49 protein-coding genes and 2 riboswitches (2 of these 51 only partly in view) are annotated in these 57,671 nt (G+C 72.5%); of the genes, 24 read left to right on the top strand and 25 right to left on the bottom strand.

Annotation, left to right across the window (positions count from 1 at the left end):
- On the bottom strand, positions 1-2,833 hold the 5' portion of the coding sequence (gene gcvP, locus PSU4_RS06520; RefSeq protein ID WP_147103463.1) for an aminomethyl-transferring glycine dehydrogenase. It extends 11 nt beyond the left edge of the window; 2,833 of the gene's 2,844 nt are visible here — the first part of the coding sequence; its start codon is at positions 2,831-2,833; its stop codon lies off the left edge, out of view.
- A gap of 47 nt (positions 2,834-2,880) precedes the next feature.
- A riboswitch (glycine riboswitch) is annotated at positions 2,881-2,984 on the bottom strand.
- Positions 2,985-3,074: riboswitch (glycine riboswitch) on the bottom strand.
- A 180-nt stretch (positions 3,075-3,254) separates the two neighbouring features.
- Here gcvP and PSU4_RS06525 point away from each other — a divergent pair.
- The 3 genes from PSU4_RS06525 to PSU4_RS06535 all read left to right on the top strand — a co-directional run bounded on the left by PSU4_RS06525 (position 3,255) and on the right by PSU4_RS06535 (position 5,865).
- Positions 3,255-4,040, top strand: a complete 786-nt coding sequence (locus tag PSU4_RS06525; RefSeq protein WP_147103465.1) for a carboxylesterase family protein — start codon at positions 3,255-3,257, stop codon at positions 4,038-4,040.
- Positions 4,041-4,150: 110 nt separating this feature from the next.
- Positions 4,151-5,068, top strand: a complete 918-nt coding sequence (locus PSU4_RS06530; protein WP_246114973.1) for a cation diffusion facilitator family transporter — start codon at positions 4,151-4,153, stop codon at positions 5,066-5,068.
- A gap of 14 nt (positions 5,069-5,082) precedes the next feature.
- Entirely contained in the window at positions 5,083-5,865 is a 783-nt protein-coding gene (locus PSU4_RS06535; protein ID WP_147103470.1) for an alpha/beta fold hydrolase, read from the top strand.
- On the opposite strand, the gene PSU4_RS06540 is transcribed toward PSU4_RS06535, so the two are convergent.
- From PSU4_RS06540 to rph, 5 genes are all read right to left on the bottom strand, one after another.
- Positions 5,801-7,909, bottom strand: coding sequence for an iron ABC transporter permease (locus PSU4_RS06540; protein ID WP_147103473.1), 2,109 nt, complete (start codon positions 7,907-7,909; stop codon positions 5,801-5,803). The genes PSU4_RS06535 and PSU4_RS06540 overlap by 65 nt on opposite strands.
- The gene (locus tag PSU4_RS06545; protein ID WP_147103476.1) at positions 7,906-8,970 is read right to left on the bottom strand and encodes an iron-siderophore ABC transporter substrate-binding protein; all 1,065 of its coding nucleotides are present in this window, start codon (positions 8,968-8,970) and stop codon (positions 7,906-7,908) included. Before PSU4_RS06545 ends, PSU4_RS06540 begins: the two co-directional genes overlap by 4 nt.
- The gene (locus PSU4_RS06550; RefSeq protein WP_147103479.1) at positions 8,967-9,797 is read right to left on the bottom strand and encodes an ABC transporter ATP-binding protein; all 831 of its coding nucleotides are present in this window, start codon (positions 9,795-9,797) and stop codon (positions 8,967-8,969) included. Before PSU4_RS06550 ends, PSU4_RS06545 begins: the two co-directional genes overlap by 4 nt.
- Positions 9,798-9,914: 117 nt before the next feature.
- A complete protein-coding gene (locus tag PSU4_RS06555) occupies positions 9,915-10,730 on the bottom strand; it encodes a helix-turn-helix domain-containing protein (protein WP_147103482.1) in 816 nt (271 codons plus the stop codon).
- Positions 10,731-10,740: 10 nt separating this feature from the next.
- Positions 10,741-13,347, bottom strand: coding sequence for a rifamycin-inactivating phosphotransferase (gene rph / locus PSU4_RS06560; protein ID WP_147103485.1), 2,607 nt, complete (start codon positions 13,345-13,347; stop codon positions 10,741-10,743).
- A 424-nt stretch (positions 13,348-13,771) separates the two neighbouring features.
- Between rph and PSU4_RS06570 the strand changes: the two genes are divergently transcribed.
- A complete protein-coding gene (locus tag PSU4_RS06570; RefSeq protein ID WP_147103491.1) occupies positions 13,772-14,209 on the top strand; it encodes a Fur family transcriptional regulator in 438 nt (145 codons plus the stop codon).
- A 66-nt stretch (positions 14,210-14,275) separates the two neighbouring features.
- Positions 14,276-16,477 carry a catalase/peroxidase HPI gene (gene katG, locus PSU4_RS06575; protein ID WP_246114974.1) on the top strand — a complete coding sequence of 734 codons (2,202 nt, stop codon included), beginning with the start codon at positions 14,276-14,278 and terminating at the stop codon, positions 16,475-16,477.
- Positions 16,478-16,532: 55 nt separating this feature from the next.
- Here the strand turns inward: katG and PSU4_RS06580 are convergent, their stop codons facing one another.
- Positions 16,533-17,528, bottom strand: a complete 996-nt coding sequence (locus tag PSU4_RS06580) for an endonuclease/exonuclease/phosphatase family protein (RefSeq protein ID WP_222596187.1) — start codon at positions 17,526-17,528, stop codon at positions 16,533-16,535.
- Complete coding sequence (locus PSU4_RS06585) at positions 17,525-18,076, bottom strand: M15 family metallopeptidase (RefSeq protein WP_246114975.1); 552 nt, start codon at positions 18,074-18,076, stop codon at positions 17,525-17,527. The genes PSU4_RS06580 and PSU4_RS06585 overlap by 4 nt, the downstream gene beginning before the upstream one ends.
- 123 nt (positions 18,077-18,199) lie before the next feature.
- On the opposite strand from PSU4_RS06585, the gene PSU4_RS06590 reads away from it, so the two are divergent.
- Together PSU4_RS06590 and PSU4_RS06595 are read left to right on the top strand one after the other, a co-directional pair.
- A complete protein-coding gene (locus PSU4_RS06590; protein WP_147103500.1) occupies positions 18,200-18,871 on the top strand; it encodes a response regulator transcription factor in 672 nt (223 codons plus the stop codon).
- Positions 18,868-19,995 (top strand): sensor histidine kinase, encoded by a 1,128-nt coding sequence (locus tag PSU4_RS06595; protein WP_147103503.1) that lies wholly within the window; start codon positions 18,868-18,870, stop codon positions 19,993-19,995. Before PSU4_RS06590 ends, PSU4_RS06595 begins: the two co-directional genes overlap by 4 nt.
- A 56-nt stretch (positions 19,996-20,051) precedes the next feature.
- On the opposite strand, the gene PSU4_RS06600 is transcribed toward PSU4_RS06595, so the two are convergent.
- Together PSU4_RS06600 and PSU4_RS06605 are read right to left on the bottom strand one after the other, a co-directional pair.
- Positions 20,052-25,559 carry a GAF domain-containing protein gene (locus PSU4_RS06600; protein WP_186816777.1) on the bottom strand — a complete coding sequence of 1,836 codons (5,508 nt, stop codon included), beginning with the start codon at positions 25,557-25,559 and terminating at the stop codon, positions 20,052-20,054.
- 109 nt (positions 25,560-25,668) lie between these two features.
- Entirely contained in the window at positions 25,669-26,088 is a 420-nt protein-coding gene (locus PSU4_RS06605; RefSeq protein WP_222596188.1) for a MarR family winged helix-turn-helix transcriptional regulator, read from the bottom strand.
- 82 nt (positions 26,089-26,170) lie between these two features.
- Between PSU4_RS06605 and PSU4_RS31155 the strand changes: the two genes are divergently transcribed.
- Positions 26,171-26,344, top strand: coding sequence for a hypothetical protein (locus PSU4_RS31155; RefSeq protein ID WP_186816778.1), 174 nt, complete (start codon positions 26,171-26,173; stop codon positions 26,342-26,344).
- A gap of 442 nt (positions 26,345-26,786) precedes the next feature.
- On the opposite strand, the gene PSU4_RS31160 is transcribed toward PSU4_RS31155, so the two are convergent.
- Positions 26,787-26,954 (bottom strand): hypothetical protein, encoded by a 168-nt coding sequence (locus tag PSU4_RS31160; protein WP_186816779.1) that lies wholly within the window; start codon positions 26,952-26,954, stop codon positions 26,787-26,789.
- Between the two features lie 139 nt (positions 26,955-27,093).
- On the opposite strand from PSU4_RS31160, the gene PSU4_RS31165 reads away from it, so the two are divergent.
- Genes PSU4_RS31165 through PSU4_RS06620 form a run of 3 tightly spaced genes read left to right on the top strand, consistent with a single transcriptional unit; the run spans position 27,094 to position 29,525 of the window.
- A complete protein-coding gene (locus tag PSU4_RS31165) occupies positions 27,094-27,582 on the top strand; it encodes an HAD family hydrolase (RefSeq protein ID WP_186816780.1) in 489 nt (162 codons plus the stop codon).
- Complete coding sequence (locus PSU4_RS06615; protein WP_281290661.1) at positions 27,572-28,528, top strand: NAD-dependent epimerase/dehydratase family protein; 957 nt, start codon at positions 27,572-27,574, stop codon at positions 28,526-28,528. Before PSU4_RS31165 ends, PSU4_RS06615 begins: the two co-directional genes overlap by 11 nt.
- A gap of 31 nt (positions 28,529-28,559) precedes the next feature.
- Positions 28,560-29,525: an SDR family NAD(P)-dependent oxidoreductase gene (locus PSU4_RS06620; RefSeq protein WP_186816782.1), complete on the top strand. Its 966-nt coding sequence runs from the start codon at positions 28,560-28,562 to the stop codon at positions 29,523-29,525.
- Positions 29,526-29,659: 134 nt separating this feature from the next.
- Here PSU4_RS06620 and PSU4_RS06625 read toward each other — a convergent pair whose 3' ends face one another.
- A complete protein-coding gene (locus PSU4_RS06625; protein WP_147103514.1) occupies positions 29,660-30,106 on the bottom strand; it encodes a MarR family winged helix-turn-helix transcriptional regulator in 447 nt (148 codons plus the stop codon).
- A 107-nt stretch (positions 30,107-30,213) separates the two neighbouring features.
- On the opposite strand from PSU4_RS06625, the gene PSU4_RS06630 reads away from it, so the two are divergent.
- Positions 30,214-31,293, top strand: coding sequence for a methyltransferase (locus tag PSU4_RS06630; protein WP_147103517.1), 1,080 nt, complete (start codon positions 30,214-30,216; stop codon positions 31,291-31,293).
- Between the two features lie 33 nt (positions 31,294-31,326).
- On the opposite strand, the gene PSU4_RS06635 is transcribed toward PSU4_RS06630, so the two are convergent.
- The gene (locus PSU4_RS06635) at positions 31,327-32,517 is read right to left on the bottom strand and encodes an FAD-dependent monooxygenase (RefSeq protein WP_186816783.1); all 1,191 of its coding nucleotides are present in this window, start codon (positions 32,515-32,517) and stop codon (positions 31,327-31,329) included.
- A gap of 181 nt (positions 32,518-32,698) precedes the next feature.
- Here PSU4_RS06635 and PSU4_RS06640 point away from each other — a divergent pair, with 181 nt between their 5' ends.
- The 4 genes from PSU4_RS06640 to PSU4_RS06655 all read left to right on the top strand — a co-directional run bounded on the left by PSU4_RS06640 (position 32,699) and on the right by PSU4_RS06655 (position 36,155).
- Positions 32,699-33,391 (top strand): DUF899 domain-containing protein, encoded by a 693-nt coding sequence (locus tag PSU4_RS06640; protein ID WP_147103520.1) that lies wholly within the window; start codon positions 32,699-32,701, stop codon positions 33,389-33,391.
- Positions 33,388-34,206, top strand: coding sequence for an alpha/beta fold hydrolase (locus PSU4_RS06645; protein WP_147103525.1), 819 nt, complete (start codon positions 33,388-33,390; stop codon positions 34,204-34,206). The genes PSU4_RS06640 and PSU4_RS06645 overlap by 4 nt, the downstream gene beginning before the upstream one ends.
- A 71-nt stretch (positions 34,207-34,277) precedes the next feature.
- Positions 34,278-34,871, top strand: coding sequence for a mycothiol transferase (locus PSU4_RS06650; protein WP_147103528.1), 594 nt, complete (start codon positions 34,278-34,280; stop codon positions 34,869-34,871).
- Between the two features lie 48 nt (positions 34,872-34,919).
- On the top strand, positions 34,920-36,155 hold the full coding sequence (locus PSU4_RS06655; protein ID WP_147103531.1) for a flavin-dependent oxidoreductase: 1,236 nt from the start codon (positions 34,920-34,922) through the stop codon (positions 36,153-36,155).
- Positions 36,156-36,164: 9 nt separating this feature from the next.
- Here PSU4_RS06655 and PSU4_RS06660 read toward each other — a convergent pair whose 3' ends face one another.
- The 4 genes from PSU4_RS06660 to PSU4_RS06675 all read right to left on the bottom strand — a co-directional run bounded on the left by PSU4_RS06660 (position 36,165) and on the right by PSU4_RS06675 (position 40,504).
- Positions 36,165-36,641 (bottom strand): cupin domain-containing protein, encoded by a 477-nt coding sequence (locus tag PSU4_RS06660; protein WP_147103537.1) that lies wholly within the window; start codon positions 36,639-36,641, stop codon positions 36,165-36,167.
- Positions 36,642-36,744: 103 nt separating this feature from the next.
- Positions 36,745-37,296 (bottom strand): nuclear transport factor 2 family protein, encoded by a 552-nt coding sequence (locus tag PSU4_RS06665; protein WP_147103540.1) that lies wholly within the window; start codon positions 37,294-37,296, stop codon positions 36,745-36,747.
- A 23-nt stretch (positions 37,297-37,319) separates the two neighbouring features.
- Entirely contained in the window at positions 37,320-38,657 is a 1,338-nt protein-coding gene (gdhA, locus tag PSU4_RS06670; protein ID WP_147103543.1) for an NADP-specific glutamate dehydrogenase, read from the bottom strand.
- Between the two features lie 413 nt (positions 38,658-39,070).
- Positions 39,071-40,504, bottom strand: a complete 1,434-nt coding sequence (locus tag PSU4_RS06675; protein WP_147103546.1) for a carotenoid oxygenase family protein — start codon at positions 40,502-40,504, stop codon at positions 39,071-39,073.
- A gap of 174 nt (positions 40,505-40,678) precedes the next feature.
- Here PSU4_RS06675 and PSU4_RS06680 point away from each other — a divergent pair, with 174 nt between their 5' ends.
- Both PSU4_RS06680 and PSU4_RS06685 read left to right on the top strand, forming a co-directional pair.
- A complete protein-coding gene (locus tag PSU4_RS06680) occupies positions 40,679-41,572 on the top strand; it encodes an alpha/beta fold hydrolase (RefSeq protein WP_246114976.1) in 894 nt (297 codons plus the stop codon).
- A 45-nt stretch (positions 41,573-41,617) separates the two neighbouring features.
- Positions 41,618-42,268: a DUF3159 domain-containing protein gene (locus PSU4_RS06685; RefSeq protein ID WP_147103551.1), complete on the top strand. Its 651-nt coding sequence runs from the start codon at positions 41,618-41,620 to the stop codon at positions 42,266-42,268.
- A 34-nt stretch (positions 42,269-42,302) separates the two neighbouring features.
- On the opposite strand, the gene PSU4_RS06690 is transcribed toward PSU4_RS06685, so the two are convergent.
- From PSU4_RS06690 to PSU4_RS06715, 6 genes are all read right to left on the bottom strand, one after another.
- Positions 42,303-42,509, bottom strand: coding sequence for a DUF8691 family protein (locus tag PSU4_RS06690; protein ID WP_147103554.1), 207 nt, complete (start codon positions 42,507-42,509; stop codon positions 42,303-42,305).
- 13 nt (positions 42,510-42,522) lie between these two features.
- On the bottom strand, positions 42,523-43,629 hold the full coding sequence (locus PSU4_RS06695) for an AI-2E family transporter (RefSeq protein WP_147103556.1): 1,107 nt from the start codon (positions 43,627-43,629) through the stop codon (positions 42,523-42,525).
- The gene (locus PSU4_RS06700) at positions 43,626-44,606 is read right to left on the bottom strand and encodes a YhjD/YihY/BrkB family envelope integrity protein (protein ID WP_147103559.1); all 981 of its coding nucleotides are present in this window, start codon (positions 44,604-44,606) and stop codon (positions 43,626-43,628) included. Before PSU4_RS06700 ends, PSU4_RS06695 begins: the two co-directional genes overlap by 4 nt.
- A gap of 8 nt (positions 44,607-44,614) precedes the next feature.
- On the bottom strand, positions 44,615-46,036 hold the full coding sequence (locus tag PSU4_RS06705) for a basic amino acid/polyamine antiporter (protein WP_246114977.1): 1,422 nt from the start codon (positions 46,034-46,036) through the stop codon (positions 44,615-44,617).
- Positions 46,037-46,195: 159 nt separating this feature from the next.
- Positions 46,196-46,927 carry a MarC family protein gene (locus tag PSU4_RS06710; protein ID WP_222596189.1) on the bottom strand — a complete coding sequence of 244 codons (732 nt, stop codon included), beginning with the start codon at positions 46,925-46,927 and terminating at the stop codon, positions 46,196-46,198.
- 5 nt (positions 46,928-46,932) lie between these two features.
- Complete coding sequence (locus tag PSU4_RS06715) at positions 46,933-48,183, bottom strand: arginine deiminase (protein ID WP_147103562.1); 1,251 nt, start codon at positions 48,181-48,183, stop codon at positions 46,933-46,935.
- Between the two features lie 272 nt (positions 48,184-48,455).
- On the opposite strand from PSU4_RS06715, the gene PSU4_RS06720 reads away from it, so the two are divergent.
- Positions 48,456-51,146 (top strand): helix-turn-helix transcriptional regulator, encoded by a 2,691-nt coding sequence (locus PSU4_RS06720; protein WP_147103564.1) that lies wholly within the window; start codon positions 48,456-48,458, stop codon positions 51,144-51,146.
- Between the two features lie 109 nt (positions 51,147-51,255).
- Here PSU4_RS06720 and PSU4_RS06725 read toward each other — a convergent pair whose 3' ends face one another.
- On the bottom strand, positions 51,256-51,792 hold the full coding sequence (locus PSU4_RS06725; protein WP_222596190.1) for a MarR family winged helix-turn-helix transcriptional regulator: 537 nt from the start codon (positions 51,790-51,792) through the stop codon (positions 51,256-51,258).
- 116 nt (positions 51,793-51,908) lie between these two features.
- Positions 51,909-53,249: an MFS transporter gene (locus tag PSU4_RS06730; protein WP_147103570.1), complete on the bottom strand. Its 1,341-nt coding sequence runs from the start codon at positions 53,247-53,249 to the stop codon at positions 51,909-51,911.
- Between the two features lie 303 nt (positions 53,250-53,552).
- Here PSU4_RS06730 and PSU4_RS06735 point away from each other — a divergent pair, with 303 nt between their 5' ends.
- The 5 genes in view from PSU4_RS06735 to PSU4_RS06755 are tightly spaced (at most 41 nt apart) and all read left to right on the top strand, a layout consistent with a single transcriptional unit that may run on beyond the window.
- Positions 53,553-54,422 carry an alpha/beta fold hydrolase gene (locus PSU4_RS06735; protein WP_147103573.1) on the top strand — a complete coding sequence of 290 codons (870 nt, stop codon included), beginning with the start codon at positions 53,553-53,555 and terminating at the stop codon, positions 54,420-54,422.
- Positions 54,419-55,234, top strand: a complete 816-nt coding sequence (locus PSU4_RS06740) for an SDR family NAD(P)-dependent oxidoreductase (protein ID WP_147103576.1) — start codon at positions 54,419-54,421, stop codon at positions 55,232-55,234. The genes PSU4_RS06735 and PSU4_RS06740 overlap by 4 nt, the downstream gene beginning before the upstream one ends.
- A 21-nt stretch (positions 55,235-55,255) precedes the next feature.
- Positions 55,256-56,380, top strand: coding sequence for a zinc-binding dehydrogenase (locus PSU4_RS06745; protein ID WP_147103578.1), 1,125 nt, complete (start codon positions 55,256-55,258; stop codon positions 56,378-56,380).
- On the top strand, positions 56,377-57,264 hold the full coding sequence (locus PSU4_RS06750; RefSeq protein ID WP_147103581.1) for an isocitrate lyase/PEP mutase family protein: 888 nt from the start codon (positions 56,377-56,379) through the stop codon (positions 57,262-57,264). Before PSU4_RS06745 ends, PSU4_RS06750 begins: the two co-directional genes overlap by 4 nt.
- Positions 57,265-57,305: 41 nt before the next feature.
- Positions 57,306-57,671 carry the start of an Ldh family oxidoreductase gene (locus PSU4_RS06755; protein ID WP_222596191.1) on the top strand. The gene runs 633 nt beyond the window's last position, so 366 of the gene's 999 nt are visible here — the first part of the coding sequence; its start codon is at positions 57,306-57,308; its stop codon lies beyond the right edge, outside the window.

The raw sequence follows: 57,671 nt of genomic DNA on the forward strand, positions 1-57,671 counted from the left end.
CCAGGGCGGGGGTGGCGAAGGCTTCGGGCGGCGGGCACGAGCAGACCAGGTTGCGGTCGCCCTTGGCCCCGTCGATGCGGCCGATCGGCGGCCAGTACTTCGCGCGGCGCAGCTCGGGCACCGGGAAGACCGCCTGCTCACGGGTGTAGGGACGCGTCCAGTCGTCGACGAGGACCACGTCGGCGGTGTGTGGTGCGTTGCGCAGCGGGCTGTCCGCCAGCGGCCACGTCCCGTCGCCGACCTTGTCGATCTCGCGCTTGATGGAGATCATCGCGTCGACGAAGCGGTCGAGCTCGGCCAGCGACTCCGACTCCGTCGGCTCGACCATCAGCGTGCCCGCGACGGGGAACGACAGCGTCGGGGCGTGGAAGCCGTAGTCGATGAGGCGCTTGGCGACGTCCTCGGCGGTGACGCCGGTCCGCTTGGTGATCGCGCGCAGGTCGAGGATGCACTCGTGCGCGACCAGCCCGCCCGGGCCGGTGTAGAGGACCGGGTAGTGCTCGTCGAGACGCCGGGCCAGGTAGTTGGCCGACAGGACGGCGGACGCGGTGGCCTTGGTGAGACCGTCCGGGCCCATCATCGCGATGTAGGCGTAGGTGATCGGCAGGATGCCCGCCGAGCCGTACGCGGCCGCGGAGACGGCGCCGCCCTCGGGGTCGAGCGGGTCGCCGGGCAGGAACGGCGCCAGGTGCGCGCGGACCGCGACCGGGCCGACACCGGGCCCGCCACCACCGTGCGGGATGCAGAACGTCTTGTGCAGGTTCAGGTGCGACACGTCGCCGCCGAACTCGCCCGGCTTGGCCAGCCCCACCAGCGCGTTGAGGTTGGCGCCGTCGATGTAGACCTGGCCGCCGGCCTCGTGGACCAGGTCGCAGACCGTGCGGACCTCCGTCTCGTAGACACCGTGGGTCGACGGGTAGGTCAGCATGATCGCCGCGACGTGGCCGCTGTTCGCCTCGAGCTTGGCGCGCAGGTCGTCGAGCTCGACGCTGCCGTCGGGCGCGGTGGCCACGACGACGACGCTCATCCCGGCGAGGACGGCCGAGGCCGCGTTGGTGCCGTGTGCCGACGACGGGATGACGCACACGGTGCGCTGCTCGTCGCCGCGGCTGCGGTGGTAGTCGCGGATGGCGAGCAGGCCGGCCAGCTCACCCTGCGAACCGGCGTTGGGTTGCAACGACACCGTGTCGTAGCCGGTGATCTCGGCGAGCCACGTCTCGAGGGTCGCGGTGAGCTCGGCGTAGCCGCGGGTCTGGTCGGCGGGGGCGAAGGGGTGCAGCGAGGCGAAACCGGCCTCGCTGATCGGCTCCATCTCGGCGGTCGCGTTCAGCTTCATCGTGCAGGAGCCGAGCGGGATCATCGTGCGGTCGAGCGCGAGGTCGCGGTCCGACAGCAGTCGCAGGTAGCGCAGCATCGACGTCTCGGAGCGGTGCGCCGAGAAGACCGGGTGCGACAGGTAGGGGCTGGTACGCGTCTCCGAGTCGGGCAGCGCGCCCTCCACCGCCTCGACGGGCACCGCGCCGAACGCGGCCAGCACGCGGGCCACGATCGCGTCGGTGGTGACCTCGTCGCAGGCGACCGCGACATGGTCGGAGTCGACGTGGCGCAGGTTGATGCCGTCCTCGGCGGCGGCCCCGACGACCGCGAGCGCGCGGCCGGGGACCTTCGCGGTGACGGTGTCGAAGAACTCGCCGTGCACGACCTCGACGCCCGCGGCGCGCAGGCCGGCCGCGAGGGCGGCGGCGTGGGCGTGGACGCGCTCGGCGATCTCCCGCAGGCCCTGCGGACCGTGGTAGACGGCGTACATCGACGCGACGTTGGCGAGCAGGGCCTGCGCGGTGCAGATGTTGCTCGTCGCCTTCTCGCGACGGATGTGCTGCTCCCGGGTCTGCAGCGCCAGGCGGTAGCCGGGACGGCCCGCGGCGTCCTGCGAGACGCCGACGAGGCGGCCGGGCAGCATCCGCTCGAGTCCACTGCGGACGGACATGTAGCCGGCGTGCGGCCCGCCGAAGAACAGCGGGACGCCGAAGCGCTGGGTCGAGCCCACCGCGACGTCGGCGCCGAGCTCGCCGGGCGGGGTGAGCAGGGTCAGCGACAGCAGGTCGGCCGACACGGTGACGAGCGCGCCCTTGTCCTTGGCCGCGGCGACGACCGGGCGCAGGTCGCGGACGACGCCGGAGGCGCCGGGGGCCTGCAGGACGATGCCGAACACGTCCCCCTCGGTGAGCGAGGCCAGTGCGTCGGGCTGCGAGAGGTCGACGACGTCGACCGGGATGCCGACCGGTTCGGTCCGGGTGCGCAGGACCGAGAGGGTCTGCGGCAGGGTCTCGGAGTCGACGACGACACGCGCACCGGCCGGGGCGGCCTTGTTCGCGCGGTTCATCAGCAGCACGGCCTCGACGACGGCGGTGGCCTCGTCGAGCAGCGACGCGCCGGCGACGGGCAGCGCCGTGAGGTCCTCGACCATCGTCTGGAAGTTGAGCAGCGCCTCGAGGCGGCCCTGGGAGATCTCCGGCTGGTACGGCGTGTAGGCCGTGTACCAGGCGGGGGACTCCAGCATGTTGCGGCGCAGCACCGGCGGGGTGATCGTGTCGCTGTAGCCCAGGCCGATCATCTGGACCATCGCCCGGTTGCGGCCGGCGATCGCGTCGAGCGTGGCGAGGGCGTCCCGCTCGCTCAGCGCGGCCGGCAGGTCGACCGACCGGGCGGCGCGGATGCCCTGCGGCACAGCGGCGTCGACGAGCGAGTCGAGGTCGGCATGGCCGACGACCTCGAGCATCTTCTGCTCTGCGTCGGGATCGGGACCGATGTGACGGTCGGCGAAGATCGACATACGCTCACTCCGAGGTCAGGGGGACAGATGGCACCTGTCGTGCACCGTCTCCCCGCTCTGTCTTCGGACCTGAGAGATTTCGCGGGAGGGAACCCACTTGCCCCGTCGGTGGTCCACCCGGGATCCCGGGAGGAACGCTTTCCAGAGTTGCCTCGCCCCAGCGGTACGGCAGCCTGAGAGATTTCCGGGGAGGATTGCTCCTACGGCTCTGGATACGAACCAGATCTCCCGCTGGGCTTCGAGCAGCGTATGAAGTTGTGAGGCGCACACTATACGCACGCCGGACGGCACGCCAAGGGCGGAGCTGCGCCGTGGTGTCACCGTCACAGGTCCGCGCAGATGGCTCGGTGTCGCGCACTCGTGCGGACCCCGACGTACAAAGCGGTCGCGCCCGGGCGCGCGCCTCGCCTAGCCTCCCCGCGTGACCGGGACGAGGACGTCGGCGGGGCGGGTCCGCGGCGCCCGTGAGCAGGGCGTGACCGTGTTCCGGGGGATCCCGTTCGCGGCGCCGCCCGTCGGCGAGCTGCGCTTCGCCGCCCCGGCCCCGCCCAGCCCGTGGGACGGGGTCCGGGACGCGACGGCGTTCGGGCCGCCGCCCCCACAGACCGGCCGCGCCCCGGGCGGCACCGACTGGCTGACGCTCAACGTCTGGACTCCCGGCCCCGGCCGCGACGGGGGTCTGCCGGTGATGGTCTGGATCCACGGCGGGGCCTACACGATCGGCTCGGCTGATCTGCCCGAGTACGACGGTGCCCGGCTCGCCGCCGGTGGCGTGGTGCTGGTGACGGCGAACTACCGCGTCGCCGTGGAGGGGTTCGCGCACGTCGACGGGGCGCCCGACAACCGCGGCCTGCTCGACCAGGTCGCGATGCTGCAGTGGGTGCAGGAGAACATCCGCGCGTTCGGGGGTGACCCGGCGCGGGTGACGGTGTTCGGGCAGTCGGCGACGTGCTGCCGGTCGCGCCGTGGCAGACACGTCACGACGTGGGCCTGCTCGTCGGCCACACCCGCGACGAGAACCGTTGTTCGTGGTGTTCTTCGACACCGAGCCGGGGGTCGCCGCCTACCCGGAGGAGGACTCGCGCCGGATCTGGCGCGACCACGTCTTCGCGCCGCTGCCCCTGACGGGACCGGGGTGACGACCCGCGGCCGGTGCGCGAGTTCTCGCGAGCCGCGCTCGCTTGCACTTATGCGCATGTCGCAATAGCTTCTGGGGTTGTGAGCAGGAGTCACGACGTCCGGCACGACACGGCCGCGCCCCCCGGTGCTGCTGCGCAGGGACACGGGCACGGGCACGGGCATGGGCACGGCCACGGGGTGTCGGCGAACGCCGACCGGCGCTGGCTGACGATCGCGCTCGTCCTCATCACCGTGTTCATGGTCGGCGAGTTCGTCGTCGGCCTGATCGCCGGTTCGCTGGCCCTGCTGTCGGACTCGGCGCACATGCTCACCGACGCCGCGGCGATCGTGCTGGCGCTCATCGCGATCCGGCTCGCGGCCCGGCCCGCGACGGGCGGCTACACCTACGGGCTGCGGCGCGCCGAGATCCTGTCCGCGCAGGCCAACGGCATCACGTTGCTGCTGCTGGCGGTGTGGTTCGTCTACGAGGGCGTCACCCGGCTGATCGACCCGCCGCCCGTCGAGGGCGGGCTGGTGCTGGTCACGGCGCTGGTCGGGATCGTCGTGAACGTGGCGGCGACGTGGTGCATCAGCCGCGCCAACCGGTCGAGCCTGAACGTCGAGGGCGCCTTCCAGCACATCCTCAACGACCTCTTCGCCTTCGTCGCGACGGCGGTCGCGGGCGTCGTCCTGGTGACCACGGGCTTCACGCGTGCCGACGCGATCGCCGCGCTCGTCGTCGCCACGTTGATGATCAAGGCGGGGTGGGCGCTGGTCCGCGAGTCGGGCCGCATCTTCCTGGAGGCCGCGCCGCGCGGGACCGACCCCGATGCACTGGGGGCCGAGCTCGTCGCGGTGCCGGGTGTCGCGGAGGTGCACGACCTGCACCTGTGGGAGATCACCTCCGGGGAGGCGGCGCTGTCGGCGCACGTCATGGTCCGTGCGGACGCCGACTGTCACGAGGTGCAGAAGGCCGTCGAGGGCATCCTGCGGTCGCGGCACGGCCTGCGGCACACGACGTTGCAGGTCGACCACGCCGAGCCCGGGGTGGACGACCACTGCGAGGAGTCGCACGGCCCGGCGCACCGCGCCCCCACAGCGGAGCCGGCGACCTGAGCACCGGATCGTACGTGCGGATCAACGGCGCCGACCTGTACTCGGAGGTCGACGGATCGGGCGATCCCGTGCTGTTGCTGCACGGCGGCTTCTGCTCGCTGGAGTCGTTGCGGCCGGTGTCGGACGCGCTCGTGCCCGACCGTCGTGTCCTCGCGTTCGAACGGCCCGGCCACGGCCGGTCGGCCGACGTCGACGGGGAGTACGGCTACGAGCGCGGCCTCGCCGACACCGTCGCCTACCTCGACGCGCACGCGCTCGGCAGCGTCGACGTCGTCGGCTACAGCGACGGCGCGATCATCGGGTTGCTGCTGGCGCTGCGGCACCCGGCGCGGGTGCGCTCGCTCGTCGCGATCAGCGCGAACCTCGACCCGTCCGGGTTCACGCACTCGGCCGAGGCCGCCGGGATGCCGGTGCTCGACGCGCAGGAGCCGGCCGAGCCGGGGCCGGACGTCGAGCGCCGGCACTACGACCGGCTCTCCCCCGACGGGCCCGAACACGCGGACGTGGTGCTGCGCAAGCTGTTCCGGCTGTGGACGGAGGAACCGCGGATCGACCCCGCCGCGCTCACCGACGTCACGGCGGCGACGCTGGTGATGTCGGGCGACCGGGACACGATCCGGCCCGACCACAGCCTGCTGATCGCGTCGTCGATCCCGGGGGCGCAGCTGTGCATCGTGCCCGGGACGTCGCACGCGCTGGTCGCGGAGCGCCCCGACCTGGTCGCGGCGCTCGTCAGGCAGTTCGTGTCCGACGCAGCAGCCAGACGAAGTACGGGGCGCCGACCAGCGCGATCATGAGCCCGGCCGGTAGCTGGGCGGGGGCGATCACGGTGCGGCCGAGGGTGTCGGCAACGCACACCAGCAGCCCGCCGAGCAGCATCGACGCCGGGACCACGCGGCCGTGGCCGACCCCGACCAGGCCGCGGGCGAGGTGCGGGGCGACGAGCCCGACGAAGCCGACGACACCGACCGCGACGACGCTGACCGCCGCGAGCACCGCGGCGACGGCGAGCACGCCGAAGCGGGTCCGTTCCACCCGGATCCCCAGCACACGCGGGGTGTCCTCGTCGACGGCGAGCAGATCGAGCCTGCGGCGCATCCCCAGCAGCAGCGGGACCGCGACCACCAGCACCGCCGCGACGGGGACGACGTCGGACAGCGTGCGGCCGTACGTCGTCCCGGACAGCCAGGTGAGGATGCGCGGCGTCTGCCAGGGGTCCGACCGCAGCAGCAGGAACGTCGACACGGCGGAGAGCCCGTAGCCGCACCCGATGCCGACGAGTACGAACCGGTCGGGGAGCAGGCCGCCGCGCCAGGCGAGGACGGCGATCAGCGCGAACGTCGCGAGACCCGCGGCGACGGCGAGGACGACCAGCAGAGCACCGGGCAGCCCGGACGTCACGACGACGACGGCGCCCACGCCGGCGCCCGCGGTGATGCCGAGGATCCCGGGTTCGGCGAGCGGGTTGCGCACCGTCCCCTGGACGACGCACCCGGCCAGCCCGAGCGCCGCGCCGGCGAGGACGGCGGCGGCGACGCGGGGGGCGCGTTCGTCGAGGGCGCGGCCCACGAGATCGGGCGCGAGCCCCTGCAGCCACAGCGTGATGTCGCCGGTGCGCAGCCACAGGCTCCCCGCGAGCAGGCCGGTCACGACGGCCCCGACGAGCAGCGCCGCCGCGGCGAGCAGCACGACGAGGAACCGCCGGCGTGAGCGGATCGCGATCCGGGCGTGCTGCAGCCCGGCCGATCCGGCATCGCGCAGGCGCATCGCCAGGACGACGATCAGGACACCACCCAGCAGCGCCGTCGGCACACCCGTCGGGATCGACGCCGCCCCCTCGGCCCCGAGGATCGCGCGCACCACGGCGTCGGCCAGCAGGACGAGCAGCGCACCGAGCAGCCCGGACGCCGGAATCAGCAGGACGTGCCGGTTGAGGACGCGGACCCGGCCCGCGATCAGCCGGGCGAGCACCGGCGCGCCGAGCCCGACGAACGCGATCGGGCCGGCGAGCGTCACCGACACCGCGGTCAGCAGGACGGCGCAGGCGACCGCGACGACGCGGGTCGAACGGATCGGCACCCCCAGCGACGACGCGGCGTCGTCCCCGAGACCGAGGACGTCGAGGCGCCGCGACAGCAGTAGCGCCACGCACAGCACCGCGACGACGACCGGGGCGGCACGCAGCGAGGCGTCGATGTTGAGCTGGGCGAGCGATCCGCTGCCCCACGCGAACAGCCCGGTGGTCTTCTCCTCGAACAGGATCAGCAGCATCGCTGTCGCGGCGTCGAGCGCCAGCGCGATCGCCGAGCCGGCGAGGACGAGCCGCGTCGTCGCCGTCCCGGCCGCCCGGCCCGCGAGGCCCAGTACGACCGCGGCGGCGACCAGGCCACCGGCGAACGCGACCGCGCCCGACGCCCAGAGCGGGACGGCGAGCCCGAACGCGGCGACGGCGGTGAGCGCGAAGTACGCGCCGGCCGTCACGGCGAGGGTGTCGGGGGCGGCGAGCGCGTTGCGGGTCACCGACTGCAGCAGCGCCCCGGCGACGCCCAGCGCCACGCCGACCCCGATCCCGGCGGCCAGCCGCGGCAGCCGCGAGCCGGTCAGCACGTCGGTGACCGGCACGCCGCCGACGCTCTCCCGCGCACCGGAGAGGGCACGCCACAGGTCGGCCGGCCCGACACCGGAGGTGCCCTGCGTCAGGTGCCACACCCCGACCACGACGACCGCGACCAGCAGCGCGACGAGGACGGCGACCCCGCCGGCGGCCCCCCGGCGCGCCTCGGTGCACGGCGCGTCCGGCCGCGACACCGGGACGGACGCGGGGACCCGCGTCGTGCTCACCCCTTGCCGGTGATCGCGGCGACGTACGCGTCGATCGCCTGCTCGTTGGACAGCGGGCCACCCGCCCCCCAGACGCCGGGCGGGAACGCGTGCGCGCGCCCCTCCTTCACCGCGGGCAGCGAGGTCCAGATCGAGCTCTTCTGCAGCTCGGTGACGTAGCTGTCGGCCGTGTCGTCGTTGGAGTAGAAGAGGTTCGCGCTGCCGACGGCCGTCAGGCCCTCGATGTCGGTCTGGGCCAGGCCGTAGGCCGGGTCGACGCCGCCGCTGCCGTAGGCCTTGTCGATGGCGTCGGTCCAGGCCGGGGTCATCCCGAGCTGCTCGCCGAGCGCGGTGAACAGCGCGCCCTTGCCGTACGGGCGGATCGCGACGTTGCCGCCTTCGATCCAGCCGTCGAAGAACAGGAAGTCCTTGGTCGGGAGCGCGACGGCCGAGACCTTCTGCTTCGCCTCGGCGAGGTGCGCGTCGAACTGCTGCAGCACGACGTCTGCCCGCTCGGTGCGCCCGGTGGCCTGGGCGATCATCGTGAAGACGCCCTTCATGTTGCCGATCGGGTCGGCCGCGTTCGCGCCGAGGGTCGCGAGCACCGGCACGCCGCGCTGCTGGAGCTGGGTGAGCTTCTCGTCGTCGGCGGTGAAGGCCTCGACGATGATCAGGTCCGGGTTCGTGGCGTAGAGGGCGTCGAGGTCGGGCTGCTCACGGGTGCCGACGTCGACCACACCGTCCGGGATCTTCTCCGCGCTGACGTAGGTGCCGTAGCCGCTCTTGTCGGCGACCGCGACCGGGGTGACGCACAGCGTGAGGGTGTCCTCGATCTGCTGCCACTCCAGCACCGCGACGCGCGTCGCGGGCGTCGCGAGCTCCACCTTCCGGCCGACGCCGTCGGTGATCGTGACGGGGCCGGTGGCGGTGGCCGTCCTGTCGTCGGCGCACGACCGGGAGGCCGGGGCCGCGGTGTCCGGCGCGGCGCTCGTGCCGACGTCGGTGGTGCCGCAGGCGGCGAGGGTGGTGGCGGCGACGGCGGCGAGGATCGCCAGCCGACGGATCACCGGTCGACGGGTCATGGGGTGGCCTCTCGGATGGATGATGCGGAACGGGCGGGATGCCGCCCGACGGGATCGATGCGCAGCCGGCCCCGACCGTCGACGCTCACCTCGACCCCGATGTCGTAGACCTCGGCGATGTTCGCCGCGGTGAGGACGTCGAACGGGTCGCCCACGGCGTGGATGCGCCCCGCGGCCATCAGCAGCAGCGTGTCGGCGACGCGGGCCGCCTGGTCGAGGTCGTGCAGCACGACGCCGACGGCGGTGCCGTGGTCGTCGGCGAGGTCGCGCACGAGGTCGAGCGTCTCGGTCCGGTAGCGCAGGTCGAGATGGTTGGTCGGTTCGTCGAGCAGGACGACGCCGGTGTCCTGGGCGAGGCAGGCGGCCAGCCAGACCCGCTGGACCTCGCCGCCGGAGAGCTCCCCGACCGCGCGGTCGGCCATCGGGTGCACCCCGGTGACGCGCATCGCGTGGTCGATCGCGCGCCGGTCGGCGACCGACAGCCCGGCGAACCCCCGCCGGTGGGGATGGCGGCCGAATGCCACGACGTCGCGTACCGCCAGCCCCTGCGGCGCGGGCCGCGACTGGGTGAACAGGGTGACCTCGCGGGCGAACGCGCGGCCGTCGAGCAGCGAGGCGGCGCGGTCGCCGAGGGTGACGCGGCCCTCGTCGACCCGGTGCAGCCGGGCGAGCGCGCGCAGCAGCGTCGACTTGCCGCTGCCGTTGGGGCCGACGAGCGCGGTGACGCGGCCGGGTTCCAGGGTCAGCGAGACGTGGTGGACCACCGCGGTCCGGCCGAACCGCAGCACCAGCTGCTCGCCGGCGAGGACGTGGGGGGATGTGGTCATCGGAGGTGAAGGTCCCGGGATGTGAAGTAAGGCTTGCCTACCTGCGCGACGCTACGGTCCGTGACCGGTGTCCGCAATCCGGACTTCACGACACCCGATACGGGTTTTCGGACGCGGTCAGCCGCGGAACGCGCCCGGCGTCGTCCCCATGACCCGGCAGAAGGCCTCGATGAACGTGCTCGGCTGTGCGTAGCCGAGCCGCACGGACGTCGCCTGCACGTCGTGCCCCTCGGAGAGCAGGGTCAGCGCCGCGTGCACCCGCAGCACCTGCCGCCACTGGACGAACGACAGCCCCGTCGTGACCCGGAACGTCCGGGTGATCGTGCGCTCGCTGATCCCCAGCACCCGGGCCCACTCGTCGAGGGCCCGGTCGTCGGCGGGATCGTCGAGCAGCGCGGTGGCGATCGGGTCGATCCGGGCGTCGCCGGGCAGCTGCAGCGCGAGCTGGCGCGGCGACGGCTCCAGCACGTCGAACACCACGGCCTCCGCCCGCGCGCGGGCCGCATCGTGCAGGTCCGCCCTGGTCAGATGGGTGAGCAGCGACTCCAGCACGGGCGTCATCGTGATCGCCGTCGGCCCGTCGAACGCGACCGGCGTCCGGTCGGGGGCGAAGAAGGCGTCGTGGAACGCGACGTTCGCGGTGAGCCGGCCCGCGTGCGCGACCCCGGCCGGGATCCACAGCCCCGACCCGTCCGAGACGGTGAACACCTGGTCGCCGACGCGGGCCGTCAGCGTCCCGCCGCGCACCCACACCAGCTCGTGCATCGCGTGCGAGTGCGGCTCCCACTCCAGCGGCACGCCCGACGTCTCCGACTCGGCCAGGATGACGTGGCGACCCGCGCGCTCGGGCACGATGCCGTCACTCCGGACGACGGTGCTCGGCTCCCGGCGCCACGCCCCGGAGGCCGTGTCGCGACGGGCCGCCCGGGTCATGGCGCCGAGTCTACGAATCCCCGAGGATCTCGACGTAGCCGTTCGTCCCGTCGACGCGGATGCGCTGCCCGTCGCGGATCAGCCCGGTGGCGTCCTGCACCCCGACGACGGCGGGCAGCCCGTACTCGCGGGCCACGACGGCGCCGTGCGTCATCAGGCCGCCCACCTCGGTCACGAGCCCCGCGATCGTCACGAACAGCGGTGACCAGCTCGGGTCGGTGTAGGCGGTGACGAGGATGTCACCGGCGTCGAGGTCGGCGTCGGCCATGTCGAGCACCACGCGGGCGCGGCCCTCCACGGTCCCGGCGGACACGGCGAGTCCCGGGAGGGCGCCCGTGGGCAGGTCCTCGCGCCGGTACGCCCCGGCGACGGCCTCGCCGTCGGAGGTCAGCACCCGCGGCGGGGTGAGGGTCCGGAAGACGGCCTGGTCCTCGCGGCGCCGCCGGACGAGGTCGGCGTCGGCCCGGCCGGTGCGGACGACCTCGTGCAACTCCTGGAACCGCAGGTGGAACGCGTCCTCCCGGTCGGCGAGGACGCCGTCGCGGACGAGCCGGTCGGCCTCGGCGAGGATCGCCCGCTTGTAGACGAAGTAGCGGCACACCATGGCGAACTTCGGGTACTCGCGGTACCCGATGAACGTCCGCAGCCGGGCGATCATCCGTGTCGTCTCGGCGGCCTTCTGCCCGCCGTCGGGCAGGGCGCGCAGCCGGTCGAGGAGGTCGCGCTCCGCCTGCGCGGCACCGCGTTCCCCCTGCTCGAAGAGTCGCCGGCCGGCGCCGGGCTCGAAGTTGTCGACGTTGCCCAGCAGCACGGGGACGAGCAGCGCGGGCTGCTCGCTCCAGCGTGGGCGGCTGATGTCGATCTCGCCGACGCAGCGCATGCCGTACGCGTCGAGATAGGCGCGGATCGCGTCGTGGACCTGCTGCCCGCCCGCGACGGACCGGAGCCCCTCGAGGACGTCGTCACCGGCGTCACGCAGGTACGCGACGACCGCCGGATGCGGGCGGACCGCGTCGGCGACGTCGAGGAGCGCGAGCCCCATCTCCGAGGTGACGTTGTGCGGGACGGACCGGGTCAGCGCGTCGGCCGCGTTCTCCTCGCCCAGCCACTCACGCATCCGGTCGTTGATCCACCGGGCGGCGTCCATGGCCGTCATGAAGACCTGGTGACTGCGGCGGTCGAACAGCAGCCGCCGCAGCTCACCGAAGTCGTCGAGGACGAAGTCGAACAGGTCGGCGCCGTGGTGGCGCCCGATCTCCGCGGCGACCGCGGCCAGTGAGGCGCGGCTCTCGGCGATCAGCTCCTCGACCAGCGCGGGGTCGGCGTCGATCGGGTCGAAGGCGCCGACCAGGGGCGGCCCTCCCGCACCTTGCGTCGGCGGCGGCAGGAAACCCTCGCGGTCGAGGACCGTCCGCAGCGCGTCGCCCATGAGCGGGTCGGACGTCGTCATCGTGTCGAGGAGCCAGTCGCGGGTGGACCGCACCCCGAGGTGCCCGGTGACGTCGACGAACAGCCGTCCGCCCGCCTCAGCCATCGGCCGCGGGGTGGTCAGCTGCCACACCGACAGACCCAGGGGCGTCATCGCGTCGGTCATCATCTGCTGGTGTCCGACCGACACGTAGACGTGGTTGGCGTCGTCGGTGACGGGTGGGATCGGGAACAGCGTGGTGATCGGCCGGCTCTGGACGATCCGGATGTCACCGTCGGCGAGGCACCACTCGATGTCCTGCGGGCGGTCGAAGTGCGCCTCGATCCGACGTCCGAGCCGCGCGAGCTGCAGCACCTGGGCGTCGGTCAGCGTGGGCTCGTCCTGGTGCCCGGGCTCGACCTCGTGCTGCCGGGTGCCGCCGTCCGGGGCCGCGACGAGGACGATCTTCTTCGCCGCGATCGCACTGCCGACGACCTCGTCGTCACGCACCGTCCACACGTCGGTGTCGACCAGCCCCGACACCAGCGCCTCGCCGAGCCCGGGGACGGCCTCGACGCTCACCACGGTCCGGTCGGACGTCACCGGGTCGGCCGTGAACACGACCCCGGACGCCTGCGGGAACACCATCTGCTGGACGACGACGGCCATCCGCACGCGGCGGTGGTCGATGCCGTTGCGCAGCCGGTAGGTCACGGCCCGCTCGGTGAACAGCGACGCCCAGCAGGACCTGATGTGCCGCAGCACCTCCTCGGGGCCGACGACGTTGAGGTAGGTGTCCTGCTGGCCCGCGAACGACGCCGTCGGCAGGTCCTCGGCCGTCGCGCTGGACCGGACCGCGACGGGCGTCGACTCACCGAGCCGGGCCAGTGGCCGGGTCAGCGCCACGGCCACGTCGTCGGGGATCGGCTGGGCCTCGATGCCCGCGCGGACCTGCGCCGAGAGGGCCGCGATCGTGTCCCGGTCGGCCGGGTCCAGGTCCGCGAGCCGGTCCAGCAGGGCGTCGAGCGCGGGCGCGCCGGCCAGCACCCGGGCGAAGGCGTGCGTCGTGACGGCGTAGCCGGGCGGCACGTCGACACCCTCGACCCGCGACAGCTCCCCCAGGTTCGCGGCCTTGCCGCCGACGACCGCCCCTCCGGTCGCGTCGATCTCCTCGAAGGCCAGCACGTACGTGTCGTGCGCAGAATCCATGGTGCTGCGTTCCCCCGCCATGACGTCGATTGCGGCCGAGCCCTTTCGAGGCGCAGAGTCTGCGCCTCCGACCGGGTCTTGCCGCAAGACCCCCCGGGCGCTATACGTTGGAGCAGAGGGAGAACGGGTCTCGACCGGTGACCACACCCGGTCCGCACTGTGCGGATGACACCTACCGGACGCAGCGGCTGCGCGCCCTGCTCGGGTACGCGAAGGCGCGGTCACCCTTCCACCCCGCGCGGCTGTCCGATGTGGGCCCGGCCACCGCGACGGTCGACGACCTCGCCGCCGCTTCGTCGCGCCGGCGCGATGACGGTCCGGTTCCCGGGGCCGCGGACCTCGCCGACCGGCGAACCCCGACCGCTCGGCGCACAGTCCCTCTTTTGAATTGAACCAGTCAGGTCTTCGTGCTGAAATCTGTGCCGTGCAGAGCCGCGCGCAGATCGAGCAGTCACTCCGCGAGGCCGCGCTGCGCGTCACCGGACCGCGCAGGGCGGTGCTGGCGGCCGTGCTCGACCATCCGCACGCCGACACCGACACCCTGATCGCGGCCACCCGGGAACGACTCGGCTCGGTGTCGCACCAGGCGGTGTACGACGTGCTGCGCGTGCTCACCGACGCCGGGCTGATCCGCCGTTTCCAACCGGCGGGTTCGGTCGCCCGGTACGAGGCGCGGGTCGGCGACAACCATCACCATCTCGTGTGCCGCTCCTGCGGTGCGGTGAACGACGTCGACTGCGCCACGGGTGCCGCGCCCTGCCTGACCGCCTCCGACACCGCCGGTTTCCAGATCGACGAGGCCGAGGTCGTGTATTGGGGCGTCTGCCCCGCCTGCCAGGCACTGTCCGCCGCTGGTGCCTGACCGTTCCACCGTCCGCGACACGCCGGCCGGTCCCCCTGGACCGGCATCCACCCAGGAAGGACTGACGTGCCCCCCGAGAGCGACAACACCACCGCGAGCCGCAGCGAGAGCGAGAACCCGGCACTCGCCGCTCCGACGCCCCACACCGATCACCGGCCGCGCTCCAACCGCGACTGGTGGCCCAACCAGGTCGACCTGAGCGTCCTCACCCGGACCTCCCCGGCGTCCGACCCGCTGGGCGACGACTTCGACTACAAGAAGGCCGTCTCGCAGCTCGACTTCGACGCCGTGAAGGCCGACATCGTGTCGGTCATGCGCACGTCGCAGGACTGGTGGCCGGCCGACTGGGGCCACTACGGCCCGCTGTTCATCCGCATGTCCTGGCACGCCGCCGGCACCTACCGTCAGCACGACGGCCGCGGCGGCGCCGGTGAGGGCGCGCAGCGCTTCGCGCCGCTCAACAGCTGGCCCGACAACGGCAACCTCGACAAGGCCCGCCGCCTGCTCCTGCCGGTCAAGCAGAAGTACGGCCGCAGCCTGTCCTGGGCCGACCTGCTGGTCCTCGCCGGCAACGTCGCCCACGAGGACATGGGCTTCGAGACGTTCGGCTTCGCCTTCGGCCGCCCGGACGTGTGGCAGCCCGACGAGGTCTTCTGGGGCCCGGAGGACACCTGGCTCGGCGACGAGCGCTACAGCGGCGATGCCCCGCTCGAGCTCGAGGGCGCCCTCGGCGCCGTCACCATGGGCCTCATCTACGTCAACCCGGAGGGCCCGCGCGGCTCGGCCGACGCGGTCGCGTCGGCTCACGACATCCGCGTGACGTTCTCCCGGATGGCGATGAACGACGAGGAGACCATCGCGCTCGTCGCCGGTGGCCACACCTTCGGCAAGGCGCACGGCGCCGGTGACCCGGACCTCGTCGGGGCCCCGCCGGAGGGCTGCCCGGTTCACTCCGGCGGCCTCGGCTGGCGCAACCAGAACGGCACCGGCAAGGGCGCCGACACCGTCACCAGTGGCCTCGAGGGTGCCTGGACCCCGACGCCCACCCAGTGGGACAACAGCTACTGGGACACGCTGCTCGGCTACGACTGGGAGCTCACCACGAGCCCCGCGGGTGCCAAGCAGTGGAAGCCCGTCCAGCCCGAGGGCCAGGAGCTCGTGCCCGACGCGCACATCCCGGGCAAGAAGAACCCGCCCATGATGACGACGGCCGACATGGCGCTGCGGGTCGACCCGGAGTTCCGCAAGATCGCCGAGCGGTTCCGCGCCAACCCCGACCAGTTCGAGGACGCCTACCGGCGCGCCTGGTTCAAGCTGCTGCACCGCGACATGGGCCCGGTCTCGCGCTACGTCGGCCCGTGGGTGCCCGAGGAGGTCCAGCTCTGGCAGGACCCGATCCCCGCCGCCGAGCACGCGCCGCTGTCGGACGCCGACGCCGCCGAGCTCAAGAAGCAGATCCTCGCGTCGGGCCTCACGGTCGGGCAGCTGGTCAACGTCGCCTGGTCGTCCGCCTCGACGTTCCGCACCACCGACAAGCGCGGTGGCGCCAACGGTGCCCGGCTGCGGCTGGAGCCGCAGGCGAGCTGGGCGGTCAACGCCGGCACCGCCGACGTCATCGCGAAGCTCGACGAGGTGCGCAGCGCGTTCGGCAAGCCCGTCTCGCTGGCCGACACGATCGTCCTGGCCGGCTCGGCCGCCGTCGAGAAGGCCGCGGCCGACGCGGGCGTGACCGTGTCCGTGCCGTTCAGCGGGGGCCGCACCGACGCCTCGCAGGACCAGACCGACACCGACACGTTCCAGTACCTGGAGCCGCGTGCCGACGGTTTCCGCAACTGGATCGCCCCCGACGTGAAGCTCACCCCGGAGACGCTGCTCGTCGACCGCGCCTACATGCTGGAGCTGTCGGCCAAGGAGCTGACGGTCCTGGTCGGCGGCCTGCGGGTGCTCGACGCCAACACCGGCGGCGCGCAGCACGGTGTCTTCACCGACACGCCGGGCGTCCTGTCGCAGGACTTCTTCCGCAACCTGCTCGACCTCGGTGTCGAGTGGAGCACGTCGAAGGACGAGGCGGGCGTCTACGAGGGTCGGGACGCGAACGGCAAGGTCGTGCGCACCGCGACCGCCGCCGACCTCGTGTTCGGCTCGAACTCGATCCTGCGCGGCATCGCGGAGGTCTACTCCGCCGACGACGCGAAGGAGAAGTTCGTCCAGGACTTCGTCGCGGCCTGGACCAAGGTCATGGACCTGGACCGGTTCGACCTGCGGTGATCCTGCAGGCCTGACCGACACCGGACCCCCGGGCGCCACGTCGCCCGGGGGTCCGTCATGTGTCGGGCTGCGCGGGGTCGCCGCGCCCGGGCAGGCTGACCGTCGCCGCCACCGGAAGGTGGTCGGACCCGGTGGCCGGCAGCACCCACGCCCGGTCCGGGGTGAGGCCGTGGACCAGGATCTGGTCCGACCGCACCACCGGGAACGACGCCGGCCAGCTGAACCCGAAGCCGGCCCCGGCCGCCTCCTGCACGGGTTGCAGCCGGTCGGTCAGCCCGGCGAACGCGCGGTCGTCCATCGTGCCGTTGAGGTCGCCGAGCAGGACCACACGGTCGGCGCGGTCCGCGGCGAGTGCGCGGTCGAGCGCCGCGATGCCGGCGTCACGGCTCTGGGTCCAGAACCCGTTGCGCGGGAACACCCGCACCGACCCGAGGTGCGCGACGTACACCACCAGTGGGCCCTCGCCCGTCGCCACGGTGGCCCGCAGCGCCCGCGTCGTGTCCAGCGCGACGTCGACGGGCCGCGTGTCCGACAGCGGCAGCCTGCTCCACAGCCCGACGGTGCCCATGACGACGTGGAACGGGTAGGTGTCCGCGAGGGCGTCCTCGTAGGTGCCGCGGGCGGACCCCGTCAGCTCCTGCAGCGCCACCACGTCCGCGCCCGAGACGGCCAGGCCGCGGGCGGTGCCGGCCGGGTCGGGGTTCGCGGCACCGACGTTGTGGCTCACGAACGTGAGGTCGCCGGCGGGACCGGACTTGTCGACGACCGTGCCCCCGAACATGCCCAGCCACACGACGACGGGCAGCACCGCCGCGACCGCCGCCACGGCGGACCGGCGCAGCAGCGCACCGGCGAGCAGCAGCGGGACGAACAGGCCCAGCCACGGCAGGAACGTCTCCACCAGGCTGCCGACGTTCCCGACGGTGTTCGGGATCAGCCTGTGCAGCAACAGGACCAGCCCGAGGAGCACGGCCGCCGCGGCGAGGATCCGCCCGCGCCGCCCCGTCCCCGCGACAGCACGTACCGGCTGTGCGCGTTCCTCGACGGTCACTGCTGCATCCTCGGGTCCTGCGTCGGGTCGGCGTACATGCGGGGGCAGCCGGCGTCGACCGCCTCGGGGCGCAGCTCGAGGTGCCAGGGCTCGTTGCGGTAGATGCGGCACAGCCCGTACCCGGCACCGTGCCGCGCCAGCCAGGCCGCGGCGGCGGCCGGCCCGATGTCGACGGCCTGGCCCGACACGTGCAGCGACGTGTCGGGCGTCGCGACCCAGCGGGCCGCCTCGTCCTCCGAGCCGTACTCGACGACCGCGTCGTGCAGCATCCGGTCCTGGTATGCGCGCGACCGCCATCCGCTGTTCACGACGAACTCGACGCCGTCGCCCGCGGCGTCCCGTGCAGCGCCACGCAGGGCCGCGAGCAGCCCGGGGTCGAGGTTCGTGACGGCGGGGACGTCGTCGAACACCGTGACCCCGTCGCCGACGACGCCGTCGGCGGCGCCCACGACACGCTGGGCCCGCGACGGCGACGTGGGCGCGAACGCCGCGAGCGCCGCAGCGACGGCCGTCGCGGTGAGCAGGAGCAGCCAGACGAGCGGCGACACGCGCCGGCGCCGTCTGGGAACAGGGGTTCGGATCATGACGCCAGTCGACGCGACACGACGTTGCCTGCCCGTATCCGCTTTCCGATATCCCGCCGATACGCACGTCCTCCTAGCCTCGGGCACATGCGTGTGCTGATCCTGGAGGACGAGCCCTTCCTGGCGGAGGCCGTCCGCGACGGCCTGCGCCTCGAGGCGATCGCCGCCGACATCGCCGCCGACGGCGACACCGCGCTGGCGCAGCTGAGCGTCAACACCTACGACATCGCCGTCCTCGACCGCGACGTCCCCGGCCCGTCCGGCGACGAGATCGCGCGGCGCATCGTCGCCTCCGGCAGCGGCATGCCGATCCTGATGCTCACCGCCGCCGACCGGCTCGACGACAAGGCCTCGGGCTTCGAGCTCGGCGCCGACGACTACCTGACGAAGCCGTTCGCGATGCGTGAGCTCGTGCTGCGGCTGCGCGCGCTCGACCGGCGCCGATCCCACCACCGCCCGCCCGTGCGGGAGATCGCCGGCCTGCGCGTCGACCCGTTCCGCCGCGAGGTCTTCCGCGACGGCCGCTACGTCGCGCTCACCCGCAAGCAGTTCGCCGTGCTGGAGGTTCTGGTCGCCGCCGAGTGCGGCGTCGTCAGCGCCGAGGAGCTGCTGGAACGGGCGTGGGACGAGAACGCCGACCCGTTCACCAACGCCGTCCGGATCACCGTCTCGGCACTGCGGAAACGGCTCGGCGAGCCCGGGATCATCACGACGGTGCCCGGCGTGGGGTACCGCATCGAGGCCGGGGCGCCGTCGTGACCAGGGAGCCGGGGACGAGCGTCCGCGCCCGGCTGGCGCTGAGCTACGCCGCCTTCCTGATGCTCGCGTGTGTGCTGCTGCTCGGGGCGGTGTGGGCGTTCCTGCTGCGCAACGTGCCGCTGCGCTACCTCGTGCCGCACCCCGCGGACCTGCCGCGCATCGTCGACCCCGGCAGCTACGGCCCGGCCGTGTTCGCGATCGCCGTCGCCACGATCCTGGTGTTCCTGCTGGTGTTCGGGCTCGGCGGGGGCTGGTTGCTCGCCGGCCGGATGCTCGCCCCGCTGCGGCGCATCACCGGCGCCACCCGCGCGGCCGCGGCCGGCTCGCTCTCGCACCGCATCGCGCTGGAAGGGCCGGGCGACGAGTTCCGCGAGCTCGCCGACGCCTTCGACACCATGCTGGGCCGGCTGGAGGCCCACGTCGAGGAGCAGCGCCGGTTCGCCGCCAACGCCTCCCACGAGCTGCGCACCCCGCTCGCGACGACGCAGGCGCTGCTCGACGTGGCCCGCGCCGACCCCGGCCACGACACCGCCGAGCTGCTGGGACGGCTGTACGCCGTCAACAGCCGGGCGATCGCGTTGACCGAGGCGCTGCTGCTGCTGGGCCGGGCCGACCAGCGGTCCGTCGCCCGCGAGCACGTCGACCTGTCGCTGCTGGCCGAGGACGCCGTCGAGACGTTGCTGCCGCCGGCCGAGGCGCGCGGTGTGACGGTCGAGTCCGTCGCCGACCCGGCGCGGGTCGTCGGTTCGCACGCGCTCCTGCTGCAGCTGACGACGAACCTGGTGCACAACGCGATCGTCCACAACCTGCCCGGGGGCGGGGCCGTCCGGATCGCGACCGGCACCCGGGCCGCGTCGGTGGTGCTGACGGTCGAGAACACCGGCACACCGCTCGACCCGCGGCTGGTGTCCACCCTGGCCGAGCCGTTCCGGCGGGGCGCCGAGCGCACCCGCACCGACCACCCGGGTGTCGGCCTGGGGCTGGCGATCGTCCGCAGCATCGCCCGCGCCCACGACGGCACCCTGACGCTGACGCCGCGCCGGGGCGGTGGCCTGTGCGCGACGGTGGAGCTGCCGCCGGACCGGAGCGCGTCGACGACCGTGCCGGTGCGCGCCGAGGCGTAGCCGGTCCGCCGAGTACGTCCGGCCCCCGGGCCCACCCGTCGGCCGACGGGGCCGGGTCAGCCGACGTCCGGCCCGATCCGCGCCAGCCCGAGGATGCGGGCGGCGGGCGTCCCGGGCCGGGCGCCGAACCCGAGCCGGATCGACCGTGCGGCGGCCTGCCGCACCAGGTCCACGATCATGCCGACGCCGGCGCTGGCCAGGTAGCCGACACCGTCGAGGTCGAGGTGCACCTCCTCGCCCGGGCCCACGGTGTGGAGCAGCGCGAGCAGGTCGGGACGCAGGTCGTCGACGGACGCGAGGTCGATCTCGCCGCTGATCTCGACGCGCGTCCGGCCCTGCTCGCGCACCACCTGCAGGCCCGGCGCGGCCGGAGCGGGACCGGGGTGCACCGGGGTGTCGTCGGCCGTCCCCTCGGGGACGATCACGAACTCGACGACGGTCCCGTCGGCCCCGTGGCGGATGTCGACGTCCCGGCCGAGGGAACGGATGAGGTCGAGACCCCGGCCGCGGTTCCCCTTGTCGACGGGCGCCGGCCGCCAGGTGCCGTGGTCGGCGACGACGACGTGCACCGCGCCGGCGGTGCCCGCCGCGACCCGGACGTCGACGGTGCCGGGGGCGTCCGGCGGGTAGGCGTGGTCGACGGCGTTGGCCGCGGCCTCGCCGAGCGCGAGCTGGAGGTCGTCGACGAGCAGCGGGTCCAGCGCCGCGAGCCGCGCCCACGCCGCGATCCGCCGGCGCAGCCCCCGCAGCTCGCCCGCGTCCGCGGGCACCTGCAGGTCGAGCGGGCCGGGAAGCAACCGGACCGCGACGTCGGCGACGTCGTCGAGATGGACGTCCTGCTCGGCGAGCCGTTCGAGCAGGCCGTCGACGAGCTGTTCCGGCGGGGCGTCGGCCAGTTCGGCGGCCGCCGCGCGCAACCGCTCCAGGCCGTCGTCGATCAGCTCGCCGCGGCGTTCGACGAGACCGTCGGTGTAGAGCAGCAGGGTCGCGCCGGGCCGGACGACGGTCGTCCCCTCCGTGTAGGGCGGCCTGCCCGTCATGCCCAGCACGGTCCCGTGGCCGCCCTCGAGGAAACCGGCGTCGGTGGCGTCGACCAGCAGCGGCGGCAGGTGGCCCGCGCGCGCCCAGCACAGCGTCCGGGTGCCCCGGTCGAGGATCAGGCAGGCCGCAGTCGAGGCCACCGCGCCGGGGATCCAACCGACGTAGCCGTCGAGGGTCTCGAGCGCCTGGGCGGGCGTGCGGCCCTCGCGCAGCGCCCCGGAGAGCGCCACCCGCAGCTGGCCCATGACCGCGGCGGCCGCGGCGCCCTGCCCGACGACGTCGCCCACGGCGAGCGCGATCCCGTCGCCACCACCGGGGATGCCGACGGGGAACAGGTCGTACCAGTCACCACCGGCCTGGACGCCGGCGGCGCCGGGGCGGTAGCGGGCGGCGACGGCGAGCCCGTCGAGCGGGACGACCTCGCGCGGGAGCAGGCTGCGCTGCAGGACGGCGGCGATCTCGTGCTCGGCCTCGTGCAGCCGGGCCCGGTCGATGGCCTGGGCGCACTGGGCGGCCACCGTGAGCAGGGCGGTGCGGGCCTCGTCGGACAGCGGGGCGGCGGTGTCGGGGAACCGCAGCCCCAGCGCACCGAGCGTCGCCCCGGCGAGGACGAGCGGCACCGCGACCTCGTCGGGGAGATCGATCTGCCCGGCCCGCAACGTCCGGCCGCGCCAGGCCTGTTCCGAGCCCTCCCCCACCCACACCGGCCGGCCGGTCCGCGACGCGTGGGCCAGGGGATGCCCAGCGCGGAGCGGCACCCGCGCCACGTCCGCCGACCCGGACGTGGCGAGGACCTCCAGCAGCCCCTCCTGGACGAGCACGACGGCGGCCTCCTCGGCCCCGAGGTCGTCGGCGTGCTGCAGCATCACCTGCCCGACCTCGGCGGGGGTGACCGCCCGCGACAGGGCGGCGACCACGGCGGTGAACTTCTCCGCGGCCCGGCGGGCGTCGCTCTCGGCGGCCAGCAGCTCGGCCCGGCGCAGCGCCTCGGCGCCCTGCTCGGCCAATGCCATGACGGCGGTGCGCTCGACGTCGGTGAACACCCGCTCCTCGACGAACGCGATCGACACGACGCCGATGCAGCGGCCCGCGCTCAGCAGCGGCACCGACGACACCGACGCGTACCCGTAGTCGCTGCGGACGAGGTCGCGGATGCCCAGGTAGCGGGTGCGCCAGTCGTCGTCGGTCTCCACCCACATCGGCACGCCGGCGCGGACGGCCTCCGCCGTCGGGTCCTCGGAGTCGGTCGGCAGGGTGGTCCAGTCGCGCTCGACGCGCGGGTCCCAGCCGCGCAGCGCCAGCGCCTCCAGGACGCCGTCGGCGCGCAGCTCCCACACCCCGGCCGCGACGGCCCCGGTGAGCTGCTGGAACTGTTCCGTCGCGACCTCACCCACGCGCAGCGGCGTCGGCGCGGCCGACAGCGCCGCGGTGGCCTGCTGCAGCAGGGTGAGCCGTGCGGTCGTCGCCTGCTCGCTGGCGAACAGCTGGGCGTTGTCCAGCGCGACGGCGGCCCGTCCGCCGATCTCGACGAGCAGCGCGAGGTCGTCGTCGTCCTGCGGCGCGGCGGGCGCGGTCCGGCCCGCGACGAGCACCCCGGCGATGCGGCCGCGCGCCGCCAGCGGGACCAGCGCGACGCTGCGCACCCCGAGGGCGTCCCAGCGCTCCCGGTGCTCCGGCGACCCGTCGGCGAGGAACCCGGCGTCGCCCGGCGCGACCAGCCGCGGGGAGGCCGCGACGTCGAGCAGCCGGTGCGAGTCGGCGTCGATCAGGGCGAGGAGTTCCGCGTCCCGGGCTGCCACGGCCCGGTCGTCGGCGGTGACGACGAGCCCCGCGAGATCGGCCACGCCCTCGTCGACCAGGGCGCGCACGAGGACGTCCCGGCGCTCGTCGACCGTCGACAGCGCTTCCATCGCCGCCCCGACGTGGGCGACGAGCCGCTGCCGTTCCTCCTCGCGGACGCGGGCGTCGATGTCGAGGCACCCGCCCACGTAGCCGGTCCCGGCTCCCTGGACCGGGACGCCGCGGTCGAGCACCCAGCGGTACCGCCCGTCGGCACCGCGGAGCCGGTACTCGATCTCGAATCCGGCGCCGGCCTCGGCGGCCGCCGCACGCCGCGTGTCGTAGCGGTCGGCGTCGTCGGGGTGGACGAGTGTGCGCCACGCCCCGGGGTCCTCGGCGCCGGTGTAGTCCCGCCATGCCCGGTTGACGAAGGCGCGGTCGCCGTCCGGGCCGTCCGCCCAGATGAGCGCGGGCGTCGCGTCGGCCAGCATGCGTAACCGGTGCTCGGCCTCGGTCCTGGCCCGGCTCAGCCGCAGCGTGCCGTCGATGCGCGCGAGCAGCTCGGCGGCGGCGAACGGCTTGACCAGGTAGTCGTCGGCACCCGCGGCCATCCCCTCGACGGCCGCCTCCTCCCCGGCGCGGGCGGACAGCAGCAGCACCGGGACCCGGGCGGTCCGTCGGTCGGCCCGCAGCCGTGCGAGCAGCTCCAGGCCGTCGATGCCGGGCATCATCACGTCGGACACCACGATGTCGGGCGGGTCGGCGAGCGCGGAGGTGAGCGCGGCGCGGCCGTCGGGCACCACCTCGACGACGTGCCGGTCGGCCAGCAGCCGACGCAGGTAGTCGCGCATGTCGGCGTTGTCGTCGGCGACCAGTACCCGGGCGGCGCCGACGGGGGTCTCCGCCGAGGTGGGGGCGACGGTTCCGGGCAGCCAGCGCAGCGACTCCGTCACGAAGGGTTCGGCGAGCCGGGGGGCGGCCCCGAGCGTCGCGGGGGCGTCGTCGATCCGGTCGGCGGCCAGGTGGGAGGTGCCGAACGGCACCTCGACGACGAACGTCGTCCCGACCTCCGGGGTGCTCTCGGCGGAGATCGTCCCGCCGTGCAGGCCGACGAGCTCACGGACCATGGCCAGCCCGATGCCGCTGCCCTCGGTGGACCGCGACCGCACCCCGGTGACCCGGTGGAACCGTTCGAACAGCCGCGGGATCTCGGCCGCGGCGACGCCGACGCCGGTGTCGGCCACGGTCAGCCGGGCCACACCGCCGACCTCGCGCAGCTCGACCCGGACGTCGCCGTCGAAGGTGAACTTGAGGGCGTTGGACAGCAGGTTGAGGACGATCTTCTCCCAGCTGTCGCGGTCGACGTGCACGGGCGCGGGCAGCGGCGGGCAGTCGACGACGAAGCCGATGCCCGCGCTCTCGATCGCGGAGCGGAACGCCCCCGCGAGCTCGGCGGTCAGCTGCGCCAGGTCCACGGGCGCGAACCGGGCGTCGATGCGGCCCGCCTGCAGCCGGGAGTAGTCGAGGAGGCTGTTCACGAGCTTGCCGAGCCGCAACCCGTTGCGGTGCACGACGTCCAGCTCCGTCCGCAACCGCGCCGCGTCGACCGGCCCGGGGTCGGCGTCGCGGCGCAGCTCCTCGATCGGACCCATGATCAGCGTGAGCGGGGTGCGGAACTCGTGCGAGACGTTGGAGAAGAAGTCGGTCTTGGCCCGGTCCAGCTCGGCGAGCGCCTCCGCGCGGGTGCGCTCGGCCTCGTAGGCGCGGGCGTTGAGCAGGCCCGACGCGACCTGAGTGGTGAGGAGCTCGACGAACCCGCGGTAGCCCTCGTCGAGGGCTCGGTGGGGGTTCAGCCCGGCGACGACGAAGCCGGTGACCGTGTCCTCCTGCACCGGGCCGAGCGGCAGCACCATGGCCTGGTGGGGCGGCCGGCCCCATGCACCGACGGGCAGGTCCGGCAGGAGACGGGGCAGGTCGTCGACGACGACGGTGGCACCCGTGCGCACCTCCTGGCGGTTCCAGGGGTGGTCGGCGCCGACCTGCTCGGGTGTCCCGGCCGACCCCGGCTCGACACCCGCGGCGCAGGCCAGCCGTGCCGTGTCGCCGTCGGGGTCGGTCAGGTAGACCGCGGTGAACGGCAGGTCGCGGGTGGCGCCCGCGAGCTGGTCGCGGACGGCCGCGACGACCTCCCGCTCGGAACGCGCCCCGGTCAGCGCGGTCGACAGGTTGCGCAGCGTCGACATCCGCCGCTCGGACAGCACGCGGTCGGTGTTCTCGGTGACGACGCAGAGGAACCCGGCGGCGACGCCGTCCTCGTCGGCGAGGGGGCTGTAGGAGAAGGTGTGGTAGGTCTCCTCGGGGTAGCCGCTGCGTTCGAGGAGCAGCAGCAGGTTCTCGTCCCAGGTGGCCTCACCCGTCGCCAGCACGGACTCGATGCGGGGCCCGATGTCGTTCCAGATCTCCGCCCACACCTCGCGGGCGGGCCTGCCGAGTGCCCTCGGGTGCTTGGTGCGCAGGGTGTCGCGCCGGTAGGCGTCGTTGTAGAAGACGGTGAGCTCGGAGCCCCAGCCCATCCACATCGAGAAGCGAGACCCGAGCAGGATCCGCACGACGCTGCGCAGGGCGGGCGGCCAGGTCTCGGGGGTGCCGACGGCCGTCGCGGACCAGTCGAGGCCCGCCATGACCCTGCCGAGCTCTCCCCCGCGCGCGAACGGGCTGCCGGAGCCCTCTCGCACAACGGACATCGAACTCCCAATCATGGCCCGGGGAGACCTCGCCGAAGGGTAACGACGGGGAGCCGGGGCGGCCACGCGACGTGGGTCGGTACCCCGCGACCGCGCCCCCGATGCATGATCAGCCGGGTGAGTCGCCGTCGGGCCCGGCGACGAGGTGGCGCAGCATCGGCTCCAGCCGGGAGAGCTCGGCCAGGTGCAGCTCACTGAGCTGCGTGATGCGTTCCTCCCCGGCGTCCGTCAGGCGCAGCCGCACCGTGCGTCCGTCGGCGTCGTCACGTGTGCGCTGCAGGACGCCCGCGGTCTCGGCCCGGTCGGCGAGTCCGACGAGGCTGTGGTGGCGGACGTTCAGGTAGGCGGCGGCCTCGCTCATCGTCGGGCCGCGTGGGTCGTCGTGGCCCTTCACCGCGAGCAGCAGCTGGTGCTGGGCGTGGGTCAGGCCGACCTGGCCGGCCTGTTCGCGGCTCCAGCTGTCGAACCGGCGCAGTGCGGTGCGGAAGCGCAGCAGGTTCGCGTAGTCGGTGTGCGTCAGCCCGGGCACGGCCCGACTCTGCCACGCACAGGTTGCATCGCAATGCGACACAGTCTTATCGTGGAACGATACTTCCGACGAAGGAGGAGCCATGTGGGGAGATCTCGCAATCGCACTCGCCTGTGTCGGGTTCACCATCGCGGTCGCACTGGTCGCCCTCGAGCTGGGGACGATCGGCCGGTCCACGACGATGCTCCTCGCCACCGACGCCCGCCGCCGCCACACCCCCCGCCCGAGCCGGCCACGCGACCACGCACGGCCGTGATCGGCCGTGATCGGCCGGCTGCACCTCACGAGCAAGCCCGCGGCAGCACCCGACCGGGTGGTCCGGCGCGCCCGCTTCGTGTCGGGATCGTTGAATGATGCAGGGATGGGCGGTGTCCTGACGCCCCGGCGACACCGCCCATCCACCACGTCCGTGCCGCGAAGTGGGGTAAACCCCCTGTCGGCAATGCCCCTAATCGGGCAAAGTCTTTTTCAGCGGACGAACCAACCGAACACCGTGAGAACGACCGGAACCGAGGCCCGTGGGGGGCCGGAGGGACCGGGTCGCGGCACAGGGGCGGCGCAGGGCCCGTGGGGGGCCCGGCGTCACCGACCGGTTGGTCGACGAGTGCGCGCCGGACGGCCAGGGCCTTGCCCTCCGGCGCGCGCTCGGTCCGCCGGACCCTGTGAGTGGCGATCGTCGCTGGAGCGACTATCGCCACTCACGACCTCCGCCGGGCCACCTCGCGTGCCTCATCCGTCGGATCGGCCGTGACCCCGCCGCCGTCACGCCTGTGCCGCGCCCGGCCGACGGCCTCGAAGACCGGCGACGGCACGATGCCCACGGCGGAGGCGACGAGCACGGCGGCGGCGACCACGATTCGCGGCATCCGTCGCTCCCCGCATGACCCCAGCCCTTCACCCGTGGGTGTCGATCCCGTACTCGCGACGCCCGGTTGCGGCGTCAGCGCTTTCGCCCGGCGCCGGGACCTCGCAGAGTGGACAGGTACACCACGAGAGGAGCCGACGATGGACGACCTCGACGAGCTGTGGCGCGCCCTCGACCGCATCGCCACGACCCCACGGCTGCTCGTCGCCTGCGACTTCGACGGCGCGATCGCCCCGGACCTCGGCGATCCCGACGGTGCGCGTGCCGAGCAGCTGACCTCCGAGTCGTTGAGCATCCTGGTGGCGCTGGCCCACACGACGGTGGCGGTCGTGTCGCGGCGTGACCCCGACCAGGTCTTCGAGCTGATGCTGTTGTCGGGCGCCAAGGCCGGGCTGCGTTTCGTCGCACCGGAGGATCTCGACGGCCTGCGGGCCGAGGCCGGCGTCACCGCCGCCGTCAGGATCGTCTCCGCCGACGAGGAGCCGCAGCCGTTGCAGGCCGGGGACCTCGGAATCACGGTGCTCAACGAGGCGCCACCGCCGGAGACGGGGTCGGGTTTCCTGGTCGAGGACACCGAGGCTGCCGCCGAGGTGCTGGAGGAGCTCGCCCGCCTGCGCCGTGGCACCTGAGGCCGACGCACGCCTCCCGGACGGACCTCGGGCGGCCGGTGGATGCATCCTCGTCACCGGTTCGGCGGGCCTCGTCGGTCATGCCGTGCGGCTGCTGCTGGAGGCCGACGGCGAACGGGTGGTCGCGGTCGACCGCGTGAGCCGCGCGGCCGACGGGTACGCGCAGCTGCCCTGCGACGTCACCGATCCCGCCGCCGTCGACGCGGTGGTCGCTGCCCACGGCGTGACGGCGATCGTCCACTGCGGAGGCGTGTCCGGACCGATGGTCGCCCGGGACGATCCGCGCGTGGTCGTCGACGCGAACATCGGCGGCACCGCGAACCTCCTCGAGGCCGCCCGCCGCCACGGTGTCGCCCGCGTCGTGTACTGCTCGTCGATCGCCGCGTACGGCGCGACCCCGCCCGGGCCCGTCACCGAGTCGACCCCGCTGCGACCGCTCGACGTCTACGGCGCGACCAAGGCCGCCGCCGAGCATCTGGTCGCCGGCTACCACCACGACCACGGTGTCACCGGCGTCTCGCTGCGGATCTCCACGGTGTTCGGGGCGCGCCGGCGCACCGCGTGCCTGATCCGCGGCCTGCTCGACGACGCTGCTGCCGGCCGTCCGACCCGGGTCCGGATCCCGGCCGATGCCCCGCAGCAGTACGTGCACGTCGACGACGTCGCCACCGCGGTCCGCGCGGCCCTGCACGCCCCCGGTGTCGCCGGCGCCTACAACGTCAGCGGCGGCGCGGTGCACACCGTCGCCGAGGTGATCGCCGCTGTCAGGGAGGCCGATCCGCGGGTTCGCGCCGCGGCTGATCCGCCGGATCCCGTTGCGGCCCAGGGATGGCCGGGCGCCCTCGACCTGACGGCCGCCGCTGCGGACCTCGACTGGCGTCCACAGAGGTCACTCGTCGACGGCGTCCGCGCGATGGTCGCGGAGCTCGCGTCCGGCGGGCGTTGACGAACGGGCACCGCCCGGCGAGTCTGCCGACATGACATCGACGTCGTCGCGAGACCAGATGCGGTTCGACGGCCGGGTGGCGGTCGTGACGGGCGCAGGCCGCGGGCTGGGGCGTTCCTACGCGCTCGCCCTCGCCTCGCGGGGCGCGAGGGTCGTGGTCAACGATCTGGGCGGCAGCCTGTTCGGCGAAGGTGCCGACGCGACGCCGGCGGCCACGGTCGCCGAGGAGATCCGGTCGGCGGGGGGCGAGGCGATCGCCGACGACTCCGACGTGGCCTCCGAGGAGGGTGCCGCCTCGGTCGTCGGCGCGGCGGTGGAGGCGTGGGGCCGCGTCGACGTCGTGGTCAACAACGCCGGGATCCTCGTCCCGGGCGCGCTGCCCGGGCTCCGGCCCGCGGACCTGCGCCGTCATCTCGACGTGCACGTCGTCGGCTCGTTCGCCGTCACGCGCGCGGCGTGGCCGCATCTCGTCGCGCAGCAGTACGGCCGGGTGGTGCTGACGACGTCGGTCGGCATGTTCGGCGGCGGCCACCTCGTGTCGTACGCGACGGCGAAGGGCGCGTGCGTGTCGCTCGGCCGCTCGCTCGCGGACGCCGGGCGCGACCACGGGATTCTCGTCAACATGATGGCGCCCGCGGCGGACACCCGGATGGTCACCGATCCGGAGTTCCGTGCGCAGTCGGGCCTGCCGCCGCTGGCCGCCGACCACGCCCCGGACCCGACGCGGGGTCCCGGCCAGGCGGCGCCGATGCTGCTCCTGCTGGCCCACGAGTCGTGCCCGTGCACGGGCGAGGTCCTCAGCGCGGGGCTGGGGCGTTTCGCGCGGGTGATGTGGGCGGAGACGTCGGGGATCGTCGCCGACGGGCTCGGCCCGGAGGACCTCCTCGCACGCTGGGACGCGATCGTCGACGACTCGTCGTACGTGGTCCCTGCGTCGACGAGCGACGCGGTCCGGGCCCGGGAGGCCCGCATCGCCGGGGCCCGCGGCCGCCCCTGACGGTAGGTCGGGGACGGTGCCGGTCGCCGGGACGTCCGGTGTCGCGACGTCCCCGGGTCGTTGCGTCCAGCTCTTCCATACGGAACGACCAACGGCTGCGGCGGGCGGTGGCGCCGACAGCGGGAGGCGCAGGGTCAGCGCGCCGCCGGGGCCTCGGCGGGCGCCTCGACCATGGCCGCGAGGGTCTCGAGCAGGTGGCCGAGGTCGGCCACCCCCAGCCGCGCCTCGAGGTCGGCGCGCAGCTCGTCCTCCTGGTTGACGACCTGCTGCAGGACGGGCGCGCCGCGGTGCGACATGAAGATCAGCACCCGTCGCCGGTCGAGCGCGTCGATCCGCCGGTGCACGAGTTTCAGCTGGCTGAGCCGGTCCACGACACGGGTCAGCGTCGCGGCGGCGAGGACCGCCCGCTCGGCGATCTCGGCCATCGAGTGTCCCTGCCCGTCGACGAGCTGGAGCAGGACGCGGTACTGGTCGACGGTCAGCCCGGCCGAGCGGAGTGCGTCGTCGAGGCGGTCGGTCACGTACCGCTCGGCCCGGGCGAGCAGTAGCGCCAGGCTGACCTGCACCGTAGGGTTCTCCATGCAGCGTACGTCCTTGCTTCGACACGACGACGTTTCCAAACGGCACTATTCCACATGAGACCTGTGGGGAGCCGGAACAGCTGGGGGGTCGGTTGTCCAGCCGTCCGATGTGGACCCACGGTGAGGGTCACCCCGTCTCCGCCGTCGCCCACGCTCCCGACCCCACCGGTCTGTACCGGATCCGCGACGGCGTCTACGCCGCCGACCTGCTGCTCGCCGCCGTCACCGAGTTCGACCTGTTCACCCGGCTCGCCGCGCGCGGTCCGGTCACCGTCGCCGACGCGTGCGCCCTCCTGGGCCTGGCGGCCCGCCCGGCCGACGTGCTGTTCACGCTGTGCGCGGCGCACGGGCTCGTCGACCGCGACGTGGCCGGCGGCGACGTCGTCACGGTCACCGACCTGGGCCGCTGCCACCTGACCGCGGGCTCCCCGCTCGACCTGCGGGCCTACTACGGGTCGCTGTCCGAGCGGCCGGCGGTGGCCGAGCTCGCCCACGTCCTGCGTACCGACGAGCAGGCGGCATGGGGCAGCGCGAAGCCCGGCGCCACGGCCCAGGACGCCGACTGGTCCGGGCGGCTGGGCGACGTCGCGTTCGCCGAGCGGATCACCTCCGCGATGGACGCGCGCGGCGCCTACCTGGCCCCGCGGCTCGCCGCGGCCGTCGACGACGTCGCGGTCGGCGCGCTGCTGGACGTGGGCGGCAGCTCCGGCATCTACGCGACGGCACTGCTCGACGCGGCGCCGGACGCCCGGGGCACCGTGTTCGAGCGCGCGCCCGTCGACGTCGCCGCCCGGACGCTGATCGAGAGCCGCGGTCACGCCGACCGCCTCGACGTCGTCACCGGCGACATGTTCACCGACCCGCTCCCGACCGGGTACGACGTGCACCTGTTCTCGCAGGTCCTGCACGACTGGGACCGGCCGCGGGTCGAGCACCTGCTGCGGTCGTCGTTCGAGGCGCTCGCCCCCGGCGGCACGCTCCTCGACCACGACACCCACGTCGCAGCCGACAAGCGAGGGCCGCTGCCGGTGGCGGAGTACTCGGTGCTGCTGATGCACTCGACACCCGGGAAGTGCTGGTCGGTCGGGGAGCTGACGGAGATCGCGGAGGGTGTCGGTTTCGTCGGGATCGAGCACCGGCCGACGGCCGCCGACCGGGGGGTCCTGATCGCCCGGAAGCCCGCGTAGCGACGACGTCGCACGTCCGGTCGACCGGATCGGTCACGGTGCCCGACCCGAGTCCGGCACGCCGGCGTAGTCGGGCAGCGCCGGACCGTTGACCGCGCGGTCGACGAGGTCCATCAACGCCTCCATGTCGGGCTCCGGAGCCGGCTCGTCGGTCACGGCGCGGGTGGCCGCGTGCATCCGGCCGATCTCCTGGTTGGCCTCGACGAACGGGCGCATCCACGCCTCGTACGCCGCGAACCCCACCTTCGGGTCCCAGCCGGCGGCGGCCAGCTCCCCGGCCAGCACGTACGCCCCCACCAGGGCCAGGCCCGTCCCCTGCCCCGACATCGGCGACGAGCTGAACGCCGCGTCCCCCAGCAGGCCCACCCGCCCGCTCGACCAGCCGTCCATCACCACCTGGGCGATCTGGTCGAGGTAGAAGTCCGGGCTGTCGTCCAGGTGCGCCAGGATCTGCGGTGTCGACCAGCCCAGGCCCGCCATCTTCTCCCGCAGCAGACGCTTCTGGGCGTCGATGTCGCGATGGTCGACGTCGAACTCGGCCGCGGGGAACGACATCATCGCCATCACCGAGGCCGGGTCGCCGATGGGCCGCAGCCCGGCGGACCGGCCCGACTCCGCGTCCTGGTGGTCGATCAACCAGCGGTCGATCCCGAACTCGTTGGGCACGGTGAAGAACGCCAGCACGTGACCGAGGTGGCGGACGTACTGCTCCCGCGGCCCGAACACCATGGCGCGCAACGCCGAGTGCAGCCCGTCCGCCCCGATCACCAGGTCGACACGACGCCGGTCCCCGCCCGCGAACACCACGTCGACCCCGTCGGCGTCCTGCGAGATCTCCGCGATCCGGTCGCCGAAGACGTACTCCACGCCGTCGCGGGTGTCGTCGTAGAGGACCTGGGACAGGTTCCCGCGCAGGATCTCGATGTCGGCGATGAACCCGTCGCCACCGTCGTCCTCCGCACTGAACGTCGCCAGCACCGTCCCGTCGGCGTCGACCGTGTAGGCGCCGGCGGTGTCGGTGCAGGCCGCGCGGATCGTCGCGTCCAGGCCCATGCGCCGGATGACGTCCTTGGTCACCCCGCGCGCATCGACCGCCTGCCCACCGGGACGCAGCCCCGGCGCCCGCTCCACCACCGTCACCTCGGCGCCCCGCCGCCGCAGCCAGTGCGCCAACGCCGGCCCCGCGATGCTCGCCCCGGCCACCAACACCTTGATCCCGCTCACCTGCTGCTCCTTCGTCGGCCCGTCGAGGAGAAGACGCCGGCCACGCCGGAATCTCATCGGCCACAGCCACGAATCGTCGGTGCCTTCCGGCACGGTCACGACATGACGTCGGCACCGATGAGTTCCGGGCCCACGCGTCGTCCACACGTCGAACTGTTCATCCGAGTCTCACGGAGGAACCATGACCGAGCAGACCGCCGGCGCCCTGCCGCCCGTCGTCGACCAGCAGACGTGGCAGGCTGCGCTCGACGAGCTGCGGGTGCGGGAGAAGGCCGCGACCCGTGAGCTCGACGCCATCGCCGCGCAGCGTCGCCGGCTGCCGATGGTCGAGCTGCCCGACTACACACTGATCGGGCCGGACGGCCCCGTACCCCTCGTCGACGTGTTCGACGGACGCTCCCAGCTCATCGTCTACAACCACATGTGGTTCGACGACGCGGAGTGGCAGTGCGGCGGCTGCACCGGGCTGACCTCGCAGTACGTGCGGCTGGGCTTCCTCGACGCCTACGACGCCCGCTTCGTCGTCGTCACCCACGGGCCGATCGACGAGGCGCTGGCCTACCGGGAGAAGGTCGGCAACCGGATGGACTGGTACTCGTCGTCGGAGAGCCCGTTCAGCACCGACATGGGCGCCGGCCCCGGAGCGGGCTTCGCGGTGAACGTGTTCCTGCGTGACGGCGACACGGTCCACCGCACCTGGCACACCGACGGTCGCGGCACCGAGCAGCTCAGCCACACCTTCCCGCTGGTCGACGTGCTGCCGTGGGGCCGCCAGGAGGAGTGGCAGGACTCGCCCGCGGGATGGCCGACATCGCCCACCTACTCGAAGTGGCTCGACTCCCCCGACGTCGCGCGGCTGTACGGCCCGTCATGAGGCAGCAGATCAACGGCCTGGATCTGTACTTCGAGGTCCACGGCGACCTCGGCTCGTCGCGGACCCCGCTGCTGTTGATCCCGGGCGCGTTCATGGGGACCGACTCGATGGCGTCGTGGACCGCGGCCTTCGCGGTCGCCCGGCCCGTGATCGTCTTCGACCAGCAGGGGCACGGCCGCACACCGGACACGCCGCGGGCGATGTCGTACGAGCGGTTCGCCGACGACGCGGCCGCGCTGCTGCGCGCGCTGGGTGTCGGCCGTGCCGACGTGCTGGGCTACTCACAGGGCGGTGGCGTCGCGCTGCAGCTCGCGCTGCGGCACCCGGAGCTCGTCGGCAAGCTCGTCCCGGTGTCGGCGACGTTCCGCCGCGACGGCTGGTACCCGGTGGTGGGCGAGGTCATCGGGCAGCTGAGTGCCGCCGCGTTCGCAGGCTCGCCTGTCGAGAAGGCGTTCGCCGAGCACACCCCCGATCCCGCCGCGTTCGACGCCTACCTGGAGAAGATGAAGGTCCTCAACCGCGACGACCAGCAGATCAGCGACGACGAGATGCGGTCGATCACGGCGCCGACGATGGTCGTCGTCGGCGACGCCGACGGGGTGCGCCCCGAGCACGCGGTCGAGATGTTCCGGCTGCGCGGTGGTGGCGACGAGCAGGCCGCGGCGTCGGGGATGCTGTCGGAGCCCCCGGCCGCGCGGCTGGTGATCCTGCCGGCGATGTCGCACGTCGGGATCTCGGGCGCGACGGCGGTGCTGGTCCCGATGGTCACCGCGTTCCTCGACGACACGCCACCGCCGACCCCGGAGCTCTTCTGACGAGCTTGTGGCCGGGATCCGACCGCAAGTGGGGCCAGAGTCGTGTCCGACGCCGAACCACGGAGGACCCGATGTACGCACCCGCCCGCCACGACGAGATCACCGGGATCGTGAACTACCTGGACCAGCAGCTCACCGCCATCCGGTCGGCCGCATTCGGGCTCACCGAGGAACAGGCCCGCCAGACGCCGTGCCGGAGCGCACTGTCGATCGGCGGGATCATCAAGCACGCCGCCCAGGGCCTGCGTGGGGCGGTGCCGCGGCTGACGTCCGACGTCGTCGAAAGGCCCCTCGACGCCGAGGCGTACGCCGCGTACGCGGACGGGTTCGTCGTGCGCGACGACGAGACGGTCGCCGGGACCATCGACGACTTCGACAAGGCCCGCGCCGAGCTGCTGGCCCTGCTCACGTCGATCGACCCGGCTGCCGACGCCATGGCGCCGCCCGCGCCCTGGGAGGGCATCGTCGACGCCCGCCCGATCCACGCCCGCTACTACCTGCTGCATCTGGTCGAGGAGTACGCCCGGCACGCGGGGCACGCCGACATCGTCCGCGAGCAGATCGACGGCGTCGCGGTCCCGGCGCTCGTCCTGACCCTCGCCGGCGCCCCGGCCAACGACTTCTTCCGGCCCTACGAGCCGGCGCCCGGGACGCTGTTGGCGTGAGCGGCACGCCCGGTCCATGCTGAGGACGGCCGGACTGGGGGGTACGGGATGAAGGTCGTCGTCGTCGGCGCGGGGATCGGTGGGCTGACCACCGCCCTGCGCCTGCATCAGGACGGTGTCGAGTGCGAGCTCTACGAGCAGGGCCGCCAGATCCGTGAGCTCGGCGTCGGCATCAACGCGTTGCCGCACGCCGTCGAGGAGCTCGCGGCGCTCGGGCTGCTCGACCGTCTCGACGAGGTGGCGGTCCGCACCACGCAGCTGTCGTACCTGCACCGGCTCGGGCAGGAGATCCTGCGCCGGCCCTGCGGTCTCGACGCCGGGTTCACGCTCCCGCAGTTCTCCCTGCACCGGGGCCGGCTGCAGGGCGTGCTGCTGCGGGCGGTGCGTGAGCGGCTCGGCCCCGACGCTGTCAGGACCGGGCACCGGCTGGTCGGGTTCGAGCAGGACGCGTCCGGTGTGCGGGTGCGGTTCGCCGACGGGCAGCACGAGGCACGCGGCGACGTCCTCGTCGCCGCCGACGGCATCCACTCGACCGTCCGGGCACTCCTGTTCCCGGGCGAGGGCCCGCCCCGCTGGAACGGCGTCATGATGTGGCGCGGCGCCACCGACTGGCCCACCTTCGGTGGCGGCCGGGCCATGCTCATCGCCGGCGGCACGGCCGCGAAGCTGGTCGTCTACCCGATCGGCGCAGGGCAGACGCCGGACACTGCGCTCACCAACTGGGCCATCTGCATCCGCACCGGCGTGCCCGGCGACCCGCCGCCCGAGCGGCAGGACTGGTCACGTCCCGCCGACCCGGCCGACCTCGACGCGCACGTCGGACGCTTCCGGCTCGACGAGGTCGACCACGCCGCGCTCGTCCGGGCCACCCCCGAGGCGTTCGCGTTCCCGATGTGCGACCGGGACCCCCTGCCGCGCTGGACGCACGGCCGCGTCACGCTGCTCGGTGACGCCGCGCATCCCATGTACCCCATGGGCTCCAACGGCGCCGGCCAGGCGATCCTGGACGCGGCCGCCCTCTCCGCGTGCCTCCTGCGGCACGCCGCCGACCCGGCCGCGGCGCTGGCCGCGTACGAGGACGAACGGCTGGCCGCGACCAGCGAGATCGTCCTGCGCAACCGGGTCGGCGGACCGGAGGGCGTCATCGACGAGGTCGAACGACGCGCCCCCGACGGCTTCACCCAGCTGGACGACGTCATCGACGCCGCCGAGCTCGACGCCGTCGTCAACGGCTACGCCCAGGTCACCGGCGCCTCGAAAGCCCAGGTCGACCGCCCCGGCTGAGCCGGCCGCTCAGGCGCCCTCCACCGAGCCGGGCGGCAGGAAGTTCACATCGCACTCGGCCGAGAGCCGGACGACCTCGGCCGGGTCCTCGAGGTCGTGGAGCTTGTCGAACAGCTGGGCGAGCTTCCCCGACGGGCTCACCCAGAACAGCGCGCGCGTCGGCGCCTCGCTGCGGTTGTAGTACGCGTGCGGGAGGTTGCGCGGCATCCGCACCGTGTCCCCCGGCCCGGCCGTCTCCCACTGGCCGTCGAGATAGAGGGTGAACACGCCCTCGAGGACGTAGATGTGCTCGTCCTGGGTCGGGTGCACGTGCGGTGGGACACCGGTGCCGGGCGGGTCGTACGTCTCGAAGGCGAAGCTCGAGTCGCTGGCGGCCTTCATGTAGTACGTGTGGCCCAGGATGTTCCAGATCCGCTTCTGCACGCCCTCGTTCGCGAGTGTGATCCCTTTGGGGAGCGGGCCGAGCACGATCTCGTCGCCGAACATGACACCTCCGCACCGGTGGTTCGCTGTCTCCGGCACTCTGCGCCATGTCACTGCCGATGTACATGGTGGCAACACCTGCGACCGCGTGTCGCGGTGCGGGCCGTCACAACGTGCCGGAGGTCCCGTAGGAGTGGTCGGAACGGTCACGCCTGCCCTGCACGAACGCGTCGAGGGGCAACCCGAGCGCCGGCGGGAGCACCTGTGGGGTGCACGACCAGTCGTGCACCACCGTGCGGCTCGCGATCCGCCACACCCCGTCCCTCCGCGCGAACTGGTCCACGTACCTGCCGGCGAACACGTCGAGCGCCTCGGCGCTGCCGTCCGCGCTCCCCTCGGCCTCGGTCTGGGCCACGCGCCACAGGTAGGCGAAGACGTAGGTCTCGACCCGCGCCGTGTCCCCGTCGAGCTCGATCAGCTCGTTCGCCACCGCGTGGGTGGTGCGCAGCGCGGCCGACGTCAGCCGCCCGACGATGAACTCCGGGAACTCCTGGCCGGGGCCGGACCAGTAGCCGTGGTCGTCGACGGAGTCGAGGTGGTAGACGGAACGGATCAGCTCGACATCGCACCGGTCGACCCCGCGGCAGTAGCGCATGAGCACGTCGTGGATGTCGGCCCGGTCCACGAGCGTGCGCAGCCGGTCGTCGTCGATGGTCATGGACTCACTCCCCGCAGGAACGGTCAGACGAGGCCGAGCGCGAGCATCGCCTCCGCGACCCGGGCGTAGCCGGCGATGTTCGCCCCGGCCACGTAGTTCCCCGGCACCCCGTACTCCTCGGCGGTCTGGTGACACCGGGAGTGGATGTCGCGCATGATGTCGCGCAGCCGGGCCTCGGAGTGCTCGAAGGTCCACGAGTCGCGCGACGCGTTCTGCTGCATCTCCAGCGCCGACGCAGCCACGCCGCCCGCGTTGGCGGCCTTGCCGGGACCGAACGCGACCCCGGCCTCCGTCAGCACCCGCACCGCGGCCGGAGTGGTCGGCATGTTCGCTCCCTCCCCCACCGCGACACAGCCGTTGCGCACCAGGGCGGCGGCGCCGTCGGCGTCGAGCTCGTTCTGGGTGGCCGAGGGCAGCGCCACCTGGCACGGCACCTCCCAGATCGAGCCCCCGTCCGTGTAGGTGGCGCCGGTGGCCTTGTCGGCGTAGGCGCTGATCCGCTCCCGCCGGACCTCCTTGACGTCCTTGAGCAGCTCGAGGTCGATGCCCGCGGGATCGTGGACGAACCCGCCCGAGTCGGAGCAGGCCACGACCCGTCCGCCCAGTTCGTGCACCTTCTCGATCGTGTAGATCGCGACGTTGCCCGAGCCCGAGACCACCACGTCCCTGCCCTCGAAGGACTGCCCGCGCACCCGCAGCATCTCCTCCACGAAGAACGTGCAGCCGTAGCCGGTGGCTTCGCGACGGACCTGGGCGCCCCCGTAGATCAGGCCCTTGCCGGTCAGCACGCCGGACTCGTACCGGTTCGTGATGCGCTTGTACTGGCCGAACAGGTAGCCGAGCTCGCGACCGCCGACGCCCATGTCCCCGGCCGGGACGTCGGTGTACTCGCCGATGTGACGGTAGAGCTCGAGCATGAAGCTCTGGCAGAAGCGCATGACCTCGCGGTCCGACCGGCCCCGGGGGTCGAAGTCCGAGCCGCCCTTGCCGCCGCCGATCGGGAGCCCGGTGAGCGCGTTCTTGAACACCTGCTCGAAGCCGAGGAACTTCACCGTGTCCAGCAGCACCGACGGGTGGAACCGCAGGCCGCCCTTGAACGGGCCCAGTGCGCTGTTGAACTCGACGCGGAACCCGCGGTTGATGTGGATGTCGCCGTTGTCGTCCTCCCACGGCACCCGGAAGATTATCTGCCGCTCGGGTTCGCAGATCCGCTCCACGATCCGGGCGTCCGCGTACTCCGGGTGCTTGTCCACCGCAGGGCCGATGCTGTCCAGGACCTCGCTGACGGCCTGATGGAACTCCGCCTCGCCGGGGTTGCGCGACAGGACCCGCTCGTAGATCGACCTCAGTGCTTCATGCATGCCTCGCGTCGTGTCCTTTCCATCTCTTCGCCCCGGGGACGCCCGGTGTGTGTCGCCCACGAGGTTGCCACGACCGAACGGCTCGGCCTGCGTGACCCGCGACCCACTTCTCTGCACGACGGCCCGCCCCGGGCTCCGTCCCAGGTGACACGCTCCCGGCCGACCGGAGCTCCCGGCCCCGACAGCGCCTCCGGGTCGGCCACCGGTCAGGCGCCCGGCGCGCGGAACGGGCTCAGGGCTCCACGTCGATTCGTACCATCAGCGGTGCCGTTGCCGACAGTCGGCCTACGGCCGCGCCCTGCTCATGGCGCAGGGATTCGTGGGGCCGTGACCGGATTGCACGTATCGAACGTGACGGACACGGCGGTCGCCGCGAGCTGCGCACCGGACGTCGACTGTGCGCGGACCGCGGGTCACACCGACGGCAACCAGTTCCCGTGCAGCCCCAGCGGGACCCGGACCGGCATGCGGACCGTCGCGACCGGTCCCGACGCGGGATCGGATGCCGGGAGGACGACCAGGGCGGACTCGCCCGTCCCGAAAGTGCTGGTGAATGCGAGCCACCACCCGCTGCCCGGGTCGTCCGAGCGCGGGTCCGGCGCGAACGCCGGCTCCCCGACCGCCACGTCGGCGGGCTCCCACCGCGACATCGCCCCGGTGCGGGCGTCGTGCCACGCGAGGCCGTCACGCACACCGGGGTGCGGCGTCGGACGGGAGGTCCGCAGCGCGAACGCCGACACCGGGTGCTCGCGGCCGAGGAGCCGGTCGTCGATGCGGGGGAAGTCGACGTTCAGGTCGGAGACCGTCTCCCGGCGCACGGTGCCCGCGGCCGGGTCGAGGATCGCCCGGGTCATCCTCGGGGTTCCCGACGGGCCCGCCGTGATCCCCGACGGCTTGGCCCACTCCGCGTACTCCAGGACGACGACGTCCGCCGCCGCGTCGGCGGAGTCCTTCGCCTCGAACGCGTTGACGGTGTGCCACAGCCAGAAGGTCTCGTCGTCGCACCACCGCACGGGCCCGCCGTCACGGGGGACGAGCGCGATCCGGGTGCCCGTCTCGGGCTCCCAGGCCAGCATCGACCCGCCCCGCATCGCCGCCGCGACGTCGAAGAACAACGGGGACAGGACGAGCACCACGAACCGCGGCGTGATCGCCATGTCGTGGATCATCACGGGCCGCTCCACCCCCTCGACCGGTCGCGGCGCGGTCGCGGTGCCGTCCCGGTCGATGGTCGTCCACGTCAGGAACGGGGGCTGCAGGTTGTAGTGGAACGCGATCATCTCGCCGGTCGCCGGGTCGATCTTGGGATGGGCGCAGATGCCGGCCGGGAGCGTGCCGTCGAAGGTCTCCGGCCCGACGGTCTCCAGCTGCGGCGACATCCGGTACGGCAGGGTGAACTCGGCCAGGGCGAGCAGCCGCCCGCCGTGCCGGACCACGTTGATGTCCGGGAGGTCGCGGACGGTACCCGCGAGGTGGGGGCCGACCTCGTCGGCGTCCGGCCGCCACGGGCTGAGCAGCCCGGGCCAGATCGCGTGCCCGACCTCCTCCTCCTTGACGAGCATGGGACTGCGGACGAACCGGTTGGTGTAGCGGGCCCGGCCCCCCGAGATCTCGACGCGGTGCAGCATGCCGTCCCCGTCCAAGGGATAGGTGTAGCTGCCGACCGGGGAGAAGCGCGGGTTGGGCCCGTTGCGGAGGTAGGCGCCGTCGAGGTCGGCGGGCAGCTCGCCCTCCACGGGCAGGTCGGTGACGTCGACCTCGGCGGTGACCGGGGCGTACGGCCCGGTCAGGTGGATGTCGGTGCTGGTGTCGACGGCGGTGGGCCGCGGAATCTGCGTCGTGTTCATGGCTCGACACTGACCCCGTCGCCGGGCCGGAACATCCGCCATCGCACTCGGATGTCCGCCGCTGCCATTTTGCGCAGATACGAGCGGGATGGCGGATGTTCCTGCTCGCCGGTGAGGGCAACGTCGGTGACGACGCGGAACCGGCCCGGCTCCGCAACCAGGAGAGGACCGATCGTGAACGCCACGCGTGCCCCCGAGTACACCTCCTCGATCGCCGAGACCTCGCTCGGGCCCGTCGAGTACGCGGTCGTCGGCACCGGAGCCCCGGTCGTCGTGCTGCACGGCAGCCCCGGCGGTATCGACGCCGCCGCGCTCATGGCCCGCATGCTGCCGCGGGACCGGATCAGCGCGATCCTGCTGTCACGGCCCGGCTACCTCGGCACCGATCTCGCGGGCCGGACGACCATCGACGAGCAGGCCGACCTCGTCGCCGCACTCCTCGACCACCTGGGCATCGAGCGGGCCGGCGTCTACACGTGGTCCGGCGGCGGCCCCGCCGGCTACCGGTTCGCCGTCCGCCACCCCGGCCGGGTCACCGCGCTCGTCGCGAACGCCGCCGTCAGCCGGGCGTACGAGCTGCCGCACCAGGACCTGCCGACCCGGCTGCTGTTCACCACCGCTCCCGGTCAGTGGCTGATGCGCCTGCTCGCCGCCCACCAGCCCCAGCAGTTCGTCCAGGGCACGCTCAGCAGCGAGGGCGACCTCGGCCCGGAGGAACTGACCGCGCGGGTCGAGCAGGTCTTCGCCGATCCCGACGCGCGACAGTTCGTCCTGGACCTCGGCCCCGCCTCCATGCCCGACAAGGTCCGCCGCGCCGGCTTCCGCAACGACCTCGACCGGTTCGCGGAGATCACGTCACTCGAACTCGGGAGGATCACCGCACCGACGTTGGTCGTCCAGGGCACCGCCGACGCCGACCTGCCGCCCGCCCACAGCACCTTCGCCGCCGCCGCCGTCCCCGGCGCCGAGCTGCTCACCCTCGACCGGGGCACCCACCTCGCCCTCTACATCCACCCCGACGCCGCAGCCGCGCAGGCCCGCGTCGTCGACTTCCTCCTGCGTCGCTGACCGACACCACCCGCACGACATCCGAATCCCGAAGGGAGCACGACCATGACCAGCCACCACACCACCCGCACCACGTCCGGATCGTCCCTGTCCGCCCTGTCCCTCGTCGGCGCGTTCCTGCCCTGGATCGCGTTCACCGTCGTCGCCCAGCGCCTCGCGGCCGACGGCGTCGCCTGGAGCGCACTGATCGCCGTCGCCATGACCGTCGTCGCGCTGCTCTGGGACCGTGCCCGCAACATCCCCATGCAGCTCAACATCTACTCCGGGGTGCTGTTCGCGACGATGGCCGTCGCCGGGTTCGTCGGCGGCCGCGAGGTCGACCAGTGGCTCTTCGAGTGGGGCCGCCCGCTCGTCGGCGTCGTCCTCGGCCTGCTGATCCTGGCCACGGTCGGCGTCCGTCCCTTCACCGCGGAGTACGCGAAGAAGGACCTGCCCCGCGAGGCCTGGACCTCACCGGTCTTCGTGAAGATCAACCGGGTGCTGTCGGCGGCGTGGGGCGCGGCGATCGTGGTCATCGGCCTGTCCGGTGTCGTCGTCGCCGCGCTGGAGGGCCAGCCCACCGGCACCGACTCGCCGTACCTGCTCGACCTCGCCCTGAACTGGGTCGTCCCGATCGTGGCGCTCGTCTGGGCCGTCCACTTCACCAAGACCTACCCCGACCGCGTCACCGGCTCCGCCACCGCGAGGAACGGCTGAACCTGGAGACGACGGCCGGGGACCGGGTGGGAGTTCAGTCCTCGACCCGCTGCACGGCGACGACCTGCAGCCCGAGGTCCTGGATGAGGGCGAGCACACCGTGGAGGTGGGCGTCGTCGACGACGGTGCCGCGGACGACGGTCTCCGGCGGAGCGTCGCGGACCGTCATGCCTTCGAACGCCTCCCGGGTGCTGGGCGCGAGGTGTCCGGCGATGCGGAACTCGTAGCGGTGCGACGTCATCGTTCCTCCGCGACTAGTCGGGCGAGGCCGTGGGCTCCGGCGGCGGTGCGGGTGGTCGGCTGCCGACGAGGGCGTCCAGCCAGTGCGCCCGGGGGTCGGCGTCGACGAGCAGCACCTTGGCCAGCAACGTGAGCGGCACGGCGAGCACCGCGCCGAGCGGTCCGAGCAGCCAGGCCCAGAACACGAGCCCGACCAGCGTCAAGGACACCGAGAGGCCGACGGCGTCGCCGACGAACTTCGGCTGCACCACCGAGGTCAGCACGAAGTTGACGGCGAGGAACACCACCGCGACGACGATTGCGCTGCCCCAGCCGCCGGTCAGGATCGCGAGCAGCAGCGGTGGGACGAGCCCGATCCAGAAGCCGATGTAGGGGATGTAGTTGGTGATGAACACCAGCACGCCCCACAGCAGCGCCAACGGGATCCCGAGGAACGTGAGGACGACGGCGTCGACGACGCCGGTGACGAGCCCGACGATCGTGGTCACCACCAGGAAGCGGCGGGTGCCGGTCGCGAACTCCCGCAACGCCGTCGCGACGTGCGGACGGCGCGTCGCGACGGCCTGGATCCGCGGACCCGCCCCGGCCGCTTCGACGCCGAGGAACAGCAGCAGCGACAGCAGGAAGACGAGGTTTCCGGCGAGCCCGGCCAGCCCGGCCAGCAGCCCGGTGACGATCTGGACGAACCGTCCGTAGTCGAGTCCCGCGGCGATGCTGCGCAGCTGGTCCGGTCCGACCCCGAACCTGCCGAGCAGCTCCAGGGTCGAGGTGACGACGCCGTTGAGCTCGGCGGCGTAGCCGGGCAGGATCGTCGCGAGCCGGGCGACGGAGTAGACGATCACCGCGGCGAGCACGACGAGGACCGCGTAGATCGCGAGCACCAGCACGGCGGTGGCCAGCCAGCGCGGGGCGCCGCGGCGGACCAGCGCCCCGTGCAGCGGATGAACCATGATCACCAGGACGAGCGCCAGGAACACCGGCGCGACCAGCCAGGATGCCGCGGCCGCGCCTGCGGCGACGACGACGAGCGCGGCGAGGGTGAGCAGCACGGCCGTGGCGCGTGGCAGACCGGGTTGCGACGGGGCGGCCGCGTCACCGTGCGACACGCGGGCATCGGTCATCGGGGTTCTCCTGGGGGTTGCGGTGGATCAGCGTGGGCGGCCGGGGCGTCCGGCGGACAGGCCCGGCCCGGGTGAGAACTCGGTCGGCGAGGACCCGGCGGGCGAGCACCTGGTGGGGTGGACGGATCCGCGGTGGCCAGCCACGCCGCCAGGGAGAGCAGGACCCGCGCCGCCGCGAACAGGAACGCGAGCCCCGCGAGCAGCGACCCGAACACCGCGCCGCCCAGCGAGCCGGAGGTGGCACCGATGGTCAGGGTCGTCACCACCGTGATCGCCTCGAACAGCAGCGCGCCCGTCGCCGCCACGGGCGCGACCGTCCGCACCGCCATCCGGTGCCCGGGCAACCGGCTCAGCAACCACACCAGCACCGACCAGACGATCCCCCACCCCAGGACGAGACCGACGAGGCTGACCAGCACCCCCGCCGCGGGCGAGTCGGCGAGCCCGAGGAGGTCGAGCGCCGCGCCGAGCCCACCGGTCGCGCTGACGGTGAGCGCGACCGACGCCGGCACGGCCACGAGCAGCACCAGCAGCGAGGCCGTGTCGCGCAGGATCCGTCGCGGCGACGCGGGCGGGCGCGGCGGGAGCTCCCACATCGCCGAGATCGCCTCGCGGACGACGGCGATCCAGGTCGTCCCCGCCCAGACGGCCGCGACGAAGCCGACCGACGCGACCGGCACCCGGCCGGACACCGTGGCGTCGACGAGCGGGACGACGGTCTCGGCGATCGGTGCTGGGAACCCGCTGACGACCCACGTCTCCAGGTCGGCCACGAGATCCGGTCGGGCCCACAGCAGGAACCCGGCCGCGGCGAACAACACCATCAGCAGCGGCACCGCCGCGAGGACGGTCGCGAACGCGACGGCCGAGGCGAGGTGGTTGCCGCGCTGCGCGAAGAAGCGACGGCCCGCCCGGTGCAGGTGGTCCGCCGCCCGGTACCGCTGCCGAAGGTCCGCGCCCCATCGGCGGGGGTCCATGTCGCCGGTCAGATCGTGATCCGGCCGGTGGCGAGGCCGACGACCCCGGCCACGGCACCGGCGACGACGAGCACGAGCAGCACCAGCTCGACAGGGGTGAAGGCCCGGGCCTTCTGTTCACGTCGCGCGCGCAGGAACAGCAGCGTCCCCGGCGCGTAGACGATGCAGGACATGAGCAGGAACTCCACGCCCGCGGCGACGATCAGGAAGAGCGTGTAGATCGTCGCCAGCGCGGCGACCAGCAACTCCCGGAACCGGCCGGGCGAGATGCGCACCGCGTAGCCCGCGGCGAGCAGGTAGGGCACCAGCGACAGTGAGGTGCAGAGCTTGAGGGTGAAGGTGAACGCGTCGTCGGAGAACAGGGTGAGCAGCAGGACGATCTGGCTGAGACCGCTGGTGAGCAGCAGTGCCGGGGCGGGGACGTCCTTGGCGTTGAGCCGGGACAGGAAGCGCGGCATGTCGGAGTGCTTCGCGGCGACGAACAGCACCTCGGCGGCCATCAGCGTCCACGCCAGGTAGGCGCCGAGCACCGAGACGATCACCCCGACGCTGATGAAGACCGACCCCCACGGGCCGACCACCGACTCCAGCACGCCCGCGACCGAGGGCTGGCGCTGATCGGCCAGGTCGGCACGGGGCAGCACACCGTAGGACAGGACCGAGACCGACGCGAACAGCGCCAGCACCGACAGGAACCCCACGACGGTCGCGCGGCCGACGTCCTCGCGGCGCTTCGCGTAGCGGGAGTAGACGCTCGCCCCCTCGATCCCGAGGAAGACGAACACGGTGATCAGCATCGTCGCCAGGATCTGGCTGCCCAGCCCGGTGGTGTAGCCCGCGCCGCCGAAGAAGTTGGCGGAGAACACGTCGGCCTTCAGCGCGAACACGAGGATGACCACGAACGTCACGAGCGGGACGATCTTGGCGACGGTCACGACGGTGTTGATGCCGGTCGCCTCGCGGACCCCGCGCAGGATGAGGAACGCGAAGGCCCACAGGCCGATCGAGGAGATCACGACGGCCAGAACCGTGTCGCCCTCGCCGAGGGCCGGGAACAGGGCGCCCAGCGTCGACTTGATCAACACCCAGTAGGTCACGTTCCCGACGCAGGCGCTGGCCCAGTAGCCGAACGCGGACAGGAAGCCGGGGTAGTCGCCGAAACCCGCCTTGGCGTAGGCGTAGACACCGGCGTCGAGGTCGGGCTTGCGGACGGCGAGGTTCTGGAAGACGAACGCCAGCATGAGCATCCCGACACCGGCGACCGCCCACGCGATCAGCGCACCGAGGCCGCCGGTGGCCTGGGCGAAGTTGCGCGGCAGCGAGAACACGCCGGCCCCGACCATCGACCCGACGACCATCGCGGTCAGGGCGGGCAGTGCCAGCGTCGCGGCGGCCTTCTGCTCTGCCGCTGGGGCACGCTGCTCGGTCACGCCGGCTTGTCCATCCGTGCTCCTCGATCTGGTCGCGGCGGGGCCGGGCGGCGTCCGGCGCGCCGGACGATTCCGCGTCGCCCGGCTCTCACCCGTCACCCCCGGTGGGTGAGAACTCGGCCCGCACCGTCAGTGGGGTGTGGCGAGCGCGGCCGGCGGTCACGGGTTCAGTCCGCGCAGGACGTCGACGACCATCCGGGTCACGCCACTCGTGAGGAGCATGACGGCGATCGCGGTCAGCAGGATGCCCGCGATCCGTTCGAGAAAGGCCTGGGTGGACGCCTTGGCCCGGCGCTGGACGTGTGCCGCGGTGTAGAGCGTCGCCCCGGTGACGGCGGCGTAGAGGACGCCGGCGATCGACAGCGCGACGATCTCGCCGACCGACGTCGCATCGGCCCGGAAGCCGACGAAGAACGCGAACGTGGTGCCACCGACGGTCAGGGGGAAGGTCACCGGCACGAACGCGTACTTCCGCCAGGCCGGGGCCTCGGCGGGTGCCTCGACAGCGACGCCGCGGGCGGCGGGCGTCCCCGCGGCACCGTCGGCGCCGATCGGCTCTCCGGTACCCGTCCGGTCGTCGGCAGGTTCCGGTTCCGGCGGGTGCGCCGCGACGCCCCGCATGAGCGGGACACCCTCGTAGAGCAGCGCGATCCCGCCGACGGCCGTCAGCGCCGCCGTGCTGATCCCGAGCAGCTCCAACAGTGGCTCGCCCACCCACAGCGCCACGAGCCCGAAGATCGAGACGTTGAGGAACAGCGCGAGCGCCAGCCGCAGCTGGCCGCGGCCGTCCAGCCTGCCGACGACGGGGAAGTACGACGACAGCGCTGCGATCGGGCTGTAGAGCGCGACGAGCGCGAGGAAGAGCAGCAGCGGCTGCCCGAACAGGTCCACCCGCGTCAGAAGTCGACGGCGTCGCGGATCAGCGGGCACGTCATGCAGTGCCCGCCCCCGCGGCCGCGCCCCAGCTCGGCGCCCACGATCTCGATCACCTCGACGCCCGCCTTGCGCAGCAACGCGTTGGTGACGGTGTTGCGGTCGTAGGCGAACACCACGCCCGGCGACGCGGCGACCAGGTTGTTGGCGCTGTCCCACTGCTGGCGCTCACCGGCGTAGGCGTCGCCGCCGGTGCCGATGACCCGGAAGTCGGTGAGGTTCAGCGCGTCGGCGACCGTGTCGGTGAACGACACCTTCTCCTCGGTGACCTCGACCGGGTCCTTGTCCCCGGGACGCAGGGAGAAGGTGTGGATGCCGTCGACGATGTCGAGGTAGGCCGTCGCGATGTCGCGGTCGGCGAAGGTGAACACGGTGTCGAGGTGCATGGCCGCCCGCAGCTTGGGCATCCCGGCCACGATCACCCGGGTCGCGGCGCCGTTCGCGAACAGCGCCGCCGCGAACTGCGTGATGGCCTGCCGCGACGTGCGTTCGCTCATCCCGACGACGACTGCGCCGTTGCCGATCGGCATGACGTCACCGCCCTCGAACGTCGACAGCCCCCAGTCCAGCTCGGGATCGCCCCACCACACTCGCGCGCCGACGAAGTCCGGGTGGAACTCGTAGACCGCCTTCATCAGCAACGTCTCGTCGTGGCGGGCGGGCCAGTACAGCGGGTTGAGGGTGACGCCGCCGTAGACCCAGCACGTCGTGTCACGGGTGTAGAGGGTGTTGGGCAGTGGCGGCATCAGGTACTCCCGGACACCGGTCGACTCCCTGGCCAGCGCCACGTAGCCGGGCCGGAAGTCGGCGGGCAGGTCGTGGGTCGACAGGCCGCCGATCAGGAACTCCGCGAGCGTGCGGGAGTCGAGCCCGTCGAGGAACGCGCGGGTCTCGGCGACCAGGCCCAGCCCGACCTCGTTCGCGACGATCTTGCGGTCGAGCAGCCAGGCGCGGGCCTCGGGCAGGTCCAGAACCTGGGCCAGCACGTTGTGCAGCTCGACGACGTCGACGCCGCGCTGACGCATCTTGGCCATGAAGTCGAAGTGGTCGCGGCGCGCGTTCTGCACCCAGAGCACGTCGTCGAACAGCAGGTCGTCGCAGTTGCTGGGGGTCAGCCGCTCGTGGGCCCGGCCCGGCGCGCAGACCAGCACCTTGCGCAGCGTCCCGACCTCGGAGTGGACCCCGTGGCTCGCGGACGGGCTTCCTGCGGTCATGTGCCTGCTCCTCAGGTCGTGGGGCCACGCGTCATCGCGGGCGGCCCCGAGGATGCGGCGCCGCGACGACGGCACGGCTCACCCACCGTGGGGGAGCACTGGGCAGGACTCGGCCCGTACCAGCCGGTTTCACGAGGCGTCCTGATGCACGCCCGAACCCCGGTGCGGCGGATTCTCGTCCCACGCGGGTAACGGTTCGGTTGCGCAGCGCGAGCATCACGGTGTCGCTGCTTCGATACTCCTGGTCTGGGCCGATCGGGAAGGTGCGCACCGTGGAACGGACGACGCCGGCAACCGGTGTGGTGAACGCCGTGGCGACGCGCAACGTCGTCACGGCGAAGCTCGCGATACCCCGGCTCTCCCCGATCCACCTCCACCGGCCGCGGCTGGTGTCCGCGCTGGAGCACGACGGTGCGCCGGTGACGCTGATCAGCGCCCCCGCCGGATACGGCAAGACGTCTGTCGTCGCAGAGTTCGCCGCGTCGCACCACGACCACGTCGGCTGGCTGTCCCTCGACGAGCGTGACGACGAGTCCGGGCTGTGGGCGGGCGTGCTCGCGGCGCTGTGCGTTGGTTCGGCGGTCGCGCCCGACAGCCCGCTGCGGTCGCTGGCCGTACCGGGGTCCCCCACCGCGGACCCGGCGTTCGTCGCAGAGGTCGACTCGGCCCTGCACGCGGTGCCGAGCCCGGTGACGCTCGTCCTCGACGACGTCCACGAGCTGGCCCCCGCCGCCCGGGTCGCCCTCGACCACATGGTCCGGCGGCTTCCCGACACCGTCCGGCTGGTCCTGCTCACCCGCCGGGACCCGCCGCTCCCGCTGGCCCGCCTCCGTCTCGACGGGCGCCTTCACGACATGCGGGCCGACGACCTGGCGATGGACGCCTCCGAGGTCGCCGACCTGCTCGTCGAGGTCGGCATGACGCTCACCGACACACAGGTCGACGTGCTGCTCCAGCAGACCGGCGGCTGGCCCGCGGGAGTACGGCTCGCGGCGCAGTCCCTCGTCGTCACCGGCGACCCCGACGCCTACCTCGACGACCTCGCCGGCAACGACTACGCCATCGCCGACTACCTCGTCACCGAGATCCTTTCCCGCCTCCCGGAGCCGGCCGTGCACCTGCTGCACTCCGTGAGCATCTGCGACCAGCTCCCGTCGTCGCTCGTGACGGCCCTCACCGACGTCGAGGACGCGGCCGAGGTCTTCGACTCGCTGGAGCGGACGACCGGGCTGGTGACGACGTACGGTCCCGGGCGCGCCCAGTACCGGGTGCACCCGCTGCTGCGCGCGCACATGAAAGCCAACCTGCGGCGCACCCGCCCCCACACCGTGACCGGCCTGCACCGACGCGCGGCGGGCTGGTTCCTCGCCCACGGCATGCGCGCCGACGCGCTGCGCCACCTCACGGCCTCCGAGGACGTCGCGGCGCTGCTCGCCCTGCTGCACGAACAGGGCACCGACCTGATCGCGGACGGCTACGGCAGCGCCGTCCTCGACGCGATCGCGACCCTCCCGGCCGAGGTCACCGCCGCCGATCCGCTGCTGCTCGCCGTGGAGTCCTACGCCCGTCTCGGGCGCGGCGAGCTCGCCGCCGCCCAGCACGCACTCGACCAGGCCGACGCCGCCCACACGACGACGACAACGGCCTCCACCGGCCCCGAGGCCGCGGCGACGCTCGCCATCGCCCGCACCCGCCTCAGCCTCGCCCGGGACCGGCTGTTCCACCCGCCCGGAACGGTGCCGCCGGCGCTCGGCTCCCTCGGCACCGCGTGGTCCGACCGGCGGCTCGAGGCCCAGGCCGCCATCGCTGCGAGCCGGGTGCAGGAGGCGGAGGACCTGGTCCGCGAGGTGCTCGCCGACCCGCACATCGACGAGTTCGCGCGAGCCCGCGCCACGTCGGTGCTCGCCCTGGCGACCGGCTTGCGCGGCGGGTTCGCGGAAATGGCCGACCTCGCCGAACAAGCCTCCGACCTCGGCTCCACCACGGGCCGCTGGGAGGACACCGACGCCGGCACCCTCTCCGCGATCCTCACCGGTTACGCCGAACTCATGCGCTGCCGGCCCGCGGCGACACTCGCCGGGCTGGCCCGGGCCGACACCTACGCCACCAGGATGGGGCCCGCCGTCGTCCTGACCCCGCTCCTCGACGTCCTGCGGGCCACCGCCCGCTTCGACCTCGGCGAGCGCGAGACCGCGTTCGACCTGATGCACCGGGCCCGCACCAGCACGGTCGTCGACCGGGCCCGCGACGAGCAGATCGCGCTCGTCGCGATGCTCGCGCACGGGATGGCGGTGCAGCTCGGGCGTCGTGACGAGGCGCACGCGGTCACGTCGTGGGCCGGCACCCGGTTGGCCGGGACAGCCGAGCTGGCCATCATGCGCGCGACCGGCTCGGCCGCGATCAGCCGGTTCAGCGCCGCCCGACGGCTCGCCGAACCGGTCCTCGACGGGATGTTGCGCGCCGAGCTGCCCTGGTCCGTCGTCGAGGGCCGGCTGCTGGAGTGCACGATCGCGCTCGGCACGGGCAACCGGGCCCGCGCCGAACGAGCGCTGACCGCGGCGGTGCGAGCGGCACGCGACGTCGGCGTGCTGCGGCCGCTCACCACCGCGACCACCGCGGTGACCGCCCTGATGCGCGCCCGGCTGGGTGCACTCGGCGCGCTCGACGACCTCGCCGCCGAAGCCCTCGCCGTCCGCGGCCGGCACGGCCTGCTCGACCCCCCGACGTTGACCGACCGCGAGCGGGCAGTCCTTGCGCAGCTACCGTCGCTGCGGCCCATTGCCGAGATCGCCGCCGACATGGGAGTCTCCCCCAACACGGTAAAATCCCACGTCAAGGCGCTCTACGCCAAGTTCGGCGCCGGCTCCCGCCGCGAAGCCGTCGACGCCGCCACCCGCCTCGGCCTGATCCGCGGCACCCCGTCCGGTCACATCCCCGCCCAGCGAACACAGCACGACGACTGAGCTCCCTCCTCAGGATCGCCGGGCCGGCAGCACAGAAGCCGCGACCACGCATCCCACGACCACAGCTGCACCGTGGTCGATGAAGCACTTTCCCAAGATCGTGCTCGACTCACGACACGCCCACGTCGTCGACCGGCGGTTCAGTCGGATCGGGGTCGGCTGCGTCCTCGTCGATGTTCGGTTCTTGAGCGCCAAAATTGTTCGCAACGGCTTCCCAGTACTCGGCGAGCTGGCTCAACATCGCGATTACCAACAACCGGCCTTCAGGCCCGTACCCCTCCATGAGCAGGTCTTCAAGCTGTTTCGAGCGCTGCATCGTCTCGGCCATGACCTTGCGGCCGTCCGGGCTGAGGTAGAGCAGGCGCTTTCGGCCGTCACGAGACGAACGCCTCTTCTTGAGCCAGCCTCGACTCTCCAGTCGGTCCACTACCCCTGTCATGGTGGATCGGTCCAGCGCCACCGAGTTGCCGATGAGCCCCTGTTCCACGCCCGGGTTCCGGCCGACTGCGAGGAGTACGGCAAGCTGTGGGCTGGTCACGACCGAGTCGACGTGCAAAGACCATGCAGCCTGATACGCCTGCTGCAGCCTGCGGAGGAAGTAACCCGGCGCGGTCGCCATCTCGGGCGGAATGGCGGACGTTCGCACTTGGCCTCCGGTCATTCTTCCGTCTCTCGTTCGTTGTCGAGCATGGTGTCATCATCTCACCGCGCGAGCACTGACCGGACGTTCCGGGTCCGCTCCGGAACGTCCGGTCAGCGTCGTCACGCCCGGATGTCGCGCTTGCGCGTGTCGCCGAACGTGGCACACACGATGGCGCTGACGAGGCACGTCACGCCAACCATGATGACGATGGAGGTGGTGTCCCAACCCCACCCGATGAACAGCGCGGCGAAGAGGGGCCCGAGGCCACCGCCGATGAGGCCGGAGAATTGGTACGCCACAGAGGACCCCGTGTAGCGGTAGCGGGTCGGGAAGATCTCCGACAGGATCGCACCCACGACGCCGTTAGTCGCGCCGTTAAGAATCGCCATCCCAATCAGGAACAGGAAGAAGAGGGTGAGCGGGTCGCCCGTTTCAGCCATCGGGAACACGAACACATAGAAGACTGCCCAAGCAATGGCAGCTGGAATGTAGATGATGCGTCGGCCGACCTTGTCGGACAGCCAGCCATAGAAGAAGAGCGCGACGACCATGATTGCGAGCGCCGGGATCAGAGCGCCGAGGAAAGTCTGCCGTGCGAATCCGAACTTCGTGATCGCCCAGGTGATGACATAGGTCGAAAGAAGCGCCTGCGCCATGAACGGGCCGGCGTAGATGAGAATGGCTGCGCAAGCACGCGCCGGCTCAGCTCGGAAGAGCTCGAAGAGAGGCAGCTGCCTCCAGCCCCGCACCTCACGTCGCTGCTCGCTCTCCTCGAGGAAGACTGGCGACTCAGAAACGCGGAGCCGGACGAAAAGACCCACCGCGATCAGCAGGATCGAGGCGACGAACGGGATACGCCACCCGAACGACATGAATTGATCGTCGCTGAGGAAGCCGAGCAGGTCGAAGGCAAGGTAGGCGAGAAATACGCCCGCTCCGCCACCGACTACGGCTGCGCTGCTGAAGAGCCCCCGCTTGCCTTCGCTGGCGTGCTCGACACTCATGAGGATGGCGCCGCCCCACTCACCGCCCGCTGCGAGGCCCTGGATGACGCGCAGTGTGATCAGCAGGATGGGAGCCCAGTTGCCGATGGATGCGGAACCTGGGAGCAAGCCGACCAGGCATGTCGCCGCCCCCATCATGGACATCGTCCAGATGAGCACGACCTTCCGGCCGTACTTGTCACCGAAGTGCCCTGCGATGAGACCGCCCAGAGGCCGGGCGGCATATCCGACAGCCAAGGTGGCGAAGGAGAAAACCGTGCCGACGGCTGGCGACGTTCCCGCGAAGAACACCGCCGGGAACACGATCGCCGCCGAGAGGCCGTAGAGGATGAAGTCGAAGAGCTCGACGGTCGTACCGATGAAACTCGCGGCGTAGACACGGCGACCCAGCCGCCTCTTCTCCGCCGGGTCAAGCGCCTGAGTGGGCGACTGCGGCTGCCCCTCATCAACGGTCATGGCATCTCCTGGATGACTCGCCGCGGGCTCGTTCGCTGTCTGCGGCTGGGTTGGTACAGGGGGGCTGCTGCCTCACCCCGGCGGGCTTGCTGCGGCACGAACGACGGCCAGATGACCGCGTTGGCGGGTCATCAGAGCACAGATGGGTTCTGGCGACAAGGTCTGTCTCGATCGACTATTCCCGTGGCCTAGCCCCTCTCGACATCCTTGACACACCCTCTCCGACGCCGAATACTCAGTACACAGACGATTTTTCCGGGGCGGATGCGCCGGTACCGAGTTCAACCCCAGGAGGGCACCTGCATGAGCAACGAAGCCGGTTCGCCGAGGCGTTCGGTGCTTCAAGCCGCGCTAGCTGATCTCGCCTCCGTACCAGCGACGAGCCGGTGGGTGCGTGCGGGTGAGCTGGCCCTGCACGTGCTGGACTACGGCGGCACCGCCCGGCCGCTGGTGATGCTCCCGGGCATCAGCAATCCGGCCGTCACCATGGACTTCATCGCTCGTGAACTCACGGATCTGGTCAGACCGGTGATCGTGGACGTGAGAGGGCGCGGGCTCTCCGACAGCGCCGACTCGTACTCGTTGCAGGACTACGTCGGCGACCTGGTCGCGGTCATCGACACGCTCGAGCTGTCGGCGCCTGTGGTCATGGGCCACTCGATGGGTGCGCGGATCGCAGCCCTCGCCGCGAGTCAAGGTGTCGGCGCAATGTCAGGCACCGTCCTCGTCGACCCGCCGATGAGCAGTGGCCCCGGACGTGGCCCCTACCCCGTGCCGCTCACGATGTTCACCAGCCAGCTCGACCAGGCCGCGCAGGGAGTGACGCCTGACGAGGTGGCTCAACAGTGGCCCACCTGGCCCGCGCATGAGCACGGAATCCGCGCACGCTGGCTGTCGAGCTGCGACCACGAGGCGTTGCGCCAGACCCACGCCGGGTTCGAGGCTGACGACTTCTTTGCCGTCTGGGCCGCGGTGCCTGCGCCGACCGTGCTGATGTACGGCACGCACAGTCCGATGGTGACCGCGCGGGACATCCGCGACGCGCGAGCGGCGAACCCGGCCGCTCGGTTCATCGAGGTCGCGAACGCCGGTCACATGGTCTTCTGGGAGGCGTTCGACGCCGGCATCACGGCATTGCGAGACGCCGTCGCCGATATGATCGGCTCCCGATGAGCACGGAGGACCTTCCCACGAGGACTGACGAGCGGAGCGTTACCGATCCCGGCGCAGCCATCATCACCGGCGCTGGCGGAGGGATCGGGCGTGCCGTCGCCCGCCAGTTCGCACAAGACGGTTTCCGCGTCGCGCTGGTGGACCGCGACTCGGCGCAGCTGGACTCGGCCGCTGAGCTCGTACGCTCTGAGGTACCGGGTTCCATGATTGTCAGCTACGTCGGGGACGTGACCGATGGCGCCAGCGTGGAGTCGTATGTCTCGCGGGCGAGCGCCGACCTCGGCGCGCCGCGCGTCCTGGTGAACAACGCCGGCATCGAGGGCCGGGTCCGGATGGTTCACGAATACTCCGAGGAGGAGTTCGACCAGGTATGGGCCGTCAACGCTCGTGGCGCATGGCTGAACCTCAGGCATGTCGCTCCCGTGATGCTCCGGTCAGGTGGGGGCGCAATCGTCAACATAGCCTCGGTCGCTGCGGTCAAGTCCGCCGTCCTGTTGGCGCCCTACGTCACCAGTAAACACGCGGTGCTGGGGCTGACTCGTGCCGCGGCCAGCGATCTGGCCTCGGGCGGCATCCGGGTGAACGCAGTCTGCCCTGGCCCGGTCGACACCCGGATGTTGGAGGCGCTCAACGCCCAGCGATCCGAGGCGGACGGGGGTGTGGCGGAGCGCAGCCGGATGACCTCCAACGTGCTGCTGAAGCGATTCGCCGACCCGAGCGAGATCGCGACGGTGGTGGCGTTCCTTGCCTCCGACGCGGCTTCGTTCATCACGGGCGCGGCGATCGTCGCCGACGGCGGACTCACGATCTAGCGGAAGGACTCTGCCGAACTCATGGAATCGACGACGCCGTCACGCCTTGGCAGAAGGGCTGTGCTGGTGAAACCCCACCAGCCGGTGGAGATCTGGGAGTCCCCGGTCGAGCCTCCGACGGGCGCAGACGTACTGGTCGAGGTCGAGATGGCCGGCGTGTGCGGTACTGATCACCACTACTTCATCGGCGAGGTCGATCTGCCCGGGCCGATGGTGTTCGGGCACGAGGGCATCGGCCGGGTGGTCGAGCTCGGTCCGGAGGCGCAGACCGACTGTGTCGGTGACCCGATCAAACCCGGTGATCGCGTGTACTGGGTTCCGCTCAAGCCGTGCCACCGATGCCATGCATGCACGATCCTCGAGGACACATCGCTGTGTCCCCACCAGTCACCGGGGCGGTTTCGTGACCCGCGGCTGACCCCCTATGCGACCTACACCGACTTCGCGTTACTGCCGCCCGGCATGGCCTTCTTCAAGGTGCCCGAAGGCACGCCGTCGGAGGCTGTGATCGCGTTCGGCTGCGCGATGCCGACCATGCTGCACGCGATCGAGCGGCTGGGAGAGATCCGGCTCGGTGACAGTGTCGTCGTCCAGGGCTGCGGGCCCGTGGGACTGGCGGCGACGCTGCTCGCGCGGCTCGCCGGTGCCGGCGACATCACCGTCATCGGGGCGCCGGATGCACGTCTGGAGATGGCCCGGCGACTCGGCGCGACGTCGACGATCGACCTCGACGCGGCCGCCACGTCGGCCGAGCGCGCCGAAGCCGTGCTGGACGCTTCCGACGGCCGCGGCGCCGACATCGTGATCGAAGCAGCCGGCAAGCTGGCCGCGTTCGGCGAGGGGATGCAGCTGGTGGCGCGAGGCGGGCGCTACCTCGTCGTCGGGCTCTGGTCCGCGCCCGGCCGAGCGCCGATCGAGCCCCGTCATGTCAACAACACGAACATCCGAATCATCGGATCCGCACTCTCCCGACCACGCCACATCCACCAAGCGGTCCAGGTCGCCCGCAGGCACCACGAACGGCTGCCGCTCGCCGAGGCGGTATCCCACAGGTTCGGCCTCGCGCAGGCACAACAGGCGATCGAGTCGGCCGGTCGGCAAGAAACCGTCAAAGCAGTGATCGAGCCGGGAAGGGACCGGACATGAACCGACTCAATGGAACGAAGCAGCCTCGCTCTCGCCTGCGGGAGTTGCTCACCGGGCCGCGCCCTCTCGTCGCGCCAGGCGCGTATGACGCACTTTCGGCCCTCTTGGTCGAGCAAGCCGGCTTCGATGCCGTATTCATGTCGGGCTTCGCAGCGAGCGCGAGCCTGCTCGGCAAACCGGACATCGGGCTCCTGACCGGCAGCGAAATGACCGACAACGCGCGACGGATCGCGGATGCAGTGGACCTGCCACTCATCGTCGATGGCGACACGGGCTACGGAAATGCCCTCAACGTCGCGCGGACGGTCCGGCTCTACGAACAAGCCGGCGCAAGTGCCATCCAGCTGGAGGACCAGGTCCTCCCCAAGCGATGCGGCCATATGGCCGGCAAGCAGGTCATCCCGTGTCCTGAGATGCTGGGAAAGATCCGTGCCGCCGTCGATGCCCGCAGCGACCCGGACTTCCTGATCATCGCGCGGACGGACTCTGCCGCCGTCGAAGGGGTCGACGCGGCCATCCAGCGCGCCCACGCCTTCGCCGACGCGGGCGCTGATCTACTCTTCGTGGAGGCTCCCGAATCCGTCGAAGAGATCAACCGGGTCGCGAAGGCATTGTCCGGGGACGCACCTCTGGTGTTCAACTGGGCCGAGGGCGGCCGGACACCACCGCTGACCCTCGACGAACTGGCCACGATCGGCTTCTCGCTCGTCTACTTCCCCATCAGCACTCTGCTGTCAGCCACAGCGGGCATGCGGCGCGCCCTTCGCGAACTGAAGGAACAGGGCACCCCAGCCACCCTCCTGGCCGAACTTCCCGCCTTCGACGAGTTCACGTCGATCGTTGGCCTTCCTGAGATCCGGTCCCTGGAGACGCGCTATGTCTAGGATCGCGCCCCCACCTTTCCGTGAGCCGTGGACATCCTGTCGTGATCGTCGCAGCTGAAGAGGCACGAGCGCTCGTCCAACGGGTGCTGATCGCCGCGGGCGCCCCGGCCCACGCCGCAGGCATGCAGGCCGAGCTCTTGGTGGAGGGTGACCTCCGAGGTCACCATTCACACGGTCTGCAACGCCTGCCCGTGCTGCTCGAACGGATGCGCCGCGGGCTGATCGACCCGGCCGCGCACCCCTCGTACCGCTGGGCATCGCCTGCTTTCGCCCTCGTGGACGGACACCACGGGTTCGGCCCGGTCATCGGGTACGACGTGGTGGACACGCTGCTGGCCCGAGAGCAGCCCGTCGCCGTGGCCGCCATCCGCAACGGAAACCATCTCGGCATGCTCGCGCCCTACGTG

The organism is Pseudonocardia sulfidoxydans NBRC 16205 (assembly GCF_007989085.1).
In the GTDB taxonomy this organism is placed as follows: domain Bacteria; phylum Actinomycetota; class Actinomycetes; order Mycobacteriales; family Pseudonocardiaceae; genus Pseudonocardia; species Pseudonocardia sulfidoxydans.

Excerpts from the sequence above, each read along its gene's own strand:
- PSU4_RS06700 (WP_147103559.1), bottom strand. The coding sequence starts at position 44,606 with ATGGACCCCCGCCGATGGGGCGCGGACCTTCGGCAGCGGTACCGGGCG.
- PSU4_RS06655 (WP_147103531.1), top strand. The coding sequence starts at position 34,920 with ATGAAGGTCGTCGTCGTCGGCGCGGGGATCGGTGGGCTGACCACCGCC.
- PSU4_RS06555 (WP_147103482.1), bottom strand. The coding sequence starts at position 10,730 with ATGACCCGGGCGGCCCGTCGCGACACGGCCTCCGGGGCGTGGCGCCGG.
- PSU4_RS06675 (WP_147103546.1), bottom strand. The coding sequence starts at position 40,504 with ATGAACACGACGCAGATTCCGCGGCCCACCGCCGTCGACACCAGCACC.
- PSU4_RS06735 (WP_147103573.1), top strand. The coding sequence starts at position 53,553 with ATGAGCAACGAAGCCGGTTCGCCGAGGCGTTCGGTGCTTCAAGCCGCG.
- PSU4_RS06650 (WP_147103528.1), top strand. The coding sequence starts at position 34,278 with ATGTACGCACCCGCCCGCCACGACGAGATCACCGGGATCGTGAACTAC.
- rph (WP_147103485.1), bottom strand. The coding sequence starts at position 13,347 with ATGGATTCTGCGCACGACACGTACGTGCTGGCCTTCGAGGAGATCGAC.
- PSU4_RS06645 (WP_147103525.1), top strand. The coding sequence starts at position 33,388 with ATGAGGCAGCAGATCAACGGCCTGGATCTGTACTTCGAGGTCCACGGC.
- PSU4_RS31155 (WP_186816778.1), top strand. The coding sequence starts at position 26,171 with ATGTGGGGAGATCTCGCAATCGCACTCGCCTGTGTCGGGTTCACCATC.
- PSU4_RS06685 (WP_147103551.1), top strand. The coding sequence starts at position 41,618 with ATGACCAGCCACCACACCACCCGCACCACGTCCGGATCGTCCCTGTCC.
- PSU4_RS06545 (WP_147103476.1), bottom strand. The coding sequence starts at position 8,970 with ATGACCCGTCGACCGGTGATCCGTCGGCTGGCGATCCTCGCCGCCGTC.
- PSU4_RS06665 (WP_147103540.1), bottom strand. The coding sequence starts at position 37,296 with ATGACCATCGACGACGACCGGCTGCGCACGCTCGTGGACCGGGCCGAC.
- gdhA (WP_147103543.1), bottom strand. The coding sequence starts at position 38,657 with ATGCATGAAGCACTGAGGTCGATCTACGAGCGGGTCCTGTCGCGCAAC.
- PSU4_RS06590 (WP_147103500.1), top strand. The coding sequence starts at position 18,200 with ATGCGTGTGCTGATCCTGGAGGACGAGCCCTTCCTGGCGGAGGCCGTC.
- PSU4_RS06620 (WP_186816782.1), top strand. The coding sequence starts at position 28,560 with ATGACATCGACGTCGTCGCGAGACCAGATGCGGTTCGACGGCCGGGTG.
- PSU4_RS31165 (WP_186816780.1), top strand. The coding sequence starts at position 27,094 with ATGGACGACCTCGACGAGCTGTGGCGCGCCCTCGACCGCATCGCCACG.
- PSU4_RS06600 (WP_186816777.1), bottom strand. The coding sequence starts at position 25,559 with ATGTCCGTTGTGCGAGAGGGCTCCGGCAGCCCGTTCGCGCGCGGGGGA.
- PSU4_RS06625 (WP_147103514.1), bottom strand. The coding sequence starts at position 30,106 with ATGGAGAACCCTACGGTGCAGGTCAGCCTGGCGCTACTGCTCGCCCGG.
- PSU4_RS31160 (WP_186816779.1), bottom strand. The coding sequence starts at position 26,954 with ATGCCGCGAATCGTGGTCGCCGCCGCCGTGCTCGTCGCCTCCGCCGTG.
- PSU4_RS06730 (WP_147103570.1), bottom strand. The coding sequence starts at position 53,249 with ATGACCGTTGATGAGGGGCAGCCGCAGTCGCCCACTCAGGCGCTTGAC.
- PSU4_RS06750 (WP_147103581.1), top strand. The coding sequence starts at position 56,377 with ATGAACCGACTCAATGGAACGAAGCAGCCTCGCTCTCGCCTGCGGGAG.
- PSU4_RS06640 (WP_147103520.1), top strand. The coding sequence starts at position 32,699 with ATGACCGAGCAGACCGCCGGCGCCCTGCCGCCCGTCGTCGACCAGCAG.
- PSU4_RS06660 (WP_147103537.1), bottom strand. The coding sequence starts at position 36,641 with ATGTTCGGCGACGAGATCGTGCTCGGCCCGCTCCCCAAAGGGATCACA.
- PSU4_RS06745 (WP_147103578.1), top strand. The coding sequence starts at position 55,256 with ATGGAATCGACGACGCCGTCACGCCTTGGCAGAAGGGCTGTGCTGGTG.
- PSU4_RS06690 (WP_147103554.1), bottom strand. The coding sequence starts at position 42,509 with ATGACGTCGCACCGCTACGAGTTCCGCATCGCCGGACACCTCGCGCCC.
- PSU4_RS06630 (WP_147103517.1), top strand. The coding sequence starts at position 30,214 with ATGTGGACCCACGGTGAGGGTCACCCCGTCTCCGCCGTCGCCCACGCT.
- PSU4_RS06695 (WP_147103556.1), bottom strand. The coding sequence starts at position 43,629 with ATGACCGATGCCCGCGTGTCGCACGGTGACGCGGCCGCCCCGTCGCAA.
- PSU4_RS06740 (WP_147103576.1), top strand. The coding sequence starts at position 54,419 with ATGAGCACGGAGGACCTTCCCACGAGGACTGACGAGCGGAGCGTTACC.
- PSU4_RS06550 (WP_147103479.1), bottom strand. The coding sequence starts at position 9,797 with ATGACCACATCCCCCCACGTCCTCGCCGGCGAGCAGCTGGTGCTGCGG.
- PSU4_RS06715 (WP_147103562.1), bottom strand. The coding sequence starts at position 48,183 with ATGACCGCAGGAAGCCCGTCCGCGAGCCACGGGGTCCACTCCGAGGTC.